This is a genomic window from Streptomyces sp. Sge12 (assembly GCF_002080455.1).
Taxonomy (GTDB): domain Bacteria; phylum Actinomycetota; class Actinomycetes; order Streptomycetales; family Streptomycetaceae; genus Streptomyces.
The window spans coordinates 6,402,095-6,458,226 of the sequence record NZ_CP020555.1 but is presented as its reverse complement, the minus strand read 5'-3'; the positions used below and the strand labels follow the sequence as shown (position 1 = coordinate 6,458,226).

55 protein-coding genes (2 of these 55 running past the window's edge) are annotated in these 56,132 nt (G+C 71.2%); 6 read left to right on the top strand and 49 right to left on the bottom strand.

Translation table 11 applies throughout. The annotated features are described in order from the left end of the window. The 28 genes from B6R96_RS29095 to B6R96_RS28960 all read right to left on the bottom strand — a co-directional run. Positions 1-1,096 carry the 5' portion of a GuaB1 family IMP dehydrogenase-related protein gene (locus tag B6R96_RS29095; RefSeq protein ID WP_203351673.1) on the bottom strand. Its footprint begins 347 nt before the window's first position, so only the first 1,096 of its 1,443 coding nucleotides appear in the window; it begins with the start codon at positions 1,094-1,096; its stop codon lies off the left edge, out of view. Positions 1,097-1,241: 145 nt separating this feature from the next. After that, complete coding sequence (locus tag B6R96_RS29090; RefSeq protein ID WP_081524068.1) at positions 1,242-2,393, bottom strand: XdhC family protein; 1,152 nt, start codon at positions 2,391-2,393, stop codon at positions 1,242-1,244. Beyond that, positions 2,393-3,694: an IS701 family transposase gene (locus tag B6R96_RS29085; protein WP_078626567.1), complete on the bottom strand. Its 1,302-nt coding sequence runs from the start codon at positions 3,692-3,694 to the stop codon at positions 2,393-2,395. The genes B6R96_RS29090 and B6R96_RS29085 overlap by 1 nt, the downstream gene beginning before the upstream one ends. A gap of 72 nt (positions 3,695-3,766) precedes the next feature. Next, a complete protein-coding gene (locus B6R96_RS29080) occupies positions 3,767-4,414 on the bottom strand; it encodes a TMEM175 family protein (RefSeq protein ID WP_081524067.1) in 648 nt (215 codons plus the stop codon). A gap of 112 nt (positions 4,415-4,526) precedes the next feature. Next, positions 4,527-4,868: a nuclear transport factor 2 family protein gene (locus B6R96_RS29075; RefSeq protein WP_030388488.1), complete on the bottom strand. Its 342-nt coding sequence runs from the start codon at positions 4,866-4,868 to the stop codon at positions 4,527-4,529. A gap of 12 nt (positions 4,869-4,880) precedes the next feature. Beyond that, positions 4,881-6,407, bottom strand: coding sequence for an ATP-binding protein (locus tag B6R96_RS29070; RefSeq protein ID WP_159396377.1), 1,527 nt, complete (start codon positions 6,405-6,407; stop codon positions 4,881-4,883). Continuing rightward, positions 6,404-7,660 carry an MFS transporter gene (locus B6R96_RS29065; protein WP_081524065.1) on the bottom strand — a complete coding sequence of 419 codons (1,257 nt, stop codon included), beginning with the start codon at positions 7,658-7,660 and terminating at the stop codon, positions 6,404-6,406. Before B6R96_RS29065 ends, B6R96_RS29070 begins: the two co-directional genes overlap by 4 nt. Before the next feature lie 50 nt (positions 7,661-7,710). Continuing rightward, positions 7,711-8,544: an FAD binding domain-containing protein gene (locus B6R96_RS29060; RefSeq protein WP_081524064.1), complete on the bottom strand. Its 834-nt coding sequence runs from the start codon at positions 8,542-8,544 to the stop codon at positions 7,711-7,713. Beyond that, positions 8,541-10,946: a xanthine dehydrogenase family protein molybdopterin-binding subunit gene (locus tag B6R96_RS29055; protein ID WP_081524063.1), complete on the bottom strand. Its 2,406-nt coding sequence runs from the start codon at positions 10,944-10,946 to the stop codon at positions 8,541-8,543. The genes B6R96_RS29060 and B6R96_RS29055 overlap by 4 nt, the downstream gene beginning before the upstream one ends. 5 nt (positions 10,947-10,951) lie before the next feature. Next, positions 10,952-11,485: a (2Fe-2S)-binding protein gene (locus B6R96_RS29050; protein WP_237291545.1), complete on the bottom strand. Its 534-nt coding sequence runs from the start codon at positions 11,483-11,485 to the stop codon at positions 10,952-10,954. A gap of 2 nt (positions 11,486-11,487) precedes the next feature. Then, positions 11,488-12,225 carry an NADPH-dependent F420 reductase gene (locus B6R96_RS29045; protein WP_081524061.1) on the bottom strand — a complete coding sequence of 246 codons (738 nt, stop codon included), beginning with the start codon at positions 12,223-12,225 and terminating at the stop codon, positions 11,488-11,490. Beyond that, complete coding sequence (locus B6R96_RS29040; RefSeq protein ID WP_030388481.1) at positions 12,162-13,646, bottom strand: aldehyde dehydrogenase family protein; 1,485 nt, start codon at positions 13,644-13,646, stop codon at positions 12,162-12,164. Before B6R96_RS29040 ends, B6R96_RS29045 begins: the two co-directional genes overlap by 64 nt. A gap of 30 nt (positions 13,647-13,676) precedes the next feature. Continuing rightward, positions 13,677-14,417 (bottom strand): type 1 glutamine amidotransferase domain-containing protein, encoded by a 741-nt coding sequence (locus B6R96_RS29035; protein WP_081524060.1) that lies wholly within the window; start codon positions 14,415-14,417, stop codon positions 13,677-13,679. A 70-nt stretch (positions 14,418-14,487) separates the two neighbouring features. Further along, positions 14,488-15,249, bottom strand: a complete 762-nt coding sequence (locus B6R96_RS29030; protein WP_081524059.1) for a MinD/ParA family ATP-binding protein — start codon at positions 15,247-15,249, stop codon at positions 14,488-14,490. Continuing rightward, complete coding sequence (locus B6R96_RS29025; RefSeq protein ID WP_081524058.1) at positions 15,250-16,509, bottom strand: PP2C family protein-serine/threonine phosphatase; 1,260 nt, start codon at positions 16,507-16,509, stop codon at positions 15,250-15,252. Beyond that, positions 16,491-16,964 (bottom strand): ATP-binding protein, encoded by a 474-nt coding sequence (locus tag B6R96_RS29020; protein ID WP_237291544.1) that lies wholly within the window; start codon positions 16,962-16,964, stop codon positions 16,491-16,493. Before B6R96_RS29020 ends, B6R96_RS29025 begins: the two co-directional genes overlap by 19 nt. Next, positions 16,961-17,272 (bottom strand): STAS domain-containing protein, encoded by a 312-nt coding sequence (locus B6R96_RS29015; protein WP_030388476.1) that lies wholly within the window; start codon positions 17,270-17,272, stop codon positions 16,961-16,963. The genes B6R96_RS29020 and B6R96_RS29015 overlap by 4 nt, the downstream gene beginning before the upstream one ends. Before the next feature lie 16 nt (positions 17,273-17,288). After that, complete coding sequence (gene glgX / locus B6R96_RS29010; RefSeq protein ID WP_237291543.1) at positions 17,289-19,445, bottom strand: glycogen debranching protein GlgX; 2,157 nt, start codon at positions 19,443-19,445, stop codon at positions 17,289-17,291. After that, positions 19,442-19,792, bottom strand: coding sequence for an STAS domain-containing protein (locus B6R96_RS29005; protein WP_030388474.1), 351 nt, complete (start codon positions 19,790-19,792; stop codon positions 19,442-19,444). Before B6R96_RS29005 ends, glgX begins: the two co-directional genes overlap by 4 nt. Before the next feature lie 37 nt (positions 19,793-19,829). Further along, positions 19,830-21,653 carry an AGE family epimerase/isomerase gene (locus B6R96_RS29000; RefSeq protein WP_081524057.1) on the bottom strand — a complete coding sequence of 608 codons (1,824 nt, stop codon included), beginning with the start codon at positions 21,651-21,653 and terminating at the stop codon, positions 19,830-19,832. Between the two features lie 3 nt (positions 21,654-21,656). Beyond that, positions 21,657-22,091 carry a VOC family protein gene (locus B6R96_RS28995; protein ID WP_053169550.1) on the bottom strand — a complete coding sequence of 145 codons (435 nt, stop codon included), beginning with the start codon at positions 22,089-22,091 and terminating at the stop codon, positions 21,657-21,659. Further along, entirely contained in the window at positions 22,091-22,702 is a 612-nt protein-coding gene (locus B6R96_RS28990) for a DJ-1/PfpI family protein (protein WP_030388471.1), read from the bottom strand. Before B6R96_RS28990 ends, B6R96_RS28995 begins: the two co-directional genes overlap by 1 nt. Beyond that, a complete protein-coding gene (locus B6R96_RS28985; protein WP_081524056.1) occupies positions 22,695-24,308 on the bottom strand; it encodes a GMC family oxidoreductase in 1,614 nt (537 codons plus the stop codon). Before B6R96_RS28985 ends, B6R96_RS28990 begins: the two co-directional genes overlap by 8 nt. A 12-nt stretch (positions 24,309-24,320) precedes the next feature. Beyond that, complete coding sequence (locus B6R96_RS28980) at positions 24,321-24,704, bottom strand: nuclear transport factor 2 family protein (protein WP_053169546.1); 384 nt, start codon at positions 24,702-24,704, stop codon at positions 24,321-24,323. 13 nt (positions 24,705-24,717) lie between these two features. Beyond that, positions 24,718-25,173: a nuclear transport factor 2 family protein gene (locus tag B6R96_RS28975; protein WP_030388468.1), complete on the bottom strand. Its 456-nt coding sequence runs from the start codon at positions 25,171-25,173 to the stop codon at positions 24,718-24,720. Between the two features lie 38 nt (positions 25,174-25,211). Continuing rightward, on the bottom strand, positions 25,212-25,646 hold the full coding sequence (locus B6R96_RS28970) for a nuclear transport factor 2 family protein (RefSeq protein ID WP_081524055.1): 435 nt from the start codon (positions 25,644-25,646) through the stop codon (positions 25,212-25,214). Between the two features lie 37 nt (positions 25,647-25,683). After that, a complete protein-coding gene (locus tag B6R96_RS28965; protein WP_081524054.1) occupies positions 25,684-27,327 on the bottom strand; it encodes a thiamine pyrophosphate-binding protein in 1,644 nt (547 codons plus the stop codon). Positions 27,328-27,369: 42 nt separating this feature from the next. Beyond that, a complete protein-coding gene (locus tag B6R96_RS28960) occupies positions 27,370-28,194 on the bottom strand; it encodes a type 1 glutamine amidotransferase domain-containing protein (protein WP_053169639.1) in 825 nt (274 codons plus the stop codon). Between the two features lie 302 nt (positions 28,195-28,496). On the opposite strand from B6R96_RS28960, the gene B6R96_RS28955 reads away from it, so the two are divergent. From B6R96_RS28955 to B6R96_RS38835, 5 genes are all read left to right on the top strand, one after another. Continuing rightward, positions 28,497-28,763 (top strand): UBP-type zinc finger domain-containing protein, encoded by a 267-nt coding sequence (locus B6R96_RS28955; protein ID WP_078971906.1) that lies wholly within the window; start codon positions 28,497-28,499, stop codon positions 28,761-28,763. Further along, entirely contained in the window at positions 28,760-30,523 is a 1,764-nt protein-coding gene (locus B6R96_RS28950; protein WP_081524053.1) for an FAD-dependent oxidoreductase, read from the top strand. Before B6R96_RS28955 ends, B6R96_RS28950 begins: the two co-directional genes overlap by 4 nt. Positions 30,524-30,578: 55 nt before the next feature. Further along, entirely contained in the window at positions 30,579-31,088 is a 510-nt protein-coding gene (locus B6R96_RS28945; protein ID WP_081524052.1) for a hypothetical protein, read from the top strand. 73 nt (positions 31,089-31,161) lie between these two features. Further along, positions 31,162-31,491, top strand: coding sequence for an antibiotic biosynthesis monooxygenase family protein (locus tag B6R96_RS38840; RefSeq protein ID WP_030388461.1), 330 nt, complete (start codon positions 31,162-31,164; stop codon positions 31,489-31,491). Next, positions 31,488-31,964, top strand: coding sequence for a group II truncated hemoglobin (locus tag B6R96_RS38835; protein ID WP_335755554.1), 477 nt, complete (start codon positions 31,488-31,490; stop codon positions 31,962-31,964). Before B6R96_RS38840 ends, B6R96_RS38835 begins: the two co-directional genes overlap by 4 nt. An 81-nt stretch (positions 31,965-32,045) precedes the next feature. On the opposite strand, the gene B6R96_RS28935 is transcribed toward B6R96_RS38835, so the two are convergent. From B6R96_RS28935 to fmt, 10 genes are all read right to left on the bottom strand, one after another. Continuing rightward, positions 32,046-32,546, bottom strand: coding sequence for a barstar family protein (locus B6R96_RS28935; RefSeq protein ID WP_081524051.1), 501 nt, complete (start codon positions 32,544-32,546; stop codon positions 32,046-32,048). Further along, positions 32,543-33,007 (bottom strand): ribonuclease domain-containing protein, encoded by a 465-nt coding sequence (locus B6R96_RS28930; protein WP_081524050.1) that lies wholly within the window; start codon positions 33,005-33,007, stop codon positions 32,543-32,545. The genes B6R96_RS28935 and B6R96_RS28930 overlap by 4 nt, the downstream gene beginning before the upstream one ends. Before the next feature lie 49 nt (positions 33,008-33,056). Next, a complete protein-coding gene (locus B6R96_RS28925; RefSeq protein WP_030012151.1) occupies positions 33,057-33,278 on the bottom strand; it encodes a CarD family transcriptional regulator in 222 nt (73 codons plus the stop codon). 125 nt (positions 33,279-33,403) lie between these two features. Continuing rightward, a complete protein-coding gene (locus B6R96_RS28920) occupies positions 33,404-34,417 on the bottom strand; it encodes a sugar-binding transcriptional regulator (protein WP_030388458.1) in 1,014 nt (337 codons plus the stop codon). A gap of 124 nt (positions 34,418-34,541) precedes the next feature. Next, positions 34,542-35,228, bottom strand: coding sequence for a ribulose-phosphate 3-epimerase (gene rpe, locus B6R96_RS28915; RefSeq protein WP_030388457.1), 687 nt, complete (start codon positions 35,226-35,228; stop codon positions 34,542-34,544). A 172-nt stretch (positions 35,229-35,400) separates the two neighbouring features. Continuing rightward, positions 35,401-36,372 carry a hypothetical protein gene (locus tag B6R96_RS28910; protein ID WP_203351672.1) on the bottom strand — a complete coding sequence of 324 codons (972 nt, stop codon included), beginning with the start codon at positions 36,370-36,372 and terminating at the stop codon, positions 35,401-35,403. After that, positions 36,369-38,204: an alpha/beta hydrolase gene (locus B6R96_RS28905; RefSeq protein WP_081524048.1), complete on the bottom strand. Its 1,836-nt coding sequence runs from the start codon at positions 38,202-38,204 to the stop codon at positions 36,369-36,371. The genes B6R96_RS28910 and B6R96_RS28905 overlap by 4 nt, the downstream gene beginning before the upstream one ends. 7 nt (positions 38,205-38,211) lie before the next feature. Beyond that, positions 38,212-38,610 carry a hypothetical protein gene (locus tag B6R96_RS28900; protein ID WP_237291542.1) on the bottom strand — a complete coding sequence of 133 codons (399 nt, stop codon included), beginning with the start codon at positions 38,608-38,610 and terminating at the stop codon, positions 38,212-38,214. A gap of 258 nt (positions 38,611-38,868) precedes the next feature. Continuing rightward, positions 38,869-40,344, bottom strand: a complete 1,476-nt coding sequence (locus tag B6R96_RS28895) for an RsmB/NOP family class I SAM-dependent RNA methyltransferase (RefSeq protein WP_052873974.1) — start codon at positions 40,342-40,344, stop codon at positions 38,869-38,871. A 151-nt stretch (positions 40,345-40,495) separates the two neighbouring features. Beyond that, positions 40,496-41,440, bottom strand: a complete 945-nt coding sequence (gene fmt / locus B6R96_RS28890; RefSeq protein WP_030387229.1) for a methionyl-tRNA formyltransferase — start codon at positions 41,438-41,440, stop codon at positions 40,496-40,498. A gap of 251 nt (positions 41,441-41,691) precedes the next feature. Between fmt and B6R96_RS28885 the strand changes: the two genes are divergently transcribed. Then, on the top strand, positions 41,692-42,243 hold the full coding sequence (locus B6R96_RS28885; RefSeq protein WP_081524046.1) for a hypothetical protein: 552 nt from the start codon (positions 41,692-41,694) through the stop codon (positions 42,241-42,243). 127 nt (positions 42,244-42,370) lie between these two features. Here B6R96_RS28885 and B6R96_RS28880 read toward each other — a convergent pair whose 3' ends face one another. The 11 genes from B6R96_RS28880 to B6R96_RS28830 form a co-directional block, all read right to left on the bottom strand. Beyond that, positions 42,371-44,470, bottom strand: coding sequence for a primosomal protein N' (locus B6R96_RS28880; RefSeq protein WP_081524045.1), 2,100 nt, complete (start codon positions 44,468-44,470; stop codon positions 42,371-42,373). 239 nt (positions 44,471-44,709) lie between these two features. After that, on the bottom strand, positions 44,710-45,918 hold the full coding sequence (metK, locus tag B6R96_RS28875; protein WP_081524044.1) for a methionine adenosyltransferase: 1,209 nt from the start codon (positions 45,916-45,918) through the stop codon (positions 44,710-44,712). Positions 45,919-46,130: 212 nt separating this feature from the next. Further along, positions 46,131-47,333 (bottom strand): bifunctional phosphopantothenoylcysteine decarboxylase/phosphopantothenate--cysteine ligase CoaBC, encoded by a 1,203-nt coding sequence (gene coaBC / locus B6R96_RS28870; RefSeq protein WP_081524043.1) that lies wholly within the window; start codon positions 47,331-47,333, stop codon positions 46,131-46,133. Between the two features lie 157 nt (positions 47,334-47,490). Next, entirely contained in the window at positions 47,491-47,763 is a 273-nt protein-coding gene (gene rpoZ / locus B6R96_RS28865) for a DNA-directed RNA polymerase subunit omega (RefSeq protein ID WP_004948662.1), read from the bottom strand. 73 nt (positions 47,764-47,836) lie between these two features. Then, positions 47,837-48,400: a guanylate kinase gene (gene gmk, locus B6R96_RS28860; RefSeq protein ID WP_030387225.1), complete on the bottom strand. Its 564-nt coding sequence runs from the start codon at positions 48,398-48,400 to the stop codon at positions 47,837-47,839. Between the two features lie 61 nt (positions 48,401-48,461). Beyond that, positions 48,462-48,785 carry an integration host factor gene (locus tag B6R96_RS28855; RefSeq protein WP_030008746.1) on the bottom strand — a complete coding sequence of 108 codons (324 nt, stop codon included), beginning with the start codon at positions 48,783-48,785 and terminating at the stop codon, positions 48,462-48,464. Between the two features lie 304 nt (positions 48,786-49,089). Continuing rightward, the gene (gene pyrF / locus B6R96_RS28850) at positions 49,090-49,929 is read right to left on the bottom strand and encodes an orotidine-5'-phosphate decarboxylase (RefSeq protein WP_261341250.1); all 840 of its coding nucleotides are present in this window, start codon (positions 49,927-49,929) and stop codon (positions 49,090-49,092) included. Continuing rightward, complete coding sequence (locus tag B6R96_RS28845) at positions 49,926-51,035, bottom strand: quinone-dependent dihydroorotate dehydrogenase (protein ID WP_081524041.1); 1,110 nt, start codon at positions 51,033-51,035, stop codon at positions 49,926-49,928. Before B6R96_RS28845 ends, pyrF begins: the two co-directional genes overlap by 4 nt. A 90-nt stretch (positions 51,036-51,125) precedes the next feature. Next, on the bottom strand, positions 51,126-54,434 hold the full coding sequence (gene carB / locus B6R96_RS28840; protein WP_030387222.1) for a carbamoyl-phosphate synthase large subunit: 3,309 nt from the start codon (positions 54,432-54,434) through the stop codon (positions 51,126-51,128). Next, complete coding sequence (carA, locus tag B6R96_RS28835; RefSeq protein ID WP_030387221.1) at positions 54,427-55,590, bottom strand: glutamine-hydrolyzing carbamoyl-phosphate synthase small subunit; 1,164 nt, start codon at positions 55,588-55,590, stop codon at positions 54,427-54,429. The genes carB and carA overlap by 8 nt, the downstream gene beginning before the upstream one ends. Continuing rightward, on the bottom strand, positions 55,587-56,132 hold the 3' portion of the coding sequence (locus B6R96_RS28830) for a PH-like domain-containing protein (protein ID WP_081524040.1). 45 nt of this gene lie beyond the right edge of the window; only the last 546 of its 591 coding nucleotides appear in the window; the start codon falls outside the window, past its right edge; it ends in the stop codon at positions 55,587-55,589. Before B6R96_RS28830 ends, carA begins: the two co-directional genes overlap by 4 nt.

Sequence of the window (56,132 nt, the reverse complement as noted above, 5' to 3'; positions counted from 1 at the left end):
AGGTACCGGCGAACCAGGAGCCGATCATCACGTTGGACGCGCCGGCGGCCAGCGCCATCGCCACGTCGCGGGGGTGGCGGACGCCGCCGTCGGCCCACACGTGCTTGCCGTACTTCTTGGCCTCGGCCGCGCACTCCAGCACCGCGGAGAACTGCGGGCGGCCCACGCCGGTCATCATGCGGGTGGTGCACATGGCGCCGGGACCCACACCGACCTTGATGATGTCCGCGCCGGCCTCGATGAGGTCCTTGACGCCCTCGGCGGCGACGATGTTGCCCGCCACGATCGGGACCTGCGGGTCCAGGGCGCGGATGGCCTTGATCGCGTTGATCATCGACTCCTGGTGGCCGTGCGCCGTGTCGATGACGAGCGTGTCCACGCCCGCGTCGAGCAGCTGCTTGGCCTTGGCCACGAAGTCGCCGTTGATGCCGACGGCGGCCGCGATGCGCAGCTTGCCGTTCGCGTCGGTGGCGGGGGTGTAGAGCGTCGCGCGCAGCGCGCCCTTGCGGGTGAGGATGCCGACGAGCCTGCCGTCCTTGTCGACGGCCGGGGCCATCTTGCGGTGGCCGGCGTCGAGCTGGTTGAAGGCCTCGCGGGCGTCCATGTCGGCGTCGATGAGCAGCAGCTCCTTCGACATGACCTCGGAGAGCTGGGTGAAGCGGTCGACGCCGGTCAGGTCGTGGTCGGTGACGACGCCGACCGGGCGGCCCTCGGCGTCGACGACGACGCCGGCGCCGTGGGCGCGCTTGGGCAGCAGGGACAGCGCGTCGGCGACCGTCTGGGTGGGCGCCAGCGTGATCGCGGTGTCGAGCACGAGGTGGCGGGTCTTCACCCAGGAGATGACGTCGGTGACGACGTCGATCGGGATGTCCTGCGGGATGACGACGATGCCGCCGCGGCGGGCGACCGTCTCGGCCATCCGGCGGCCCGCGATGGCGGTCATGTTGGCCACGACGAGGGGAATGGTGGTGCCGGTTCCGTCGGGCGAGGACAGGTCGACACCCTGACGGGAACCGACCGCGGAGCGGCTCGGCACCATGAACACATCGTCGTACGTCAGGTCGTACGGCGGCTTCAGGTCATTGAGGAAACGCACGTGCTGAACATCCCAGTCGATCGAAGGATCCGTCTACGCCCCGGCAGGACAGCCGAGGAAACGCACGTACTTCATTCTCCCACGACCTGGAGTTCACGCCGCCCGGGCTGATCGTCCAGGACGGGCCGGGCCCGATGGTCGTTTCCTACGGGACCTTGGTCCCGGCGGGCCGGTTCCTGCGGTGGACCGGGCCCCGGCGGCGGGCCAGCGGCAGCACCGAGCCGCCGTGCCGGACCGCCGTGAACTCGGCGGCGATGGCCAGGGCCGTCTCCTCCGGGGTGGCTCCGCCGAGGTCGAGGCCGATGGGTGAGCGCAGCCGGGCCAGCGCGGCGTCGGTGACGCCCCGGTCCCGCAGGCGTCGGACGCGTTCGGTGTGGGTGCGCCGTGATCCCATGGCCCCCACGTAGCCCAGGGGCAGCCGCAGCGCGAGTTCCAGCAGCGGTACGTCGAATTTGGCGTCGTGGGTGAGGACGCAGACGGCGGTACGGGAGTCCAGGCGGCCCGCGGCCCGCTCCGCGGCCAGGTGCCGGTGCGGCCAGTCGACGATCACCTCGTCGGCGTCGGGGAAGCGGGCCGGGGTGGCGAAGACGGGCCGGGCGTCGCACACGGTGACCCGGTGGCCGAGGAAGGCGCCGATCCGTGCCAGGGCCGCGGCGAAGTCGATGGCCCCGTAGACGAGGAGCCGGGGCGGCTCGGCGGCCGATTCGACCAGCAGGGTGAGGGGCTGCCCGCAGAGCCCGCCGGCCGGGCCGAGCTCGGCGGTGCCGGTGCGGCCGGCCAGCAGCAGGGCCCGTACCCGCCGGGCGGCGGCCCGGTCCAGGTCGGGGCCGCCCGCGAGCCCGCCCTCGTAGGAGCCGTCGGCGTGGACGGCGAGCGCGCGGCCGAGCTGGGGCGGCGGTCCGGAGACCACCCGGGCGAACGCGGCCCGGGCTCCCCCGGCCGCGGCGTCGAGCACGGAGCCGAGGACGGGCCGGACCGGGTCGGGCCCGCGGACCGGGGTGACCAGGACGTCGAGGACTCCGCCGCAGGTCAGGCCCACGGCGAAGGCGTCGTCGTCGCTGTAGCCGAAGCGGTGCAGGCCGCCTTCGCCGGAGGCGAGGGCCTCGAGGCACAGCTCGTGCACGGCCGATTCCACGCAGCCTCCGGAGACGGAGCCGAGCGCGGTGCCCCGGTCGTCGACGGCGAGGGAGGCGCCGGGGCCGCGGGGAGCGCTCCCACTGACGGCGACGACGGTGGCCAGGGCGAACTCGCGCCGCGCGGCGCACCACGCGCGTAGCTCGTCGGCTATGTCGAGCATCAGCGGATGAATTCGCGGCGGGGGGTCTGTCCGGGCACGTGCGGGCGCGGCGGCAGTACGGCCGGGGTGGCCGGCCGGGCCGCGGGCGGTCTGGCCGTGGCGGCGGCCGACCGGGTGGGGCCGGGGTAGCCGTCGGGCAGCCGGGGGCGCGCGCCGAGCAGTTTCGCGGCGTGGGCCACGCTGGCGAGGGTGGCGTGGTGGTGCCAGCCGCGGAAGGAGCGGCCCTCGAAGTCGCGGATGCCGACGGGTTCGCAGGTCTCGGCGAAGTCGAGGGAGACGCGGTCGGTGAGTTTGGCGAGCAGGAAGAGCTGGGCGAGCGGCCGGTCGCCGATGTTGGTGATCCAGAACTCGGAGGGCAGCAGGGCGGCTTCGGTCCAGGCTCCGACCAGCAGCAGCGGGGTGGGCGGCGCGGGTACGGGGCGGTCCTCGCAGGGGGTGGCGAAGATCGAGGCCGAGGTCAGCAGGGTGACGGCTCCCTCGGCGCGGCCGTGCCGGGTCCATTCGACGACGCGGCGCTGGGAGCGCAGGGAGTCGATGAGTTCGCGGGCGGGGGCAGTGTGCGGGCCGGGTTTGTGCCGGCCGGCGCCCCCGAAGGAGACGGGGAGGGAGCCGTCGACCTTGAAGACGAAGGGGATGTCCTGGAGGGTGAAGGACTCGATGCTCTGCGGCAGGTCGGTGCCCGCGACCTCCATCACCACGGGCCGGCGCTGGAGTTGCCAGGTGGCGGCCATCCGCTGGACGGCGTGTACGGCGTCCTGGGCGGGGGTGAGGGAGCGGGCGGTGTCGGGGATGCCGGCGCGGCGGCGGCGCAGGAGTTCGCTGGTCCAGGGCCCGGGGAGGGTGAGGGTCCATTCGACCGGGAAGCTGGCTTCGCTGGAGGCGAGCCAGATGCCGCTCGCCTGCTGGCAGTTGGCGGTGCGGCCGAGCTGGGGGACGAACTGGCGGCCGACGCCGACGGAGCGGTCTCCGGCCTTCTCGATGACCATGGGCTGGAGCACCCAGGCCAGGGGGCGCTGTGCGGTGCGTTCGAGGTGCTGGGCGAGGGAGCGGCGGACCGGGGTCCAGTCCCAGGGGGACTTGCTGATGAACTGCTGGAGGCTCTGCTCGACGGAACTGGCCCCTGTTCCGGCGATGTTACGAATTGTTTTCTTTCCGGCGGTCCGCACCAGACCGTTCAGATAAACGCGGGCCCAGTTTCGCTGGTCCCGCCGGGGTAAGGATTCGAAGAGCAGAGAGATCAGGACGTCGATCATTTCGGAGATTTCCGCCGTGGAATCCTCCGGCAGGACTACGCGAGCCATCTGGGCCTCCCCCGCGACCAGCTAGATCCAATACCCTACTTGACCGCACAGAACGGCCGTAGGCCCCGGCGGCTACTTCCTGAGGTCGCTGGCAGATTCGAGCCGCTCTTCCTCTACCACGAGAGGGATCGGGATCTGGTTCGCCGCATAGTAGATCGCGACCAGGAAGTGGGCGACGAGTGTGAGTGTTGCGGAGTAGAAGGCGAGCAGCACGGTCAAGGGGTAGGCGATGGCGCCGAGGCCGAAGCGCACCCGAGTGGCTCGCGCACCCTCCTTGTCCACCCGTTCGTGGAAGAGGTGGCCGACCCGGGTGACGTACCACCAGAAGACCAGGAAGGCCAAGGCGTAGGCCACGGTGACGGCGCTGTAGAGGACGGCCGCGGCATTCGCCGAGCCGCCTTCCTCCATGAGGTGCTCGGCGAGGACATTGGTGGTGTACGGAACGACCGATACCACCATCAGCACCAGGAGATTCAGGAACAACAGCGGGCGGTCGATCTTCTTGAGGTGGCTGAAGATGGTGTGGTGATTCACCCACATCACGCCGATGATGAGGAAACTCACGACGTAAGCGGCGTAATGGGGCCACTGTTCCCGGACTCCGTGCCAGAAATCCGATCCGGTTTCTTCCGGAACCTTTAATTCCAGAACGAGGATCGTGATGATGACGGCGAATACGCCGTCACTGAACGCCTCGACCCGCCCGGTTTCGTTTTCCATTGCCTCCCCTTTGCCACTTCTTGTATATGAGCGGCTTGCCCGCACGGCGTGCCACACATACGGGGAGGGCGTTGCGGCGCCCTCCCCGCACACGCTACCCAGATTTCGGCCGTCAGCCGCCGAATCCGGCTGTCTGGCGCCAGATTCGGCCATCGCGGACGACGAGCGTCCCGAACGCGTGCTCCGGTTCACCGTTCAGGTTCATGATCGCCCGGTAGAAGATGGTGTCCTCGGTCTCGATGTACTCCTGGAGCTCGACGAGCGTGGGCTTCACGGTGAGATAGCCGGTGAACGTCTCGCGAACGGCTTCGATCCCGACCGACACCCCCTCGAAGCGCAGCAGCACCGCGTCCTCGGTGTAGTTCTTCATGACGGCCTCGATGTCCAGGGCGGCGAGCGCCTCCATCTGGCGGACGAACACCGGGTGCAGCGTGGAGATGTCGTACTTGGCCATGTCGACTCCGTTTCAACTGGGAGAGGTGCCCACGATGGGTGCCGTTTCGGGTGTTTCCGCAGGTGAGACGCAGGGCTGGGCGCTGCCGGCGAAGGGCAGCCGGACCACCATCCGGGTCTCTCCGGGACGCGAGCGGGCGGTGATCGACCCGTGGTGGCGCTGGGTCACGATGCGGTAGCTGAGGTGCAGCCCCAGGCCCGTGCCCTTGCCCACGTCCTTGGTGGTGTAGAACGGTTCGAAGATCCGCGGCAGGGATGCCGCCGGGATGCCGCGGCCGGTGTCGACGACCTCCACGACCATGCAGACGCCCTCGGCGCGGGCCCGCAGGGTCAGTACGCCGGCGCCCTCCATGGCCTCGGCCGCGTTGTCGACCAGGTTGGTCCACACCTGATTCAACTCGCCTGGATAGCCCGTCAGTTCGGGCAGTCCGGGCTCGTACTCACGCACGATGCTGATGCCGGCGAGTTTCGCACGCAGGACGACCAGCGTGTTCTCCAGCCCCTCGGTCACCCGGAAGCTCTGCTCGGGCGCACGGTCGAGGTTGGCGTAATCCCGGGTGGCGGAGACGAGTTGGGAGATCCGGGGACCCGCGGCCCGCAGCTCCGCGGCGAGCGAGCGGATCTCCAGCAGCGCCGCCAGGTGGTCCAGGGCGCGGGCCAGGGCCGACGGCCCGACCCCCTGCAGCCGCTCCAGCAGCCACCCCAGCTCCAGTCCGAGGTCGGCGACCCCCGAGCCGAGCAGGCCGGGCCGTTCGGTGCCCGCCTCCTCGGCCCAGTCGGCGATCTCCTCCTCCGCGTCGGCCTGGGCGAACGGGTCGGTGGTCACCGGCGGCGGCAGCTTCTCCAGTTCCTCGGCGAGCCGGTCCAGGGCGGCTCGCTCGGCGTCCGAGGCGGCCGCGCCCCAGGCCTGCGCGGTACGCGTGAGCCGCTCCAGGGCGGGGGCCAGTTCCTGCGCGGCCCGGGCCACGGCCGCCGCCGGGTTGTTCAGCTCGTGGGCAAGCCCTGCGGCCAGGGTGCCGAGCGCCTCCACGGTGGCCCGCTTGCGGGCCTGTACCTCGGAGGACTTGATGCGCCAGGCCAGTACCGGGATCAGTACGGCGGCCACCCCGTGGCAGCGGGTCAGCATCTCGAAGAAGACCGGCTTGGGGTAGGCCACGACGGTGGTCGACGGGCCGCTGGCGGCCGCGGTGGCCACGTAGGAGCCGTCGGTCAGCAGGGGCAGTTCGCCGGTGAAGCGGTGGGCGGCGGAGGGCTTGCCGTCGTGGTCCTCGGCGGCCGCGCTCTCCTCCTCGGTGGAGTGCCGGGTGAGCACCTCCTCCCGGCCGTCGACCACCTTGGTGACGACCAGCCCGCCGGAGAGCAGGATGTGGAAGCCGGTGGCCTCCTCGCCGTCCCGGAACAGGACGTCGCCGTCGGCGAGGACCCGGGGCTGCGACACGGAGACCAGCCAGTCCAGCTGTTCCTCGGTGATCCGGGCGAAGATCTCCAGCCCGCGCAGGGCGGACCTCAGCGCGGGGCCGTTCGTTTCCGCCGTGTTCACGCCGTACTCCCTTCGGCCCGGATGCGGGCGGCCAGTCGCAGGGTGGCCAGCAGGGCCAGCGCGCACACGCCGGCCACCGCGGCCATGAAGCCGACGGAGGTGCGGTGCAGGCCGTGGATGTTGGTGAGCATCCCGGCCAGGACCGCCGGGACGCTCATCGCGAGGTACGCGAACACGTAGACGGCGGCCGTCAGTTCACCGCGGTGCGCCGGATCGGCGAGCGTGCTCAGCGCGCGGAAGGACCCGAGGAAGGCGGCGCCCCAGCCGGTGCCGAGGACGGCCGTGGCCACGAGGAACACGGCGGCCGAGCCGAGCCCCAGGGCGAGCAGCACCAGGCCGAGTCCGGCGAGGAGGCCGCACAGCCCCAGCACGGCGGTACGCAGCGCCTCGGTGCGGCCGAGCATCAGCTGGGCGGCGGTGGCGGCGCCCGCGAGCAGCGCGACCGTGGCCCCGCCGACGAGGTAGTTGGTGGATTCCAGCAGGGACAGGGCCAGGTGCGGGCCGAGCGAGAGGTAGAAGCCGCCCACCGACCAGACCGCGACGATCGTCAGGACGAGGACGGTGAAGCGGCCCCGGGCGCCGGCCGGTACGTGGATCCGGTGCGGGACCACCCGGAACCCGCCGCCGGCGCCGGGCGCGCTCTCCGGCATCCGGACCACCCCCACCAGGGTCACGGCGAAGGCCCCGATCAGCAGGAGGTAGCTCAGGGCGGTCGGCGCGGGCGCGAACTGGACGAGGAGGCCGGCGCCGATCCCGCCGAGCCCGATGCCCACGGTGGGGCCCGCGCTGTTGACCTGGGCGCCGAGCGCGGGTCTCGACGCGGGGGCCATCTCCAGCAGGGCCGCGCCCATCGCCCCGGTGGCGAGGCCCACGGCGAGCCCCTGGACGGCGCGGGCCGCCAGCAGCAGCCCCGGTCCCCCGGCCCCGGCGAACAGGGCCATCGAGACCATCGCGAGGACCAGTGCGCCGCCGAGGACCGGGCGCCGGCCCAGGGTGTCGGAGAGGGACCCGAACAGCAGGAGTCCGGCCAGCACGGTGACGGCGTACAGGGCGAAGACCACCGTGATCGTGCCCGAGGAGAGCCCCCACTTCTGCTGGTAGAGCACGTAGAGGGCGGAGGGCACGGAGGAGGAGAGCATCAGCAGGACCAGGACCGCGCCCACCACCCGGAAGCCGGAGCCTCTGGGCGCACGGGCCGCGTGGGCGGCTCGGCGCACGGTCACCCCCGTGGTCGTCTTGGATGTTTCGGCCACTGCGTCACTCAACTCCCCCGTGATGGGCCCGGGACGGACCCCGTGATGGGCTATCGGGCGAGGGCCTGCTCGGCCCTGTGCAGGGCGCGGGCCGTGAGGACCCCCACGAGATGGCCGAGGTACTCGGCCGAGGTGCCGCGCCCGGGCACGAAGAGCTCCCGGGGCTCGGCGCGGAACGCCGCGAGGACGGCCTCCGTGCCGTACGGGCCCCCGCGCAGCCGGTCCTCGACCCCGCGCAGCCGCAGCGCGCGGGAGGTGGCCCCGGTGACGGCGATGCGCGGCCCGCCGGGGGTGAGGCGTACGGCGGTGGCGCACACCGGGTACCGGGTGGCCCGGTCGGCGGTCTTCTCGAAGGCGGCGGCCGGGCCGGCGGCGGGCACCAGCAGCGCGGTGAGGACCGACCCGGCGGGTGCCGGGCCGGCGGCGAGCTCCTCGGCCGGTACGGTGGACCGCCCGTCGGGGCCGGCCAGTTCGGCCACGGCGTCGGCGGCCATGGCGGCGACCGGCAGGTCGGTGGCGCGCCCGGCGGCGACGAGGTTGCCTCCGACGGTACCGAGGTTGCGGACCTGGGGGTCGCCGTTGGCGCGGGCCGCCGCGGCCAGTTCCGGGGCCTCGGCGAGCACCAGCGGATCGGCGGCGAGCTCGGCGAGCGTGGTGAGCGCCCCGATCCGCAGCTGCGTGCCGTCGGCGGTGCGCCCGATGCCGCGCAGCTCCGCCAGCCGCCGGATGTCGACCAGCAGGCCGGCCCGGTCGGCCCCGGAGCGCAGGTCGGGCAGCAGGCTCTGGCCGCCGGCCAGGACCCTGGCGCCGCGCGTCCCGGACAGCAGGGCCAGCGCCTCGTCGAGGCCCGCGGGCCGGGCGTAGTCGAACTCGGTGAGGATCATTGGGCTTCCCCTCTCAGGCGGCGCCAGACCTTCTCGGGGGTGACGGGCATGTCGATGTGCTGGACGCCCAGGTCGGAGAGGGCGTCGACGACGGCGTTGACGACGGCCGCGGCGGGCGGGACGGTCGCGATCTCGCCGGCGCCCTTGGCGCCGAGCGGGTTGTGCGGGCTGGGCGTGACGGTCTTGTCGAGCGTGAAGAACGGCACGTCGGCGGCGCGCGGCAGGGCGTACCGGGTGAGGTCGGAGCTGACGAGCAGGCCCTGCTCGTCGTAGACGGCGGCCTCCATCAGGGCCTGGCCGAGGCCGTGGGTGATGCTGCCCTCGATCTGGCCGAGGACGATCTTGGGGTTGCCGATGTGGCCGGCGTCGTCGACGGCCGTGTAGGACACCACCTCGGTCTCACCGGTCAGTTCGTCGATCTCGACGACCGCGACGTGCGTCCCGAAGGGGTAGTTGAAGTCCGGCGGGTCGAAATGGGTGGTCTCGTCGAGAGCGGGCTCGATCTCGGCGGGCAGCCCCCAGCCGTACCACAGGGCCATGGCCAGCTCGGCGAAGGTCTTGCCGTTCTCCTCGTTCCCCTCTTCGTGGACCCGGCCGCCCTCGTAGACGACCTTGTCCTCGGGGACACCGAGGAAGACGGCCCCGGCCCGGATCAGCTTGTTCTTGATCTTCCGGGCGGTGAGGGCGACGGCGGGCGCCGCCATGCTGTAGGACCGGGAGCCGTAAGTGCCCTGCCCGTACGGCGCCTTCTGCGTATCGCCCTCCAGGACCTGGACGGTGTCCGGGTCGATGCCGAGCTCGTCGGCGGCGACCTGCGCGAAGACCGTGCCGTGGCTCTGGCCGGTGGAGGCGGAACCCACGATCACGGTGACCTCGCCGGTCGGGTGGACGCGGATGTTGGCGCTCTCCCAGGTGCCGCCGAGCATGCCCTCCTGGGACATCCGGGTGGAGGGGCCGACCCCGCAGATCGCGACGTAGGTGGCGAGGCCGACGCCGAGGCGCTTGCCGCGGGTGCGGGCCTCGGCCTTGCGGGCGGGCATGTCGGCGTAGCCCGACAGCTCGATGGCCCGGTCGAAGTTGAGCAGGTAGTTCCCGGAGTCGTAGGTCCAGCCGAGCCCGTTGTCGTACGGGAACTTCTCCTTCGGCACCAGGTTACTGCGGCGGACGGCCGCCGGGTCCATGCCGATCTCGCCGGCGTACCGGTCGACCAGGCGCTCCATGAGGAACGCGGCCTCGGCGCGCCCGCTGCCGCGCTGGGCGCCGAGCGGGACGGTGTTGGTGAAGGCGGCGTAGACCTCGCAGAAGGCGGCGTCGATGTCGTACATGCCGCTGATGGAGCGGCCCATCAGTGCGGTGGCGACACCGGGGCCGATGGTGGAGGGGTACGCGCCGAGGTTGGCGTAGCTGGTGCAGCGCACGGCGGTGATCCGGCCGTCGCGGGTGCCGGCGAGCGTCACGTGCTGGCGGTGGTCGCGGCCCTGGACGGTGGAGTTCATCAGTCCGGTGCGGGTGTCCACCCACTTCACGGGGCGGCCGAGCGCCTTGGAGAGCAGCAGGACGAGCGCCATGTCCGGGTACAGGTACCCCTTGGTGCCGAAGCTGCCGCCGACGGTCGGGGCGATCACCCGGAGCTTGTTGAAGGGGATGCCGAGGACCAGCGCGGAGAGCAGGAAGCGGTGGTTGTGCGGGCCCTGGGTGGAGGCGTAGAGGGTGTACTCGCCGGTGGCCGCGTCGTAGTCGCCGACGGCGCCGCGCGGCTCGATGGGGCTGTTGATGGTGCGCTGGTTGACCAGGTCGAGCTCGACGGTGACCTCGGCGGCGGCGATGGCCGCGTCGGTACGGTCCTTGTCGCCGCAGGTCCAGTAGGCGTTCAGGTTGCCGGGGACGGCCTCGTGCAGCTGCGGAGCCCCCTCGGCGAGCGCCTCGTCGGCGCGGGTGACCACGGGCAGCGGCTCGTACTCGACGGCGATGGCGGCCAGCGCGGCGGCGGCCTGGCGCGGGGTCTCGGCGACGACCACGACGATGGGGTCGCCGACGTGCCGGACGGTGTCGCCGGTGAGGACCGGGCGGGCGCCGGGAAGTCCGTAGGGGTGGGGCGGGAAGTGGCTCTCGACGCCGCCGGGGATCCAGATGCAGGGCAGCGGCATGACGTCCGTGAAGTCGGCGGCGGTGGCCACCTTGAGTACGCCGGGCAGTTGCTCGGCGGCCTTGGTCTCGATGGAGAGGATCCTCGCGTGCGCCACCGGGCTGCCCAGGATGGCCATGTGCGCGGTGCCCGGCAGGTCGATGTCCGCCACGTACGTGGCCTCGCCGCGCAGCAGCTGCGGATCCTCGCGGCTGTCGAGCGGCCGGCCGAGGACACCGCCTCCCGCCGCCGGGGCCTCCCCCGTCACTGCGGTCATGTCCCTCACACCTCCTGTGCGGCAGCGCCGGACGCGGCGACGGCGGCGGACTCGGCGGGGCCGGCGGCGCCGGCGGGCGCCTCGGCGCGGGCGGCCGCGCAGGCGCGCTGCACGCCCCGTACGACGCTGTGGTAGCCGGTGCAGCGGCACAGGTTGCCGGTGAGCCACTCGCGGATCTCGGGTTCGGTGGGGGCCTCGCCGCCGGCGGTGGATTCGACGAGTTCACCCAGGGCCATCACCATGCCCGGGGTGCAGAAGCCGCACTGGGTGCCGTGCTCCTGGCGCAGCGCCTCCTGGAGGCCGGTGAGATCGCCGCCGCGGGTGGTCTCGCCCTCGATGGTGGCCACCTCGCTGCCGGCGGCGGAGGCGGTGAGGACCAGGCAGCTCTTGACGGACCTGCCGTCGAGGCGGACGACGCAGGTGCCGCACTGGCCGGTGTCGCAGCCGACCTTGGTGCCGGTCAGCCCGAGGCCGTCGCGGAGCCGTTCCACGAGCAGCTCGTTCGGCTGCGCCGAGAACTGCTCGGGTCTTCCGTTCACTTTCAGTGTGATATCCATGCCAGCGCCTGCGCTTCCGTGAGCGGCCGGTTGAAAAGGGGCCCGCCGGGCTGCTGGAGAATTCCTCCGGAGTGCAACGGGCCGGTGTCCACGGGCGCGAATCCCAGATCCGTGATGATTCCCGCGACGATTTCTTTCGCTTTCACGTCGTCGCCCGCGGTGAAATGTGCCAGGCGTTCTCCGGGTGCGGTGCCGGCGACGGCGAGGGTTTCGTAATGCATGGTGTTCAGTGATTTCACGACCTGGGCGCCGGGATACCACTCGGCGACCAGGTCGCTGGAGCCGCGCCCGCCGAGGTCGGCGGGCGCTCCGGGGCCGCCGAACGCGTTCGTCGCGTCGACCAGCACCTTGTCCTGCACGGCGTGCGGCGGGAGCAGCCCGCGGACGCCCCCGAAGGGCACCATCAGCACCAGGAGTTCGGCCCGGGCCGCGGCCTCGGCGGGGTGCGCCGCCGAGGCCGCCGGCCCCAGCTCGGCCACGAGCGGGCCGAGGGTCTGCGGGCCCCGGGCATGGGCGAGGACGACCTGGTGTCCTGCCGCCACGAGGATCCTGGCGAGGGTCGAGCCGATCCGTCCGGTGCCGATGATGCCTGTCCGCATGGCCGCTCCTCGGAAGGGGGGGTATCGGTCGCAGTGGGGGGCGCGGTCCGGTCGCGCTCTCAGTCCATGCCGATCCAGACCGACTTGGTCTGGGTGTAGCTCTCCAGCGACTCGGGGCCGCACTCGCGGCCGTAGCCGGAGGCCTTGTAGCCGCCGTAGGGCACGGCGGGGTCGTACTGGTTGTAGCAATTGACCCAGACCGTGCCGGCCTTGATCTGCGAGGCGACCCGGTGGGCGCGCCGCAGGTCCTTGGTGTGGACGCCGGCGGCGAGGCCGTACGCGCTGTCGTTGGCGATGCGCACGGCGTCCTCCTCGGTGTCGAAGGGGATGATCGACAGGACCGGGCCGAAGATCTCCTCCTGGGCGATCCGCATGCCGTTGTCGACGCCGGTGAAGATCGTCGGCAGGAAGTACAGGCCCTGGCTGGAGGCCCCTTCGGGGGTCCAGCCACTGCCGCCGGTGCGCAGGACCGCGCCTTCCTTCTCGCCGACCTCGATGTAGGAGCTGACCTTGTCGAACTGTCCGCGGTGGGCCAGCGGGCCGAAGAGGGTGGCGGGGTCGCGCGGGTCGCCGGGCTTCAGGGCGGCGGCCCGGCGGACCAGCCGTTCGACCATCTCGTCGTGGACGGGGCGCTGGAGCAGCAGCCGGGAGCCGGCGGTGCAGATCTCGCCCTTGTTGTAGTAGATGCCGAAGAAGGCGAGTTCCTCGGCGGCGTCGAGGTCGGCGTCGGCGAAGACGATGTTGGCGGACTTGCCGCCGAGCTCCATCGTCACCTTCTTCAGGGTGCCGGCCGCCTTGCGGATGATCGTCTGGCCGACCGAGGTGGAGCCGGTGAAGGCGATCTTGTCGATGTCGGGGTGGCCGGTGAGGGTCTCCCCCAGTTCCACGCCCGGGCCGGTGATGACGTTCAGCACCCCGTCGGGGATCTCCGCCTCCTGGAAGAGTTCGGCGATCTTCAGGGCGGTGAGCGGGGTGGCCGGGGAGGGCTTGTGGACCACGGTGTTGCCCGCGGCCAGCGCCGGCGCGATCTTCGTCATCGACAGCAGCAGCGGGAAGTTGAACGGGGTGATGGCGCAGACCACGCCCAGCGGTTCGCGCAGGGTGTAGGCGAGCTGGCCGCCGGCCGGGGCGCGCGAGGAGCCGTCGACGCGGGTCACCGCCCCGGCGTAGTAGTGCATGAGCTGGGCGGCCATGGGGGCGTCGACCGTGCTGGAGAACGCGAACGGCTTGCCCATGTCCACCGTCTCCAGCAGGGCGATCTCCTCCAGGTCGCGCTCGATGAGCTCACCGACCCGGTTCAGCCGCAGCGCGCGCTCCTGGGCGGAGAGTCTGCTCCAGGGGCCTTCCTCGTACGCCGTGCGGGCGGCGGCGACGGCCGCGTCCGCGTCGGCGGCGGCGGCCTGGGCCACCGGCACGATCTCCTGCCCGTCCACGGGGCTGATGTCCGGTTCGGTGCGGCCGTCCCGGGCCGGAACCCATGCGCCGCCGATGAACAGTTTCCCGGGATTGGCGAGGGGCTGGCCGCTCAGCTCACGCTTGGTCATGGCTGCCTTCCGGTGTCGGGTGCGGGGGTACTAGACCTTCGCAAGCTGCGTCAGGAAGGTCTCGGCGAGGGCCTTGGAGGAGTAGGGGTTCTGGCCGGTCGTCAGCCTGCGGTCGACGACCACGTGCGAGTCCCAGATCGCTTCGGCCTTCTCGTAGCGGGCGCCGAGCCGGGTGAGTTCGGCCTCGAGGATCAGCGGGAGCCGGCCGGCCATGTTGGTGACCAGTTCCTCGTTGTGCGAGAAGGCCGTCATCCGGTAGCCCTCGAAGGGCCAGCGGCCTTCGCCGTCGCGCAGGGCGAGCAGCGAGGTGTGGCCGTGGCAGACGGTGGCGAGCGGTTTGTCCTGGGCGATGACCCAGCGCAGGATCTGGGCGAGTTCGTCGGACTTGGGCAGGTCGCCGATGGCGCCGTGGCCGCCGCTGACGTAGACGCCGTCGTAGTCGGCGATGTCCTTCTCGGTGAGGCCCTCCAGGGCGAGGGGGGCCCTCAGCTGGGGGGTGTTCTCGATGACGCGGACGTACTCGGCGGCGTTGGCCGCATCCTCGTCGGGGGAACCCTGGGGGCGGACCCACTGGAGGAACTGCGGGTCGATGCTCGTCCGGTCGACCGTCGGCGCCCTGCCCCCGATCGTCGCGACGTCCACGTCGTGTCCGGCCGCTTTGAAGAGCGTGAAGGGCACGACGAATTCCTCGGCCCAGAATCCCGAGGGGTGCTGTTCGCCGTCGAGCAGATGCAGTGTGGCTTTGGCCGTCATGACGACGAGAATCTTCATGATTCTCTCCTTGTTCTGGATTCGCTGCCGATTCAACACGCCACCCGCGGGGGGCGTAAGGGGGGTGGCGTCAGGCCCGTGATACTTCGTCACGTGCGTCCAACGCCGCGATGATGGTGCGGAATTCACCGACCAGTGGGTGGTCGGGGTGGGCTTCTGCAAATATGCGTTCCCCGTACAGGGCGGCCATTTCCGGGGAGTACGGAAGGATTCCGGCCAGCGGCGCCCCGTAGACCGCCTCGGTGCGCCGCCGGGCCTCCTGACGGTCGATGCCTTCGGGGGCCATGCTCAGCACCAGGGTCCGGCGGCAGGTCAGGCGCCCGGCGAGGGCGATGGTCTCCTCGACCCCGGAGAGGTCGATCCGGTCGGCCCGCGCCATGATCATCAGTACGTCGGCACTCGCCATGGCGATCACCGACTCGTTGTTCAGCCCGGCGTGGGTGTCGAGCAGCAGCACGTCGAGGGCGTGGTGGGCGGCCAGCCGTTCGAAGCCCTCCGGCAGCAGCCCCACGTCGTAGCCCACGGCCATGATCTCGCGCAGCGCCGCCGTGCCGGTCCGGGCCGGTACGACGTACAGCCCCTCGTGTCCCACCCCGAAACGGCCGCCCACCTGCTGGGCGGTGGCCTCGATCTCGCAGCGGCCGAGCAGGTAGTCGGTCAGGGAGGCGCCGGGGCCCAGGCGGAACAGCAGGTCCAGGGTGGGTGACTGGATATCGGTGTCGACCACCCCCACCCGGCGCCCCCCGGCCGCGATGAGCAGCGCGAGGTTCGCCAGTACCGAGGACTTGCCCGTCCCACCGCGGTGCGAGTGCACGACGATGGTGCGGGTCATCTACGCCACCACCCTGGTGCCGGCGCCGTCCACGTGCGGCCCCCGCGCCGCGCGTGGCCGGTGCAGGGCCAGCATGGTGACGTCGTCGTGCTGTTCGGCGGCGCCGGTGTGCTCGCGCACCGCCAGGTCCATCAGGTCGACCAGGTCCTTGCCGCTGGACGGTGGCCCGGCGAGCAGTTCCAGCATCCGGTCGTCGCCGAGGAAGCGCCCGTCCGGGCAGCGGGCCTCGGGGACCCCGTCGGTGAAGGCGAACAGGGTGTCGCCCGGGTCGAGCTGGGCGTAGCCGAGCGTGTAGACGCAGTCGGGCAGGACGCCGACGGCGGGTCCCGTGACATCGAGTGCGACGGGCGGGCTGCCGTCGGCGGGCAGCAGCAGGGGCGGGTTGTGGCCGCCGTTGATGTAGACGAGGCTGCCGGTGAGCGGGTCGAGCACCCCGAAGAACAGGGTGGCGAAGTAGCCCTGGCGCAGGTGGTTGCGGGTGAGGTAGCCGTTCGTGGCGGTGACCGCGTTGAGCAGCGGGGTGGCGCCGACGACCGGGATCCGCCGGCTGCCTCCGGCGCGGCCGGCGGCGACCAGGTGCTGCAGGCCGCTGTTCTGGGCGGTGTGCCGCAGCAGGGAGCGGATGAGCGCCATGAACAGCGCGGCTCCGACCCCCTTGTCACAGACGTCGGCGACGACGACGGCGAGACGGCGGCCGCGGGAGATCTCGAAGACGTCGTAGAAGTCCCCCGCGACCTGCCGGGCGGGACGGAACCGCACGTCGATCTCCCAGCCGTCGGGCACGGGCATCGATTCGGGCAGGAAGCCCGCCTGGATCTCCCGGCCGATCTCCAGCTCCTTCTCGTAGCCCATGAGTTCGGCGCGGGCATCGGCCTCCCGCAGGGTGCGGCCGAGTCCGGCGCGCTCCGAGCAGCTGTGCAGCCGGGCTCCGACGAGGGCGGGCAGGAAGGGGGGTACGAGGTAGTCGTGCCCGATCCGGACGTGTTCCTCCAGGGCGGCGAACTCCGCAACGGTCCAGACGACCACGATGGGGGCTCCCGCCCAGCGGCGCAGCCGGCGTACGGCCATCCGTATCGCCGCCCCGTCGGACTCCGCCGGGGCGAGCAGCACGTCCGCGACGGGCAGCAGTTCCAGCGGGCCTTCGCGCAGCTCCTTCAGCGTGCGGGTGACGAGCGACGCGTCCATCGTCCGCAGGGCGTCGAGCAGTTCCTGCGGTGGTGGCGGGGACGCGTCGAGGATGATCACGGTCGTGGAGGGCATCGGTCCGTCCCCTCAGCCTTCACAGTCAGCGTGCTGATGTTGCGGCCGTCCCTGTGCGCGTAGCCGAACTCGTCCACGCTGGTCAGCGCCAGGTGGATGCCGAGGCCGCCGATCCGCCGGTCCTGCGGGGGAACCCCGGGGGCGGGCGGCAGGCGGCCTTCGACGGGGTCGAAGGGGGGCGCGGAGTCCTCGATGACGATCTGCACCCCGTCCGGGCCGGAGCGGCCGCGGACGGTGATCCGTCCGTCGCCGCCCCGGTACCCGTGCATCACGACGTTCGTGGCCAGTTCGTCAACGGCCAGCCGGAGCCGGTAGGTGGCGCCCTTGTCCAGGCCCGCCGCTCCGGCCAGCCGCAGGACGAACGAGGCGATGGAACCCAGTGCCGCCACCGTGGCGGGCACGTCCAGCACGCGGGAGGTCCTCGCCCGTTCGACCATGTCAGTCACGGTGGTCACTCATCGGAGAGAACGATGCTGCGGTCGAGCCCTGCGGTCCGGATGGTCCGGGACACGGGCTCGATGGCACCGACCACCTTGATGGTGACGTCGTTCGCGACCTTCTGCTGGGCGAAGACCAGGGAGCGCAGTCCGGCGCTGGCCATGTAGCCGACGCCGGCCATCCTGATCTCCACGGTGTGCGTGCCGTGGCCGGCGGCCTTCTCGATGGTCCGGTGGAAGTCCGGGGCGGTCTTGGCGTCCAGCTCGCCCGTCAGCTCGATCACGGTGGTGTCGCCCTCGATGCTCAGGGACACGGAAAGCGGCATGTCTGGTCTCCTTCGGTCAGGGCGTGTCGAGGTCGTCGCGATCGCCGGGGTCGTTGGTGCGGCCCACCAGGATCACGACCGAGCGCGGGCCGATCAGGTACTTCCCGGCGTTGTCCAGTTCCTGCTCGGTGCCCGGGGTGCGGATGTCGTGCGGTGCCGCGGCCCCGGTGTCGGCGAACAGGTGCCAGCTCCGGCCTCCCGGCAGGGCGGGCAGTTCCAGGTCGTGCGACTCCCAGTGGGAGTTCATGGCCACGTACACCACGTCGTCGTCCCCGGTGCCGCAGCGGGCCACCGCCAGCAGGCGGCTCCCGTCGGACCAGTCGGGCTGCCAGGCCCGCTCCCCGTGCCAGCTGATGTCCGGCAGGCCGAGGTGCTCCCGGACCTGCCCGGTGGGGTGGGCGGTGGAGCGCAGCTCGCGGTGGCGCCCCCGGAAGGCGATCATCTCCCGGGTGAACCGGAGCAGTTCGGCGTTGTCGTCGACCTGGTCCCAGTCGAACCAGGAGAGCTCGTTGTCCTGGCAGTACGTGTTGTTGTTGCCCTGCTGGCTCCGCGCGACCTCGTCCCCGGCCAGCAGCATCGGGATGCCCTGGCTGGTGAAGAGGATGGCGAGGGCGTTCTTCATCTGCCGGGTGCGCAGCGCGTTGATCGCGGGGTCCTGGGTCGGCCCCTCGGCCCCGCAGTTCCAGCTGTTGTTGTCGTTGGCACCGTCGTTGTTGTTCTCGCCGTTGGCCCCGTTGTGCTTGTCGTTGTAGGAGACCAGGTCGGCGAGGGTGAAGCCGTCGTGCGCGGTCAGGAAGTTGACCGAGGCCGCGGTGCCGCGGCTGGAGTAGAGGTCGGGGGATCCGGCGATGCGGGTGGCGAGCTCGCCGGTGACCCCGGAGTCGCCCTTGAGCCAGCGGCGTACGGTGTCGCGGTACTTGCCGTTCCACTCGGCCCAGCGGCCGTAGGCCGGGAAGTTGCCGACCTCGTAGAGGCCGCCGGCGTCCCAGGCCTCGGCGATGAGCTTGGTGTGCCGCAGCACCGGGTCGTAGGCGAGCAGTTCCAGCAGCGGCGGGTTGGGCAGCGGTGTGCCGTCCAGGGCCCGGCCGAGGATCGCGGCGAGGTCGAAGCGGAAGCCGTCGATGTGGTAGTCGGCGACCCAGTGGCGCAGGCAGTCGAGCACGTAGTTGCGCACGACGGGGTGGTTGCAGTTGACGGTGTTGCCCGTGCCGCTGAAGTTGAAGTAGTACCCCTCGGGCGTGAGCATGTAGTACGTGGCGTTGTCGAGCCCCTTGAAGGAGATCGTCGGGCCCTGCTCGTTGCCCTCGGCGGTGTGGTTGAAGACGACGTCGAGGATGACCTCGATGCCGGCCGCGTGCAGGTCCTTGATCAGGGTGCGGAACTCGTCGCCCTGCATGCCGTAGCGTCCGGTGGCCGCGTAGCCGGCCTTGGGCGCGAAGAACGAGACGGTGTTGTAGCCCCAGTAGTCGAAGAGCTGCTCGCCCGTCTCCGGGTTGGTGCGCGGGTTGTCGCTCTCGTCGAACTCGAACACCGGGAGCAGCTCGATGCAGTTGATCCCGAGTTCCTTCAGGTACGGGATCTTCTCGCGCAGCCCCGCGAAGGTGCCGGGTGCGGTGACCTGCGAGGAGGGGTGCCGGGTGAAGCCGCGCACGTGGGTCTCGTACACGACGAGGTCCTCGGCGGGGATGCCCAGCGGGGTGTCGTCGCCCCAGTCGAAGTCCTGGAGGCAGACGCGCGAGCGGTACTGGTAGCCGCGGCTGCGGTCGGGCTCCACGCCCCACACGTCACGGCCGGCGATCAGCCGGGCGTACGGGTCGGAGAGCACCTGGCGGGCGTCGAAGCGGTGGCCGGTGACCGGGTCGTAGGGGCCGTCGGCCCGGTACCCGTACTCGATGTTCTCGTGGTCGAGGCCGAAGACGGTCATGGCGAAGACGCTGCCGGTGCGGAATTCCTCGGGGAACTCCAGTTCGGCCATGGGGTCGGCTTCTCCGCGCTGGTAGATGACCAGCGTCATGCTGGTCGCCTGGTCGGAGAAGACGGAGAAGCTGACCCCGCCGGGGACCACGTTGGCCCCGAAGGGGAACGGCTTGCCCGCCCGGACGCGGTACCCGCCCACCTCGTGGGTCGGGTACGCGTCGACGCGCAGCACCTGCTCGGACCGGGTCTCGGTCATCGCGCTGCCTTGGCCTTGGCCTTGGCGGCCGCCGCGACGGCCTCACCGGTCTCGAAGAAGTCGAGGAATCCGGTGGCCGACATGACGAACCGGACTTCCTCGCTGACCCCGTACAGGGTGACCGCGACGCCGGCATGCTGCGCCTCGCGGTAGACGACGAGCAGGGTGCGCAGGCCCGCGCTGGAGACGTAGGTGACGGCCGTGAGGTCGATCCGCAGCGGCTTGCCCTCGCGGACCAGCGGCAGCAGGGCCTGGAGCAGTGCTCCGGATGTCTCGCTGTTGATCTCACCGGTGGCGACGAGCACGGTGCCCGTCTTGTTCCGGCGTTCCTTGACGTTGAGAGTCATTGCGTTCCCCTCTGGTTGGGGCGCCCCCCGTTGAGCGCTACTTCTTGGCGACCGGACGCAGCCGGACCTTGACCTTCACGCGGCCCTGGACGTCGGGCAGCCGCACGGTGAGGGCATCGGCGTCGAAGTCGGTGTACGGCTTCTCGTCGATGTCGACGGACGCGATCCGCACCGAGCCGGCGGGAAGCAGGTCGGGCGAGACGCGCAGGACGCGGTCGGGCAGGTCGGTCGGGGCCGGCTGGAAGTGGAAGTCCATCTCCCGGCCGTTGATGAGCAGGTTGTTGTAGACGGCGGAGAGGTAGCAGAGCTCCGCCGAGTGGTACATGGACATCGAGTGGCTGCCCTTGAGCCGCTCGGTGCCGAGCAGGTACGGCGTACCGCTGGCGAGGACGTTGAAGTAGACGGCTCCCTCGTCGTGGTCGAGGAAGAAGGTGTTGTAGAAGGCCTGGGCCTGCCGGGCCTCGCGCAGGTTCGCCTCGCCGCCGACCGTGCCGTTGAGGATGAGGTAGGCGAGGATCGCCTGCTCCTGCTGCCACCAGGCCTTGCGGTCGTGCCAGGCGAAGCGGTGCGCCTCCTGGCCGCCCTCCTTGATCCGCTCGACGACGTCGTACCAGCCGCCGCGCTGCACGTCGCTGCCGACCGCCGGCATGATCTCGCCGATCTTCTTGGCGAGCTGCTCGTACTCCGGCTTGGCCTTCAGCGAGTTCATCCGCATCAGGTTCCAGGCGATCTTCAGGTTGTGGCCGACCACCGCACGGTTCTGCTGCCAGCTGTGCGCGGTGTCGTGCGACCAGTCGCGGAAGAAGCGCTCCTGGACGAAGGGGCTGTTCTTGTAGTCCGGGAACTTGTCCGCGATGGTGTCGAAGGTGTACTCGAGGAAGTCGGCGTACTTCTGGTCGCCGGTCGCCAGGTACAGGTTGATCAGGTACGCCGGCGCGTGGTCGCCGACCGAGTTCCAGTTCTTGCGCTCGGCGTTCTCCCCGAGGGACTCGTGGTCGGCGCTGAAGAGGATCGGGTCGATGTGCGAGTAGTAGCCGCCCTGTTCCGGGTCGAAGAAGAACTTGTCGAACAGGCGGATGGTGGCGTCCGCGTCGTTCTTGATCCGGATGTCGCCGGTGACCCGGTAGGTCTGGATGGGGCCGGCCAGCGCGTAGATCTGCTCGTACATCGGGATCGCGTCGTAGTCGTCGGAGAACTCCGAGGTGAACAGCTTGCGCTCGCTGTCCCCGTCGACGCTGATGCCGTGGTACCAGAAGACCACGTCCTCCTCGCTGTCCACGACCCGCATGTGCTTGCGCAGGTACTCGGTACCGCGCTCGGCGATCTCCAGGTACTCGTCCTTGCCGGTCAGCAGGTAGGCCGAGGCCATGCCGTAGACCAGCCGGGAGATCGTGTCGGTCTCCTGGACGTGGCTGGCGGTCTTGTCACCGCCGAGCCGGATCTCGGTGCGGTACTCGGTGAAGTCCACCGGCCCGTCGCCGAACTGGGCCCGCTTGTAGAAGTCGGCCAGGGACTCGATCTGCTTGATCCACCAGCTGGGCTCCTCGAAGCGGTAGTCCTCCGCCCCGCGGCCCAGGAAGACCAGGCGCTTGGCGTCGAAGCTGCCGCCGCGCTCCGGGTAGTGGACCCCGTGGACGAAGAGGAAGCGGCCCGGCGAGAGCATCTCGTCGATGTGCCCGGAGGCGTCGATGTAGGGCTCGTCCAGGTTGCGCACCAGCTCGGCGCTGGGGCCCGTGGCGAGCGAGATGTCGAACTCGCGCCCGTCGGAGGTCTTCAGCCCCAGCAGCCGGGTCCCGGAGTCGAAGCGGGTGACGTATCCCGCGATCGTGTCGGAGAAGGAGAAGGTCACGGCGTCAGCCATGGGTCACGCACCGTCCTTGTCGTGAGAGCCGTCGTCCTCGTACCCCTGGCTGACCTCGACGATGACCCCGTCGGGATCGCGGACCCACACGGTCCGCCAGCCGCAGATGAAGTCGTCGAAGTCCAGTGGCCCCAGGGTCACTTCCGCCGCGTCGCCGAGCGATGCCAGGAACGCGTCCACGCTGTCGGTCTGGAAGGCCAGGTGGCGCATCCGGCCGGGGGCCTGCGGACCGTCGTCGTGCGCCGCACGCGCCGGTTCGGTGCCGCCGGCCGCGAAGAGCTCCAGGTACGCGTCCCCCTTGCGCAGGAACACGATCTGCGCCTCCCCGAGATCGACCACCCGGGCGCGGGCGAAGCCGAAGTACCGGGTGTAGAACTCCTCGGTGGTCTTCTGGTCCGTGCAGTTCAGTCCTACGTGGGACCAGCGCAGCCCGGCCATCAGCCGGCTCCCCGGCCCCGGCCCGCCGCGATCAGTTCGATGATCCGGCGGGCGAAGAGGTGGTGGTGGGCCCCGGTGCGGCCGGTGACCAGGTCACCGTCGACCACCACGTCCTCGTCGACGTACTCGCCGCCCATGTTCCGCACGTCGCCGATGAGGTTGTTGTGGCAGACGACCTTGCGGCCGCGGATCCGGTCCGGGATCGAGGAGGCCAGCCACATGCCGTGGCAGATGATCCCCTTGAGCACCGTCGGTTCCGCGAAGGCCCGGCGCAGCAGCTCGGTCGCCGGGGCGAGGACGTCCACGTCCTCGGTGTAGCGCAGCCGGTCGGCCACCATGCCGGAGGGCACGATGATCGCCGCGTAGCGGCGCAGCTCCTCGTCGCTCAGCCCCTCCAGGGACTGCGTGGCGGTGAAGGGCGCCCGGTACTCGTGCCCGGTGAAGGTGATGGAGTCGTTGCCCCACAGCCGGGTCAGGAAGTCGACCTCGGCGCCCTCCTCCGCGAAGCGGCGCTGGTAGTAGAAGATCTCCGGCTCGTAGTAGTCGCTCTCGACCAGGACCGCGATCCGGGTCCCGGACAGTGCGCCGTCGCGCAGGACCGCGTCAGACACGGGAGGCCCCCTTCAGGAAGTCCGCCGCGCGCTCGGCGATCATCGCGATGGCGGTGTGGCAGTTGCCGGACGGGACCGCGGGCATCACGCTCGCGTCGACCACGCGCAGGTTCCGTACGCCGTGCACCCGCAGCTCGGGGTCGACGACGGAGAAGTCGTCGATGCCCATCCGGCAGGAGCCGGCCTGGTGGTGGTAGCTCTCCGACTTCTGCTTCACGAAGGTCCGCAGGTCGTCGTCGCTCACGTAGCCCGGGCCGGGCTGCAGCTCCTGCTTGTACCAGGGGGAGAAGGCGGAGGTCGCGAAGATCTCCCGGGCGACCTTGACGCCCTGCACCATCCGTTCCAGGTCCCACCGGTCGCCCAGGTAGTTCGGGTTGATCAGCGGGTGGGCCAGCGGGTCGGCGCTGGCCAGCTTGATCCAGCCGCGCGAGACGGGCCGTACGACTCCGGGCAGGATGGACACCGTGTGCGGGTGGTCCTGGCCGACGATCACGTCGAAGGGCACGTGGACGAAGGCGATCTGCAGGTCGGGGGCGGGCAGCCCGGGCTGCGAGGACAGGAATAGAGCGCTCTCCGACAGGTTCTGCGCCGGCGGCGGGAGCTCCTGGGTGACCTCGGCCATCAGTCCGGTCAGGACGTGGTTGTGGAAGTTCTCGCCGACCCCGGGCAGGGCCGCGGTGACCTCGATGCCGTGCTCGCGCAACTGCTCGGGACGGCCGATGCCGGAGAGCAGCAGCAGCTTCGGGGACTCGATCGCCCCGGCCGCCACGATCACCTCGCGGCGGGCCCGTACGGTGTGCAGCCCGGGTTGCGCGGGACTGCTGTGGCCGTCCCGGACGGTCCGGCCCGGGATCTCGGCCGGGGCCCGGAGCTGGACGTACTCGACGCCCGTGCAGGTGTCCCCGTCGAAGAGCAGCCGGGTGCTCTGCGCGTGGGTGCGCAGGGTCAGGTTGCGGCGCCGCAGCGCCGGCTCCAGGTAGGCGGCGAGGACGCCCTGGCGGCGGCCGTCGGCCACGTCGATGTGGTGCCAGCCGGTACCGAAGAGGCCGCGCCGGGGACCGTCGGTGTTGAAGTCGGCGATCTCCTGGTGGCCCAGCTCGACGGCCGCGTCGATGAAGGCGCGGGAGACCGGGTTGGGCCCGTGCAGCCCGGCGTTGGTGATCCGCTGCGGGCCGCGGGTGCCCGTGGTGGTGGCGGTGGCGTCCTCCTGGCCCTCCAGCAGGGCGAAGTAGGGGAGCACGTCCTCGTACGACCAGCCGGCGGCGCCCTGGTAGGCCCAGTTGTCGAAGTCCGAGGCGTGGCCCCGGATGTGCATCATGATGTAGAGGTTGCTGCTGCCGCCGGGGGCCTTGCCGCGCGGTTCGTAGGTACGGCGGCCGTCGAGTCCGGGCTGCGGGGTGCTGGTGTAGCCCCAGTCCACCGGACCGCCGAGGAGCTTGTACCAGGAGGACGGGTCGTCCACCTCGGGCGGGATGCGGGGGCCGCCCGCCTCGAGGACGAGGACGCGGACGTCCGGGTCCTCGGAGAGCCGGTCCGCGAGGACGCTGCCGGCGGTGCCCGATCCCACGATCACGTAGTCGTATTCCTCTGCCTGTTCTCCGGCCATGACCGCACCCCCTCAGTCCTGGCCCAGCACCTGGAAGGGGACCGTGTCGTGGTAGTTGGCCATGTAGGCGATCTTTCCGTCGACGATCCGGAAGAAGTTCATGACCTCGGCCTCGATGGGCTCGCCGGAGGCGCTGACCGCCGTCAGGTGGGAGACGGCGGCGGCCTTCTCGCCGTCGACGACGAAGTGGACGGGCTCGTTGCGGAAGACCCGGTACATGGTCCCCATGCCCTTCATCATCGAGCGCAGGACGTCCAGGCCCTCGATGTGGCCGGCGAGCTGCTCGTCCATCACCTGGTCGTCGGCGAACAGGTCGCACCAGCGGTCCCAGTCCCCGGCGTTGGCGTACTCGTAGTACTTGCGCAGGATCTCGGTGTGGCTCTCGTGTCGGTCCATCGTGCTCGTCCCCCTATCGGTCCCTGCGGGTTCCGTCCGGCGCGAACGGCGCCCAGAACTGGCTGAAGGCGGTCGCCGAGTCCCCGAAGAGCCCGTCGCGGCCCTCGACGATCCGGCCGCCCTGCCAGCGCATGAAGTGGAAGACCGGGTAGTCCATCCGCTCGTACGGGGACCCGCTCGCCTCGTCCGCGCCGTCCCGCAGGGCCACGTTGCGGCACACGTCGGCGCTGCAGTCCTCGCCGACGAGGACCGCCTGGATGTCCATCCGGAAGGTGCCGCCCGTGAGCTTGTGGGTCTGCCCCATCAGCTCCAGGAAGGCGTCCAGGCTCTCGTACCAGCCGGCCAGCGGATGGTTGCCCGGCACCAGCCAGCGCAGGTCCTCGGAGTAGTACTGGAGGATGCGCGCCCGGTCGCCGGAGCCGAGGGCCGCGTAGGCCGCGTGGACCCGCTCCCGTGTCACTTCGGTCATCGTCTCTTCTCCCGCTCTCTCCTTCGCCGGCGCTGCGCTCAGAGCGAGGCGGAACCGGGCATCGGGGCCAGGTCGTTGACGGTGTACTGCTTGATCAGCGGTCCGTCGGGACCGGCGACGACGGTCCAGGTCTGGTCGGCGTCGAAGCCGAGCCACACGCTGCGGGCGGCCGGCGGGTCCCAGATCCTGGCCTGCCAGTTGACGAGGACCCGGACGACCGCCCGGTCGCCCTCGATGACGGGCTCCACCTTCGTGACGGTGTGGACCTCGTCGAAGAAGCGGTGGGTGACGGCCGCGTACCAGCGGCCGAAGCCCTCGTGCCCGAGGAAGGTGTCCTCGGGGACCTTGAACTCCAGGTCCTCGGTGATCAGGGCGAGCACGTCGGCCAGGCCCAGGTGCTGGTCCAGCGCCACGTACCAGTTCTCGGCGAAACTGCGGATCGCGTCCTCGGTCAACTGCCGCTCGGCGGGCATGCGGTCTCCTCCTGTCCGTGCTGCGTGAGTGCTCTGGTCAGATCTGGATGTCCACGAGGAAGGGGCCGGGGTGGGACAGCATCCGGCCCACGGCGGCGACCGCCTCGTCCGGCTTCTCCACGCGCATCCCGCCGGCGCCGAGCGACCGGGCCAGTCCGGCGAAGTCGATCTCGGGGTGGGAGAGGTCGAAGGAGCCCGGGAAGCCGTGCTCCGGGATGTCCCGCTCCCGCCAGTACTGGGCGATGTTGTCGTCCAGCAGCCGGTACTTGCGGTTGTTGCACACCACGAACTTGGCGTCGATGCCGTGCCGGGCCGCCGTCCACAGCGCCTGGTAGGTGTACATGGACCCGCCGTCGCCCGCGAAGCCCACCACGAGCCGCTCCGGCCGGGCCAGCTTGGCCCCGACCGCGCCCGGGAAGCCGACGCCGAGCGAACCGCCCCGGGTGAGGTGGTAGTCGCCGGGGCGCTCGGCCGGCAGGTACCGGGTGACGAGCGGTGAGGTGGTCAGCGCCTCGTCGAAGACGATCAGGTCCCCGCCGGTGCGCTCGGCCAGGGTCCTGAGGAAGACGGCCATCGGCGTGCCGTCGTCCGCGGCCGAGGACCCGCGCACCTGGCGGACCCGCTCTCGGGTCCGTACGTCGAGCCGGGCGGCCGCCGCGGCCCGCTGCTGCGGGCCCAGTCGCTGCTCCAGTACGCCGGCCAGCGCGCGCAGCGCCTGCCGAGGGTCCGCGGCCAGGCCCAGGTCCACCGGATGGTTCTTGGCGATCTCGTAGGCGTTGAGGTCGATGTGGACGACCTTCGCACCCGCCCGGAAGGGGCTCTCCAGCTCCGGGAAGACCTCCGGGAAGACATAGGTTCCGACGATCAGGACCCCGTCGGCGTCCCCCACCAGCTCCTTGCTGTGCGGGCCGAACATGTGCCCGGTCTGGCCGCGCCGCAGCGGGTGCGAGGCCGCGATGTTCACCTCGGAGGAGTCGACCTCGTACACGTCGGCGCCCAGCAGTTCGGCGACGGCGGCGAGCTCGTTCTGGGCGCCGGAGAGCGCGACCCCGTCGCCGACGAGGACGATCGGCCGCTCGGCCGCGGCGAGCAGCTCGGCCGCCCGCCCCACCGAGGCCGGCGAGGGCGCCACGTCGGTGAGCACCCGCGTGGCGGGCAGCACGGGCTCGGAGTTGAGCTCGTCCAGCACGTCCATGGGCAGGGCGACGAACACGGGCCCGCGGGGCGGGGTGAGCGCGATCTTCACGGCCCGCCGGACGGTGCGCAGCAGGGACCGCGGGTCGGTGACCCGGGTCGCGTACTTGGTGACCGGCTTCGCCATCGCGACCAGATCGGACGCCATCTGCGCGTCCATGGCGTCGTAGCGCACCCCTGCGTCACCGGCGACCACGACGAGCGGGGTGTGGCCGCGCAGCGACTGGTAGAGCATGCCGATGCCGTTGCCCAGGCCGACCCCGGAGTGCAGTTGGAGCAGGGCCGCGCCGCCGGTCGCCCGGGCGTACCCGTCGGCGATGCCGGCGGCCACGGTCTCCTGGAGGGCGAGGACGTAGGTGAAGTCCTCCGCCGCGTCCACCGCGTCGAGGAATCCCTGTTCCACCGTCCCCGGATTTCCGAACATCACATGCAGACCGTCGGCCTTGAACTGCTCGATCAGCCTTTCCCGTCCGGGAGTGGCTTCCATGAATTCCCCCTCGACTCTCCGATTTCCCGGCGGTTTCCGGGACTACCAGCCGTATCGGGTGAGGCCGTCCTCCAGGACTTCCACGATCTTCTGCCCCGTGAGATAGGAGTCGGGGGTGGAACGTCCGGTGACGAAGGGGAAGTCGACGATGACCGAGACCGGCTTGCCGAAATTCCCGTGGTAGGCGCCGCGCGGGCCCGTCGCGTCGCGCAGGATGTACTCCAGCGGATACGGCGGCGGCCCCATGTTGAAATCGGTGCCGAGGAATCCGGTGCCGTCCTTGTAGTCGTATTCCTTGCAGTGGCCGGTCACGTGCTTGCCCCAGATGATGCTCCTGCGGTCGCCCCAGTCGCGGGCGAAGGCCAGGCAGGCGACGCCGTAGCACTCGGCGGCGACGACCTTGCCGGCCTTCCGGAAGGCCAGGATCAGGGCGTGCACGCGCTCGTTGTTGGCGAGGTCGGCGATCGGGCCGCTGCCGCCGACGATGAGGATCGCGTCGTACCCGGCGATGTCCGCGTCGAGTTTGTCGAGATCACGGTGGTACTGCTCCAGCTTGGGCAGGTAGCCCTCGTCGCTCGTGTACGGCCGCTCGGGGACCCAGGCCTCGATGTCGAGCGGCGAGTCCAGCCGGCTCGACTGCTCGAACTCCCGCCCCAGCCGGGCGTTCTCCTCGGTGGTGACGGAGCGTCCCAGCGGCGGGTCGATGTAGTTCGCGTCGAGGCTCGGCGGAAGAGCGTGTGCACGCTTTCCGGTCGGCGTGGCGAATATGACCTCGTAGCCCCGCTCGTCGAACTTCGATACCGGGCCTATCAGTTCCTCGGCCCAGTAACCATGTTCGGAGACAATGACCAGAATCTTTCTGCTCACGTATTCCTCCAGGCGCCGCCTGTTGTCGTTGGCGTCCCCCACACTGGCCGCGCCCAGGGGCTTCGTCAAAGCGCTGGTGTGCGACTTCGTGAGGTAGCGGGCCAGGTCGTGGCGGCACCTCAGGAAGTCGTCCGCGGAGGTCAGGAAGTAGCTTCAGGACTACCTGACTTCGGCCGATTCGATGAACCATTGCGGGGGCCCCGCCCTATGGTCTGGACGCGCCGTGAATCGCGGGCGTGCGGGCCGTGTTGATGCGTTGCCGAACGTGCAGGAGCACGAGGAGAGGGACGGGGACGATGGCGATGGACCTGTTGTGCACACACATCGATCAGATACGTCCGGTGAAACCCACGGCGGTGGGCTGCGAGGAGTGCCTCGTCGCCGGCGACACCTGGGTGCACCTGCGGATGTGCCTCAGCTGCGGGCACGTCGGATGCTGCGACTCGTCGAGGAACCGTCACGCCACCCGGCACTACCGGAGCACCGAGCACGCCATCGCGGCCTCCCACGAGCCCGGTGAGGACTGGGCCTGGTGCTACGCCGACCAGCTGATGCTGGACCCGGCATGAGCGCGGCCCCGGAGAGTTCCGCCGCCACCGCCTCGGCGACCACCGCCACCACCACGGCCACCGCGGCCGCCTCGGCCGCCTCGGCCGCCGAACGCGCCGAGCACAGGAAGCCCGTCATCCTCGCCGTGGACGACGACCCCCAGGTGCTGCGCGCCGTCCGCCGCGACCTGCGCAGCGCCTACGGCGACCGCTACCGGGTGCTCGGCGCCTCCTCGGCCGCCGACGCCCTGAAGATCCTGGACTCCCTGGACGAACGCGGCCACGACCCGGCGCTGTTCCTCGTGGACCAGCGCATGCCGGACGTGACCGGCGTCGAGTTCCTGCTGGAGGCGGTCAGCCGCTTCCCGGACGCCCGCCGGGTCCTGCTGACGGCCTACGCGGAGACCGACGCGGCGATCACCGCCATCAACCGGGTCCGGCTGGACTACTACCTGCTCAAGCCGTGGGACCCGCCGCACGAGCGGCTCTTCCCGGTCCTCGACGACCTGCTGTCGGACTGGCTGGCCACCTACCGGCCGGCGTACGACGGGATCATCGTCGCCGGGCACCTGGTCTCCCCCGGCACCCACGCCGTCCGGGACTTCTTCACCCGCAACGGCCAGCCGTTCCGCTTCCTCAACGTCGAGCGGGACCCGGAGGCGCTGACCCTGATCGCCGCCCAGCCCGAAGGCGCACTCCCCCTCGTCCGCTTCCCCGACGGGTCGGTGCTCTCCGCCCCGACCGACACCCAGCTCGCCCAGCGCCTGGGCCTGGCCACCACCGCCTCCCGCCCGCACTACGAGTGCGTCATCGTCGGCGCGGGCCCGGCGGGCCTGGCGGCGGGCGTCTACTCGGCCTCGGAGGGCCTGTCGACCCTGATGCTGGACTCCCGCGCCCCGGGCGGCCAGGCCGGCACCTCCAGCCTGATCGAGAACTACCTCGGCTTCCCCTCGGGCCTCTCGGGCGGCGACCTGACCCGCCGGGCCACCATCCAGGCCTCCCGGTTCGGCGCCGAGATCCTGCACCCGGTGGAAGTGGTCTCGCTGACCCGGGACGACCCGGCGAAGATCCTCACCCTGGCGGACGGCACGGAGATCTCCGCCGAGACGGTGCTCCTGGCCACCGGGGTCTCGTACAACCGCCTCGACGCCCCCGGCGCGGACCGCTTCGAGGGGGCGGGCCTCTACTACGGCGCGGCCACCACGGAGAGCTCGGCCTGCATCTCGCAGCACGTGTTCATCGTCGGCGGGGCCAACTCCGCGGGTCAGGCCGCGGTGCACTTCGCCAAGTACGCCGCCCGCGTGACGATCCTGGTCCGCGCGGCCTCCCTGGACGCGAGCATGTCCCGCTATCTGATCGACGAGATCGACCGCACCCCGAACATCGAGGTCAAGGTGCGCACGACCGTGGTCCGGCTGGACGGCGAGGAGCACCTGGAGCGCCTCACCCTCCACGACGCGGACACCGGCACGGACAGCGAGGTCCCGGCCCGCTTCATGTTCACCTTCATCGGCGCCCGCCCGCACACCGACTGGCTCGCGGGCGTGGTGGAGCGCGACGAGTACGGCTTCGTCCTCACGGGCTCGGACCTGATCTCGAACGGCGGCGAGCTCCCGGCCGAATGGAGCCTGGAGCGCGCCCCGTACCCCCTGGAGACGAGCGTCCCCGGCGTCTTCGCGGCGGGCGACGTCCGCGCCCACTCGGTGAAGCGGGTCGCCTCGGGCGTGGGCGAGGGGGCGATGGCCGTCTCCCTCATCCACCGCTACCGCTCGATGGGCTGAGAGCGAACGCCGCGGGCCTTGCGATCAAGGCCGCAACGGATGCAACGTTGATTACATGATTACAGCCGAACAGAGCGAACAGCTCCGCACCTGGTTCGCCGAACGCCTGCCGGTCGACGTCTACGCGTCCCTCGACTCCGTCGTCGTCGACCGCGAGGAGATCACGGTCGTCGGTGTCATACCGGCGACCGAGTCGGTCAAGGAGTTCCGCGAACGCACCCGCGAACAGCGCATGGAGGTGGCCCGCGAGGCCGAGTCCCTCTACCGCAGGAAGGTCGCCTGGGGCGTGCGGGCGGGCGAGGAGACGACGCTCTTCACCCACCTCGCCGTCCCGGTGATGACCCGCCTGCGCCAGTCCGAACGCCAGGTCCTCGACACCCTGGTCGCCGGCGGCGTGGCCCGCAGCCGGGCCGACGCCCTCGCCTGGTGCGTCCGGCTCGTCGGGCGCAACACGGACGAATGGCTGACGGAGCTGCGCGACTCCCTGGACAAGGTCCGGCAGGTCCGCTCCCAGGGCCCCGACGTCGCGGGGAGCACCGACTCCATGAAGTCCGGGTCCGAATGACGAATCCGGCCCACGGCGGCACGTGATCGCGTAAGGCTGGCGACGACCTACACCCAGGGAGAGGCACGCACCCATGACCACGACCGTCGAATACATCCGCTACCGGATCGCATTGGACGACCAACCGGCCTTCGAGGACGCCTACGCCCGGGCCGCCGAGTCCCTGGCCGCCTCGCCGGAATGCATCGACTACGAGCTGGCCCGCTGCGAGGAGGAGAAGGAGCGCTACATCCTCCGGATCCGCTGGACCTCGATCGAGGACCACCTGGGCGGGTTCCGCAAGGGAGCGCAGTTCCCCGCCTTCTTCAACGCGATCCGCCCCTACGTGACCGCCATCGAGGAGATGCAGCACTACCTCGTGACGGGCGTCGTCGGCACGGGAAAGGCCGCCGCAGAACGATGAGCACCACACCCACCATCTACGAGTGGATGGGCGGAGCGGAGGCGATGAACCGCCTCACGGACGCCTTCTACACGCACGCCCTCCAGGACGAGATCCTGGCCCCGGTCTTCGCGGGCATGGACTCGGAGCACCCGCAGCACGTCGCGGTCTGGCTGTCGGAGGTCTTCGGCGGCCCCTCGGACTACACCGCCCACCACGGCGGCCACCAGCACATGGCCACCAAGCACCTGGGCCGAGCGATCACCGAGAAGCAGCGCCGCCGCTGGGTCGACCTGCTGATGGACACGGCCGACGAGGTCGGCCTCCCGACGGACCCCGAATTCCGCGGGGTGTTCGCCTACTACATCGAGTGGGGCACCCGCATGGCCCTGATCTACTCGGGCCCCAACCCGCCCCCGGTCGACGCGGCCAAGATCCCGATCTGGTCCTGGGGCCAAACCCCACCCTGGACCCCACCCACCCCCCAAACCTGACCCCGGGAGCGGAGCCCCGTCCGTCAGCCTCGCCGGCGCTTGAGGCGCACTTTCAGCCTCGCCGGCGCTTGAGGCGCACTTTCAGCCTCGCCGGCGTTTGAGGCGCGGGGTCCGGGGCGGAGCCCCGGCAACCGGCCCGGACCCTGCATCGGCATCGGCATCGGCATCGGCATCGGCCAGCACCACCACCAGCTCCGGCCCGCCAGGACCCCGCCCCCGCCAGAAGTCCACGGCTTCCTCCAGCACCTCGACCAGCGTCTCCCACTCGCCCGGCCGGGCCGCCGCGTACCCCCGCCACGACGTCACCGCCACCAGCCACCCCCCATCCCCATCCCCGCCCCCGCCCGCACCGGCACCGGCACCGGCACCACGCGGCACCGGCAGCCACGACAGGTCCCGCAGCGCATCGGCCAGCGCGTCCCAGTTCCCGCCGACCCACTCCGGCAGCCGCAGGGCACCCCCGCACCGCCGCATCAGCTCGGCCTTGCCGCGTACCCCGTCCAGGTCCAGCCGTACGGTCGTCCATCCCGCGGCTTCGGCGGCTTCGAGCGCCGGGGCGAGCGGCTGCGGGTCCAGGCTCATCGCAGAACCGCCTTGAAGGTCTCGTAGTGGTCGTCCGTGTAGAAGAACTCCCCACCCTCGCCCGTCACGATCCGCCGGGCCCCGCGGTCCCGCTCCCCCGGCGTACGCACGGTGTACTCGTGGTAGTAGCCACGTTTGTGCGCGGGCAGGGCCTTCTCGAAGTTCCCGAAGACCGTGCCGTCCTGCCGGTAGGGGTACGGCCCGCCCTTGTCGATGAGCGCGAGCACGTCCCGGGCCTGCTGCGGCAGCCCGTCGGCCCGTACGGTGGCCATCCCCGTCGCCCACCCGGGGACGGCAGTGGCACGGGCATCAGTACGAGCACTGCCACTGGCGCTGGCGGCATCAGCAGGCGCGGGCGCGGCCTTCTGCCCGCCACAGCCCACCGCACCGACCAGCGCGGCACAGAGGAACAACGCCCCCAGCAAACGCAGCAACGATCGGGGCACGTTCCGAAAGATCATGCACCGATCGTGCCAAATATCCGATTCGCTCGCGAATCGCCCGGTCGCCTCAGAGGGCGGCCATCTTGGTGTAGGGACTCAGGATTCGCTTCTGGACCGAACCGAAGTCGACGAGAACAGCGATCCCCTCCTCGATTCCGACGACACGGCCGAGGCCGTGCTCATCGTGAGTAACCCGGTCGCCGACGTTGAACTGCCGGATGGGCTGTTCCACGGGGGCCTTGAACGGGCTGGACGGCAAATGGCGGCGAGGTACTGCTGACTTTGTCATTGGAACCAGTATGCGCCCCGCAGGCCGCCGCGCGGTCCGCCGTTCCGATCTCAATTCCAGCACCATCCGCACCGGCGGCGGCACCGGAAGGGCCGCCGGGGCCCGTCATGGCCGGTCAGGCCGTATCAGTCGTCCGGGTCGGCGCGGTCCAGGGCCGGCCGCAGCCCTGGGGCCGACTCGGTGAGCAGGTAGTCGGCGACCGCCGTGTCCGTGACGAGGCTGGTCACCAGACCCGACCTCAGCACGGCCCCGATCGCGGAGGCCTTACGCAGCCCGCCCGCGATCGCCACGACCTCGGGGATCCGCCGCAGCCGGTCCGCCTCGACCGTGATGCACCGTTCGCCGAGGTCCCGGCCGACCCGCCGCCCCTCGGCGTCGAAGAGGTGGGCCGACATCTCGGCCGCGACGCCCAGCGAGGCGTAGTGGGCCCGCTCCTCGTCCGTGAGCATGTCGTGGACGGTCGAGATGCCCGGCTCCCAGGAGCCGATGGAGACGGCCGCGACCGTCACCTTGTCGAAGTACTCGAAGGCGCGTGCGATACCGGTCTGGCTGCGCAGCGCGGCCGCGGTGGCCGGATCGGGCAGCAGCATCGGCGCGTAGATCGGGTGCGCGTCGCCACCGGAGACCTGCGCGGCCCGGCGGACGGCCTCGACCGAGCCGCGCTCGGCGGTGCCCGCGTCGTACACACCGGTCAGCTGCACCACGGTGCACTGGGGCAGCCTGTGCAGGGAGGCGGCCATGTGGATGGTCGACCGTCCCCACGCCAGGCCCAGTACGTCGCCCTCGTTGACGAGCTCGCCCAGCAGGTCGGCGGCGACCGCGCCCAGGTTCTCCGGGTCGGGCGCGTCCTCGGTGGCGTCGGCGGGCGACTCCACGACGACGGCGTGCCGGAGCCCGTACCGGGCTCTGAGCGCGTCGGACCGCTCCGCGTCGAGTTCGGCCGGTACCCGGATCTCGATGCGTACGAGGTCACGCTCCAGGGCGGTCTCCAGGACCCGGGCCACCTTGAAGCGGCTCACGCCGAACTCCTCGGCGATCTGGATCTTGGACTTGCCCTCCAGGTAGAAGCGGCGCGCCATGGCCGCCGCCTGCACCAGCTCCGCGGGTCCCATCCGCAGGGCTGACCGTCCCGCCGACATTGCAGACACCGCGCTCTCCTCACTGCTGTTCACACTCTCGACTCGCCGTTCATCCTGTCAGATCCGACGGCCGTTGATCAGCCTGGACAGCTCCCGTTCACCGAGCTGTTCATCAACGCTTGGTTCAGTGGTCGCAAGCCCAGGGCGCCGCTGCGATCGCCGCACCCGCCTGCTCACGCAGCGTGCGCACGGCGGCGGCCGGATCGACCGCTCCGTAGACGGCGCTGCCGGCCACGAAGACATCGGCGCCGGCCTCGGCGCAGCGCTCGATCGTCGAGGCCGAGACCCCGCCGTCCACCTGGAGCCACAGCTCCAGACCGTGCTTGGCGATCAGCTCCCGGGTGCGGCGGATCTTCGGCAGCATGATGTCGAGAAAGGGCTGGCCGCCGAAACCGGGCTCGACCGTCATGATCAGCAGCATGTCGAGCTCGGGGAGGATGTCCTCGTACTGCTCGATCGGCGTCGCGGGCTTGAGCGCCATGGAGGCGCGCGCCCCCTTGGCCCGGATCTCCCGCGCGAGCCGCACGGGCGCGGCGGCGGCCTCGGCGTGGAAGGTGACCGACCCCGCACCGGCCTCCACGTACTGCGGGGCCCAGCGGTCCGGGTTCTCGATCATGAGGTGGAGGTCCAGCGGGATGTCGGTGGCCCTGCTCAGGGATTCCACGATCGGCATACCGAGGGTGAGATTCGGGACGAAATGGTTGTCCATGACGTCGACATGCAGCCAGTCGGCTCCCTCGACGGCCTTCGCCTCCTCGGCGAGTCGGGCGAAGTCGGCGGACAGGATGCTGGGATAAATCTGCGCGGCCATGCCCCAAGCGTGCCATGCCCCCACCGAGTTCCGGCCACGACCCCGCAAGTCGCCCCGCGCCGGGCGGGGGTCGTCCCGGGGGACGGGAGCCGCCGGCCCGGAATCGATGGGGTCCACCGCCGGCCCGACGCCCCCGCGCGATGTGCGGGGAACCAGCGGCCGACCCCTCCTGTCACGCGTCCGCGGCCGTCGGAACGGTGGCGGGCGCCGTCACCGCGACGCGCACCGCCCCGGTGGCCGAGGCCGCGACCTGGGCGACCGTGTGATCCCCGGGGTGGCCGGCGACGACGGCCGGGACTCCCTCCCGCGTCGGCATCGGACGTACGTTCCATCCCGCGCTCCGGAAGTACACCTGCGCCCGCACCACGGCAGCCGCCCTCTCCTCCTCCGGCAGCGGGCCGGTGGACCAGGTGTGGTGGACCGAGGCACCCGACTCGTCCCGGACCGTGCTGAGGCCCTCTCCGGGCTGCGTGGGCGCCGATCCTGCCTGCAGCGCGTCGTAGATCCGGCTGGAGTGGGCGAGGGCCCGGCGCGTGGCGGGATCGCCGGCCGACGGAGCCTCGAACGCGGCAGGACCGGCCGGGGTCGCCCCCGAGGCCTTGCTCTTGCCCGGCGGGAGGAAGCAGGGCGACGTCACCTTGAGAGAGGCGAGACCCTCCCCCTTGGCGCGGTCCAGGACACCGGTCACGGCGTCCATCCAGAAGTCGTCGGGACCCGTGCGCATGTAGACCGACGGATAGGAGCTGGACCAGTCGACCTCGCCCGACGAGTTGTACTTGTGGCCCTGCTTCAGCCAGGCGTCGCGTGCCTGCCGCACGAGGTTCTGGGCCTCGGCCCCCGGAACACCCGTCAGTTTGTAGATGACCGTGACCTGCACACGATCGTCGGGGCCGTGGTCGTCCCTGGCGATGCAGGCGCCGACGGGCGCGTGGCCCATGCGCTCCAGCGTCGGCTGGGGGGACATGCCGTCCACCGCCTGGTGGATGATCTCCTCTGCCCGGTCGATCGCCTGCTGCTCGTTCATCGCGCCCTGCTTCGGTGCCGTTCCGCCGGTTTTCTGTCCGTCCCCCTGCGCCCCGCACGCGGTCGCCATGAGCATCATGGCCAGCAGTGCGGCAGCCGGGACTGCTTTGCGTGGATTCACGGTCGACCTCCCGTAACGATCTTCCCCAGGCTACCGAGGGGGGTCGCTTCCCAGTACTGGGAGTGCGCGGGCATCAGTTCCCAGTCGGTGAGCGGCAGCTTCCCGTCGGGGACCTCGAAGACCTGGCCCCCGAAGTCGTCGCTGGTCGGGTCGGTTCCGTGGACGATCGAATGGTCGTCGAAGAGCTCCATGTAAGCCTTCGGGTTGAGGGGTGCCAAGGGCCCGGCCGGCGGCGGGGCGATGTTGATGAGGTCCCAGTCCGCCGTGGCCGCGAAGACCCGGTCCGGCGGTATGTTCAGGTCCTTCGCGTGGTCCACTCCCACGCCCGGACTGCCCACCATGATCGCGTTGTCGACCGGCAGGTCCACGTGCATGCTCATCGCCTCGCCCACCACCAGGGACCCGTAGCTGTGCCCCAGGAGCGTCTGGTTCACGCCGCTCTCGCGGTGGTTGGCTTCCTCGATCCCCTGGATGAAATTACCGAGCGGCTCCCTGGCGTTGTCCGCCCACTTGGTCTCCGTCGCATCGGTCGTGATGCCCTGCGGGGCGTCGTAACCGAGCCATACGATCGAGGCCGTCGAGTGCGCGGCATCCTGGCGCTCCGCCTCGGCCTGGAGCAGTACGGCCCTGTTGATGTCGCCGTCGATGGACTTCAACTCGGCGAACGTCCCGGGCACGTACGTCACCACGTTGTCGGCGGTGTCCGGGTTGCCGATCGAGACGATGGCGCGCCCCATGTCCTTGCCGTCGAAGCCGAGGAGATAGGGGCGGTTGCTCTCGCCCGTGTAGCTGTCGAATCGTTTCTGTATGTCGTCCATGCCCTTGGAGCCGTTCTCGATCTCCTTCCTCTTCTCCTCCCACTCCTTCCACTCCTCCGTAGGGACCATCGCGCCCTTCACCTCGCGGCCCGTGATGGGGCTGATGTAGGGCTTGTAGTGCTCCGGCTCCTTCTTGAGCCAGGCGTCGTACTCCACCTGCTTGGCGGCGCGCTGCTCCGCGAGGACGAGGCGGTTCGCGTCGTCGCGCACGGCGGAGGGGAGGCCGTCGAGGCCCCCGATGCTCGCGGGGTGCATGGATATGTAGGCCTCGCGCTGTTCCTCGGTGAGGCCGTTCCACCAGTTGGCGTTGTCCTGGGGCCAGTCGTTCTTCGGCGGCGGCTTGATCGTGCCGAGGTACGCCTCGGCCGCCCCGCGCACGCCTCCCGCGTCGGAGGTGGCGTCGGTCCAGTCACTCGCGGACACGGTCAGGTCGTCGTCGGCCTTGAGCGCCCGGATCTTCGGCTCCCACTTGGCGTCTGCGTCCGTCGCTTCCTTGAGCGCGTCGGCGATGCGGTTCGCGTACCCCATCGCCTTGCCGTAGTTGGGGTTGGGGTGGATGTTCGCCGCCTGGCGTTCCAAGGCGTCGGAGGTCTCGTTCCCTCCCGCACCACCGGTCACGGTCCCGCCCTCCGAGGCCTTCTCGGCGCCCGGCTTCTGTCCGGCGGGGAACGCGACCGAGCCGTCGTCGTTCACCTTGCAGCCGTCCGCCTGGGCGTCCGCGATCGCCGCTTCCAGCTTTCGCTTGGCGGCCGCCATGTCGTAGGCGAAACCGTTGAGCGCAGTACTGATCACACCGCATTCGGTCTGCGTGTAGTGGAAGTTCTTCGCCAGGGCCTGGAGCTGTTGCTGCGCGGCGTCCGCCGCCTTGCCGCTCAACCGCTTGCGCATGCCCGTGGCGACCGCGTTCTCGACGTGCTCCTTGGCCGCCTGGGCCGAGTTGCCCAAGGTGCGGTAGCCGTCGGCGGCTTCCTCGAACTCGGACGGCTTGAAGGCCTTGAGAGTGGCGTAGTCCATCGCACCGTCACCGACCCTTGGCCTGGCCGCCGACGGCGTCCGTGTCCGCGTACGTGGCGCTCAGCCGGTTCATCTCCGCCTGGACGCCCTCGTCGGTCGTCAACATGTCGCGGCCCACCTGGGTCAGGATTCCCTGCATCGCGCCGCACCGTTCGCTGACGCTCGCGGCGTACTTCTTCCAGGAGTCGTACACGTCCTTCTGCGCGGCCGCGCTCAGACACCCGGCGGTCGAGCCGATTCCGTTCTGGCCGTCCTCGAGCTTGGTCAGTGCGGTGCCGAGGGTCTGGCGGAGGGACCCCACGCCCTCACCGGCCGCGGTCCACGCCTTCTTGCTGGACTGAAGGCCTCCCGTCACGGCGCTCGGGGCGCCGACGCCGGGATCGGTGGGCACGTGGTTGAGCCTCATGGCCACGTCCTGCCCGCCGCCCGTGCTCGCTTTGATCTGTTCCCACTCGTCCCACGCCACGCGCGCAGCCCCCGTTTACCCCTGTTGATCACACTCGCGGGAAACCTACACGGCACTGGGGCGCGGATCATGAGTACGCGTACCTAGGTCGGGTCGGCGAAGTCCCGTCCGGCCTGAGGGCGTTACCGGCGCTGCTTCCAGGGACCCGGGGGTGTCCTGCCGATGGGGGCGGCCCGATCGGCAGGACAGGACACGCCCTTAGGCCGTGCGCCTCAGCAAGGCCAGGTACATCGCGTCCGTGCCGTGCAGGTGGGGCCACAGCTGGACGTCCGGGCCGTCGCCCAGCGCCGGGACGCCCGACATGAAGGGCCGCGCGTCGATCAGTTCCGCGGACACCGGGGACTGGCCCGCGCCGCGGCCCTTCAGGACGTCGTCCACGACGACCCGGGTCTCCGCCAGGTGCGGCGAGCACGTCGCGTAGCCCACGATGCCGCCCACCCGCACCGCCGACAGCGCTTCCCGCAGCAGCCCGCGCTGGAGCGGCGCGAAGCCCTCCAGGTCCTCCGGGCGGCGGCGCCAGCGCGACTCCGGGCGGCGGCGCAGCGCGCCCAGGCCCGAGCACGGGACGTCCATCAGGACGCGGTCGAAGGAGCCCGGCAGCCAGGCCGGGCGGGTGCCGTCGGCCGCGATCACCTGGTACGGCCCCGGGTTGCCCGCGAGGGAGCGCTCCACGAGCCGGGCCCGGTGCGGCTGCTTCTCCGACGCCAGCAGGAACGCCCCGCGCTGCGCGGCGAGCGCCGCGAGCAGCGCCGCCTTGCCGCCCGGGCCCGCGCAGCCGTCGAGCCACCGCTCGTCGCGGCCCTCGACCGGCGCGGCGGCCAGTGCCATGGCCACCAGCTGGCTTCCCTCGTCCTGCACGCCCGCACGGCCGTCGCGGACCGCCTCCAGCGCGCCCGGTTCACCGCCCTCGGCCATCCGGACGGCATACGGCGACCAGCGGCCCGGCAGCGCCGAGTCCTCGCCGACCGCCTCCAGCAGCTCCTCCGGCGTGGACCGCCCCGGGCGGGCGACCAGGGTCACCTCGGGCCGCTCGTTGTCGGCCTCCAGCAGGTCCTCGATGCCCGCGCGCCCGCCGCCCAGCGAGTCCCACAGGGCGCTGACGACCCACCTGGGGTGCGAGTGGTAGACCGCGAGGTGTTCCTCGGCGTCGTCCTCGTAGGGCGGGGCGACGCGCTCCAGCCAGCCGTCGAGGTCGTGCGCGGCGATCTTCCGCAGGACGGCGTTGACGAACTTGGCGCGGCCGTCCCCGAGCACCACGCGGGCCAGTTCCACGCTCGCCGAGACGGCGGCGTGGGTGGGGATGCGGGTGCCGAGCAGCTGGTGGGCGCCGAGCGAGAGCACGTCGAGGACCGGCGGGTCCACCTCGCGCAGCGGCCGGTCGATGCACGCCTTGATGACGGCGTCGTAGGTGCCCTGGCGGCGCAGCGTCCCGTAGACCAGCTCGGTCGCCAGAGCCGCGTCGCGTGCCTGGAAGTTCTCGTCCTGGCGGGCCTTCTTGAGCAGCGGCGGCAGTACGAGGTTGGCGTAGGCGTCGCGCTCGTCCACCGCCCGGAGCACCTCGAAGGCCAGCATCCGGACGGGGTCCTTCTGGGGCCGGCGGTACGGCTTGGCCTGCTTGCCACCCGCGCCTGCGGGGGCAGGCCTGCGACGGGGCTGACGGGGCTGTTCGCTCACGTGAAAGGTGCTCCGGGGTTACGAGTGCTACGAGTGGTGCGGGTCATGCGGTGCTGCACGTGGTGCGCGTGCTGCGCGTGGTGCACGGGGGGCGCGTGTTGGGTGTGGTGCGCGTCGTGCGGGGGGACGTCCGCTCGGGCGTCCCCACCGATCAGCCTACGTCGGCTCCGCCGAGCCGCTCGCCGGGAGCGATCCGCACCCCGCGCGCCCAGTCGGCGGCCCGCATCGGCTTCTTGCCCTGCGGCTGCACCCACAGCAGCTCCACGGCGTGCGAGCCGGTACCGACGTACACGTTGTTCTTGGTGGGGGCCAGCGCGCCCGGCTCCAGGTCCGTACGGTCGGGCACCGGGCCCAGCGAGATCAGCTTGAGCCGCTCCCCGCGGAAGACGGTCCACGCGCCCGGCGCCGGCGTGCAGCCGCGCACCACGCGGTCCGCGCGCATCGCGGGGGCGGTCCAGTCGATCCGGGCGTCCTCCACGGTGATCTTGGGCGCGTGGGAGACCCCGTCGTGGGGCTGTTCGACGGCGCGCAGGGTGCCGTCCTCGATGCCGTCCATGGTGGCGGCGAGCAGTCCGGAACCGGCGAAGGCCAGCCGGGTGAGCAGGTCGCCGCTGGTGTCGGTCGGCCGGATCTCCTCGGTCAGGATGCCGTAGACCGGGCCGGTGTCCAGGCCCTCCTCGATCCGGAAGGTGGAGGCGCCGGTGACCTGGTCCCCGGCGATGATCGACTGCTGGACGGGGGCGGCTCCGCGCCAGGCCGGCAGCAGCGAGAAGTGCAGGTTGACCCAGCCGTGCTTCGGGATGTCGAGGGCGCTCTTGGGGATCAGGGCCCCGTATGCGACGACCGGGCAGCAGTCGGGGGCGATCTCGCGCAGCCGGGCCTGGAAGTCGGGGTCGCGGGGCCGGACGGGCTTGAGCACCTCGATGCCCGCCTCCTCGGCGCGCTCGGCGACCGGGCTGGCGACGAGCCGCCGGCCGCGGCCGGCCGGTGCGTCGGGCCGGGTGATGACGGCGGCGACCTCGTGCCGCCCGGAGGCGATCAGGGCGTCCAGGGCGGGTACGGCGACCTCGGGGGTGCCTGCGAAGACGAGCTTCACTGGGGGACTACCTCGCTAATCTCGGCTGTCAGCAGCGCACCAGTCTATGGGGCGTCGGTCGGGCCGCCCACCTGTGGTGTTGAGGGGGCGTACGCATACGCGCGCGCCCCTCGCATATGCCGACACGCCCCCACAGCGTGACCTGGGCGACGGGTGGCGCGTTGGTCAAGAGAGATTGACCAAAACGGGCCGCGTGTGAACGGTGTCTGCGGCCCGATCCGCCCTTCAGCACCGGTTCGAGAGGCTTCTTCATGGCCGACCACGCCACCCACGACGCCCAAGCCCGGGCCAGCCTGCACCTCCTGGTACGGGACATCGAGCGGGTTCGCCGGCAGGTGGATGCCCTGCGTACGCTCACCGCCCAGCTCGGCAACGTGTACCGCCCGCGCCGATCGGGTCCCTCCACGGGCTTCGTCGTCTACGGACGGGCGCCGGCGCCGACCGTCCGCCTCGCGCAGGAGCTGCGGGACAGCGTCGAGACGCTGGTGACCGCCGCGGTGGACTTCGACCGCTCGCTCGGTTTCTCGTGGGACGCGGTCGGCTCGGCGCTCGGTGTCACCAAGCAGGCCGTGCACCGCCGCTACGGGGCCCGGCGGGCGCAGGCCGCCGAATCCTCCGCGGAGCCGCTGGCCGAGGGCACGAGCGCCCGGACCCTGGGACCGCTGCCCACCGTCCCGGCCGCCCGGTCGATGCCGCCGCAGCCGGTGCGCGAGGAGGCCCAGGCCGCCGCCGGGGGCGCTCCGGGGCGCACGCTGGGCGATGCCCCCCGCTCCCCCGCCTTCCCCGGTCCGCGCAGCGGCTGAGAGGTGTCCTGCCGCCGGGACGCCGACACCCGACGGCTTGTGACGCGCCGCCGCACCCGGCTCGCAGCAGGTGGACCGACCCCCGGTGGGGCGACCGCACACGTCGCCCCACCGGGGGTTTTCGACGTCAGCCGATGTCCAGTGGGTCGATGCGCACCCGGACGGCTTCCGCCGCCGGGACCCCGCGTGCCAGCCGGGCGGCCTGCGCCGCCTTCAGGGCCGCCGCGAGGGCGGCCCCGCTGCCCGGCGGGACCCGGACCAGGGCCCGTTCCCCGGGGGACGGCTCCCCGCGCCGCCCCGGCAGCGGCACCGGTCCCAGGATCTCCGCGTCGGGCGGGAGCCCGGCGCCGGCCAGGAAGGCGTCCACCGCTTCGCCCCGTCCGGCCACCGCCGCCATCCGGGACACCGGCGGGAAGCCGAGCTGGGCCCGCTCCGCGAGTTCCCGCACGGCATGGCCCACCGGGTCCCAGCGCACCAGCGCCTGGACGGGCCGCAGCGTCGGCTCGGCGACCACCACGACCTGGCCGTCCCCCCGGACCAGCGAGGCGGCCGCGATCCAGCGGCGCAGCGCGTCCTCACCGGCCCGCAGGTCGGGGCGGGTCAGCATGGCCCAGCCGTCGAGCAGCAGGGCGGCCGCGTACCCGGCGCCCGCGGCCACCGGTTCGGCTCCGGGGGTGCTCACCACCAGCGCCGGCCGGTCCGGCACCTCGTCGAGGACGTGGTCGCGCCCGGAGGTCCGTACGGGCACGGCCGGGAAGGCCCGCCCCAGTTCCTCGGCGGTGCGCCGCGCGCCGACCACCTGGGCCCGCAGCCGGAACGAGCCGCACTCCTCGCAGTGCCAGGACGGCTCGTCCCTCCCGCACCACCCGCACCGCAGGTCCCGCTCGTCGGGGGCCTCCAGGGGCCCCGCGCAGACCGTGCAGCGGGCGGGGGTGCGGCACCGCTCGCACGCCAGCCGGGGCGCGTAGCCCCGCCGCGGCACCTGCACGAGTACGGGCCCGCTCTTCAGCCCCTCCCGTACGGTCTCCCACGCCAGGCTCGGCAGCCGGGCGGCCCGGGCCGCCTCGTCGCGGGCCAGCAGTTCGTCCCCGACGGTACGGATCCGGGGCGCGCAGGCCCGTACCGTCTCGCGGTCGGCGGCCAGGGGCCGCGCCCAGCCGGACTCGACCAGCTGGGCGGCTTCGACGGTGCAGCTCGTACTGCCCGCGAGGAAGCCGCAGCCGTCGCTGACCGCGCGCAGCTCCAGCACCTCCCGCACGTGCGGGAAGGGGGCGCGCTCGTCGCTGTGGCTGGAGTCGCCGTCGTCCCAGACGGCCACCAGCCCGAGGTCCCGTACGGGGGCGAACATCGCGGCGCGGGTGCCGATGACGGCCCGCACCGAGCCCCGGTGCACGGCGAGCCACTCGCGGTAGCGCTTCTCGGGTCCCGAGTCGGCGGTGAGCACGGCGTGCCGGCCCTCGCCGAGCAGGGCCGTCAGGGCCGCGTCGACGCGGGCGGCGGTCCGGCCGTCGGGGAGCACGGCGAGGGCCCCGCGGCCGGAGGCCAGGGTGGCGGCCATGGCCCGGGCGAGTTCGTCGGCCCAGCCGGGGCCGGGCAGTGCGGTCCACACGGCGCGCGGGGCGCCACCGGTGGCGAGGGCGCGCAGGAAGCCGGGGCCGGCGCCGTACCGCTCCCAGCCGCCGGGCTCGGGCGCGGCGGGCGGCGGCAGCGGCTCCGGCGAGGGCTTGGCCTCGGCGCGGGCGCTGCGGGCGGGAATGGCGAGCTGGAGCACGTCGGCGAGACTGCCCGCGTACCGGTCGGCGACGGCCCGGGCGAGGGCCAGCATGCCGGGGCCGAGGACCACCTCGGGCGAGACCACCTGGGCCAGGGCGGCCAGTGCACCGTTGTAGTCGGACTCGGCGCGGCGCTCGACGATGAACCCGTCGATGAGGCCGCCGCCCTCGCGGCGGCCGCCGTGCACCTGGTGGGAGCCGGCGCCGAAGCGGACACGGACCCGGACGCCGGGCTGGGCGGCCTCGGCGAGCTCGGCGGGCACGGCGTAGTCGAAGGTCCGGTCGAGGTGGAGCACGCCCTTGTTCACGAGGACCCGGGCGACGGGCAGTTCCTCGGCCAGGGCGGCCCCCCGCCAGGTGCGCGGCTTCGCCTTGGGGGCCTTGGCCTTCGCCTCGGCGACCATCTCCCGGATCAGTGCGAGCTGCTCCGGCTGGGACTCGTTCGCGCTGCTCACATCAGCATTCTTACCAAATGCCACCGACAGCGGCGGGTGCGGTGCGTGGGCCCTCCCGAGATCGGGCCGGGCGGCGGCGGGTCCTGCGTACCTTCGACACGGGGTTCGCACCCCGCTCCGGATGAAGCCGTCACCCCTCGCACCGGGAGGGCTGCGCCAGGCTATCCGCACGGGGACGGGCCGCACCAACGCAATACGGCCCCGGACCTGGCGGTCCGGGGCCGTCTCGCTACGGGTGACTACAGGCCGGCGGCCGCGCGCAGCGCGTCCACGCGGTCGGTGCGCTCCCAGGTGAAGTCCGGCAGCTCACGGCCGAAGTGGCCGTAGGCGGCGGTCTGGGCGTAGATCGGGCGCAGCAGGTCGAGGTCGCGGATGATCGCGGCCGGGCGCAGGTCGAAGACCTCGCCGATCGCGTCCTCGATCTTCTGGACCTCCACCTTGGCGGTGCCGAAGGTCTCGACGAAGAGACCGACGGGCTCGGCCTTGCCGATGGCGTACGCGACCTGGACCTCGCAGCGCGAGGCGAGGCCGGCGGCGACCACGTTCTTGGCGACCCAGCGCATGGCGTAGGCGGCGGAACGGTCGACCTTCGACGGGTCCTTGCCGGAGAAGGCGCCGCCACCGTGGCGGGCCATGCCGCCGTAGGTGTCGATGATGATCTTGCGGCCGGTGAGGCCGGCGTCGCCCATCGGGCCGCCGATCTCGAAGCGGCCGGTCGGGTTCACCAGGAGGCGGTAGCCGTCGGTGTCCAGCTTGATGCCGTCCTCGACGAGCTGGGCCAGGACGTGCTCGACGACGAACTCGCGGATGTCGGGAGCGAGCAGCGAGTCCAGGTCGATGTCCGAGGCGTGCTGCGAGGAGACCACGACGGTGTCGAGGCGGACGGCCTTGTCGCCGTCGTACTCGATGGTGACCTGGGTCTTGCCGTCGGGGCGCAGGTACGGGATGGTCCCGTTCTTGCGGACCTCGGACAGGCGGCGCGAGAGGCGGTGCGCGATGTGGATCGGCAGCGGCATGAGCTCGGGGGTCTCGTCGCAGGCGTAGCCGAACATCAGGCCTTGGTCGCCGGCGCCCTGCTTGTCGAGCTCGTCCTCGTCGCCCTCGACGCGCTTCTCGTAGGCGGTGTCGACGCCCTGCGCGATGTCGGGGGACTGCGCGCCGATGGACACCGAAACGCCGCAGGAGGCGCCGTCGAAGCCCTTCTTCGAGGAGTCGTAGCCGATTTCGAGGATCTTCTCGCGCACGAGCTGGGCGATCGGCGCGTAGGCCTTCGTCGTCACCTCGCCCGCGATGTGCACGAGACCCGTGGTGATGAGGGTCTCCACGGCGACGCGCGAGGTCGGGTCCTCGGAGAGGAGCGCATCGAGAATCGTGTCGCTGATCTGGTCAGCGATCTTGTCGGGGTGGCCCTCGGTGACGGACTCCGAGGTGAAGAGACGACGGGACACAACGCTCCCTGGGGGTTGCAGCGGCTGCTGGCTGATCATTTGGCGGAACCACATCGGGGGCTGCGCCCGATCACGTTCCGGATGCAGTTTATCGGTCGCCACCGTTCCCGGGACCACCCGTCTCGCCTTATGGGAGCCGTGTGACCTGCGGCACTCCCATTCTTACGTACGGATGTGACCAGGAGAAGGGGAATCGGTACAGGCGCGTCGCGCTACAGCCGGACGGCGACCTGGTCCCAGATCACATCGGCCAGCGCTTCCTTCGGACCGTAGGGCACGGGCGTTTCCGACCCGTCGGAGGCGAGGATGATCGCCTCGTTCTCCTCGGAACCAAAGGTGCGCGACTCCCCGACCTCGTTCACGACGAGAAGGTCACACCCCTTGCGCGCGAGCTTGGCCCGGCCGTTCTCGAGGACGTCGTCGGTCTCCGCGGCGAAGCCGACCACGACCTGCCCCACCCGGGCCCGGTCGGCCGAGATCTCCGCGAGAACGTCCGGATTGCGCACGAGCGCGACCGGCGCCGGGTCCTGGCCGTCCTTCTTCTTGATCTTCCCGCCCGCGTACTCGGCGGGCCGGAAGTCGGCCACGGCCGCGGCCATCACCACGGCGTCGGCGTCCGCGGCCGCCTTGAGCACGGCCTCCCGCAGCTGCACGGCGGTCCCCACGCGTACGACGTCCACCCCGGCCGGGTCCGCCAGCGCGGTGTTGGCCGCGACCAGGGTGACCCGGGCGCCGCGGGCGACCGCGGTGCGGGCGAGGGCGTAGCCCTGCTTGCCGGAGGAGCGGTTGCCGAGGAACCGGACCGGGTCCAGGGGCTCGCGCGTGCCGCCCGCGCTGATCACCACGTGCCGCCCGGCAAGGTCCGGCTCGGCCGCACCCTGCCTCCTCAGGACGTGGCGGCAGACCTCGAAGATCTCCTCCGGGTCGGGCAGCCGCCCCTTGCCGGTGTCCTTGCCGGTGAGCCTGCCGACGGCGGGCTCGATGACGAGGGCGCCCCGGCGGCGCAGCGTGGCCACGTTCTCCCGGGTGGCGGGGTGCTCCCACATCTCGGTGTGCATCGCGGGCGCGAACACCACCGGACAGCGGGCGGTGAGCAGGGTGTTCGTGAGCAGGTCGTCGGCCAGCCCGTGGGCTGCCTTGGCCAGCAGGTCGGCGGTGGCCGGGGCGACGACGACGAGGTCGGCGGACTGCCCGATGCGCACGTGCGGCACCTCGTGGACGGATTCCCACACCTCGGTGGAGGCCGGGTTCCCGGAGAGGGCGGACCAGGTGGCCTCCCCCACGAAGTTCAGGGAGGCCGCGGTGGGCACCACCCGAACGTCGTGGCCGGACTCGGTCAGCCGGCGGAGCAGCTCGCACGCCTTGTAGGCGGCGATCCCGCCACTGACTCCCAGTACGACCTTCGGCTTATCCATCCGCGTGCACCCCTTTGACTGCGCGACGTGTGCGACATGTGCGACGTGTGCGACGTGCCCGATGCCTTCGGCTCCGATCGGCGCCGTACCCACCCATGACACACCACAGGCCCGACAGATGTTCTGCCGGGCCTGTGGTGAAAGGAATCCTGGTGCCTTACTGGGCCGGGGCCTCGATGGCCTCGGAGGTCAGCAGACCCGCGTTGATCTCGCGCAGCGCGATCGAAAGCGGCTTCTCGTGGACGTGGGTGTCCACCAGCGGGCCGACGTACTCGAGCAGGCCCTCACCGAGCTGCGAGTAGTACGCGTTGATCTGACGCGCACGCTTGGCCGCGTAGATCACGAGGCTGTACTTCGAGTCCGTGGCCTCGAGCAGCTCGTCGATCGGCGGGTTGATGATGCCCTCGGGCGCAGTGATGGAAGAGGACACGCTCTACCTTCCGAAGATGGGTGAAAGATGGGGCCGCCCTGGAATCGATCGACGGAAAAGCATCGATCAACGATCAGACAACTGCCATCAAGGCTAGCAGCTCACGCGCCACGTCCTCGACGGAGGTGTTGACCAGGGTGGTGTCGAACTCGGACTCGGCAGCGAGCTCGATCCGTGCGGCGGCGAGCCGGCGCTCGATGACCTCCGCCGATTCGGTGCCCCGGCCGGTCAGCCGGCGGACCAGCTCGTCCCAGCTGGGCGGTGCCAGGAAGACCAGCTGGGCGTCGGGCTTGGACTCGCGGACGAGCCGTGCGCCCTGGAGATCGATCTCCAGCAGCACCGGCTCGCCGTTGTCCAGGCGTTCCAGCACCGCGCCGCGGGGAGTGCCGTAGCGGTTGCCCGCGAACTCGGCCCACTCCAGCAGCTCGCCGTTGGCGATCAGCTTGTCGAACTCGTCGTCATTGACGAAGAAGTAGTGGACTCCGTGTCGCTCACCGGGCCGCGGCTTGCGGGTGGTGGCCGACACCGAGAGCCATACCTCGGGGTGAACCTTGCGCATATGCGCGACGACCGTGCTCTTGCCGACCCCTGAGGGGCCGGAGAGCACGGTCAGCCGCGGACGAACCTCTGCTGCCATAGAGCGATTATCCAGGTTCTCGGGACTGCCTGAGAACGCCGGGAGAACTTCAGTCGACGCCTCAGGCGCCGGTGCTGCCGAACTCGCGCTCCAGAGAGGCGATCTGGTTGGAACCGAGACCTCGGACACGCCGGGACTCGGAGATGCCGAGACGCTCCATGATCTGCTTGGCGCGCACCTTGCCCACGCCAGGCAGGGACTCCAGCAGGGCGGAGACCTTCATCTTGCCGATGACGTCGTTCTCCTGGCCCGTCTTGATGACCTCTTGGAGCGAGGCGCCGGAGTGCTTGAGTCGATTCTTCACCTCGGCCCGCTCCCGGCGAGCCGCGGCGGCCTTTTCGAGCGCGGCTGCGCGCTGTTCAGGGGTAAGGGGCGGAAGAGCCACGCCTACGTCACCTCGGATGTCGAACTGTCGGATACGGACCGGTGGGTAACCCTGAAGGCAACACACCTCGCGAGCTCCCGAACAGCGATGGAACTCGTTCGCTGCACGTTCACTCTGGTCGGAGACTAGCGGCCAACAACGCTCCAGTCAGCGAGAACGGACGAAAAGTCCTGGTCAGCCTCCACTGAACCGTACATCACGGACAAAATACCCCGGTTTTGTCCGATGAAGAGCGTTCGAGTTTCGCCAAGAAATGCGGGAGGCCCTGCCGCGAAGGTGCGGCAGGGCCTCCCGGGCGACCGAATTACGCGGAGACGGCCTCGTGGATCTCGTCGGCGAAGCGACGCGCCGAGTCGCGCAGGGCGCTCACGTCCGGACCGTGCTTCAGGACGCCCCGGGACACGTTCGGGACGACGTTGCGCACGGCCTTGCCGAAGACGCCCGGCAGATCCGCCGCCGTCGCGCCCTGCGCGCCGATGCCGGGGGCCAGCAGCGGACCGTTGATGTCCAGGTCGAAGGTGGACAGGTCGCCCAGCGTGGCACCGACCACCGCGCCGAAGGAGCCCATGGGGGCGGCGTCCGCGTTCTCGGCCGCCAGGTGCGCCAGCATCGTCGCGCCGATCGTGCGGCCGTCCTCCCGGACCGCCCGCTGGACCTCCGCGCCCTCCGGGTTCGAGGTCAGCGCCAGGACGAACAGGCCCGCGCCCGACGCGCGGGCCAGGTCCACGGCCGGCTTCAGCGAGCCGTAGCCCAGGTAGGGCGAGACCGTCAGCGCGTCCGAGAACAGCGGCGAGGCCGGGTCCAGGAAGGCCGAGGCGTACGCCGCCATGGTGGAGCCGATGTCGCCGCGCTTCGCGTCCATGACCACCAGCGTCCCGGCCGCCCGGGCGTCCGCGACGGTCTTCTCCAGGACGGCCACGCCCTTCGAGCCGAACCGCTCGAAGAAGGCCGCCTGCGGCTTGAAGACCGCCACCGACTCGGCCAGCGCCTCGACGACCGTACGGGAGAACCGCTCCAGGCCCGCGATGTCGTCCTGGAGGCCCCACTGCGCCAGCAGGGCGGCGTGCGGGTCGATGCCCACGCACAGCGGGCCCCGGGAGTCCATCGCCGCGCGCAGGCGGGTGCCGAACGGGGTCACAGTCACTTGGTGGCCTTTCGGGTCTCGGCGCCCACCGCTTCGGCGAGCGTCGCGTACGGGCTGGTGGCCAGGCGCGCGGCGAGGCCCTTGTGGATGGCGCGGGCGTAGAAGGGGCCCTCGTAGATGAAGGCGCTGTAGCCCTGGATCAGCGTGGCGCCGGCCAGGATCCGCTGCCAGGCGTCCTCGGCGTTCTCGATGCCGCCGACCCCGACCAGGACCAGCCGGTCCCCCACCCGGGCGTACAGGCGGCGCAGGACCTCCAGGGAGCGCTCCTTGACCGGGGCGCCGGAGAGTCCGCCGGTCTCCTTCACCAGCGAGGGGTCGGACTTCAGGCCCAGCCCCTCGCGGGCGATGGTGGTGTTCGTCGCGATGATGCCGTCGAGGCCGAGCTCCAGGGCCAGGTCGGCGACCGCGTCGACGTCCTCGTCCGCCAGGTCGGGGGCGATCTTGACCAGCAGCGGTACCCGGCGGTCGGTCACCGTGCGGTCCGCGGCCTCGCGCACGGCCGTCAGCAGCGGGCGCAGCGACTCGGTGGCCTGGAGGTTGCGCAGGCCCGGGGTGTTGGGCGAGGAGACGTTCACGACGAGGTAGTCGGCGTGCCGGGCGAGGCGCTCGGTGGAGGCCACGTAGTCCCCCACGGCCTCCTCCTCGGGCACGACCTTCGTCTTGCCGATGTTGACGCCGACCACGGTCCGGAAGACCGCCTCACGGGCTGCCAGGCGGGCCGCCACGGCCGCCGAGCCCTCGTTGTTGAAGCCCATGCGGTTGATCAGCGCGCGGTCCGGCACGAGGCGGAAGAGCCGCTTCTTCGGGTTGCCGGGCTGCGGCTCGGCGGTGACCGTGCCGATCTCGATGTGGTCGAAGCCGAGCATCGACATGCCGTCGATGGCGACGGCGTTCTTGTCGAAGCCGGCGGCGAGGCCGAAGGGGCCGTGCATGCGCAGGCCGAGGGCCTCGGTGCGGAGCTCCTCGTGGCGCGGGGCCAGGGCGGCCGCGACGAAGGTGCGCAGCACGGGGGTGCGGGCGGCGCCGCGGATCCAGCGGAAGGCCAGGTAGTGGGCCTGCTCGGGGTCCATCCGCTTGAAGACCAGGTTGAAGAATGTTTTGTACATCGTCGGAAAATCCCTCTGCGCTCGTGAAGAGGGGGACACCCGTCGTGAAACCGGTGTCCCCCTCCCCGTGTCCGGGCTGTACGGCCTGCGTCAGTCGCGGGCTGCGGTCAGGTGCTCCGCGTGCTCCTGGAGGGAGCGGACGCCCACGTCGCCGCGGTTGAGCGCGTCGATGCCCTGGACGGCGGCGGCGAGCGCCTGGACCGTGGTCAGGCAGGGGACGCTGCGGGCCACGGCAGCCGTACGGATCTCGTAGCCGTCGAGGCGGCCGCCGGTGCCGTACGGGGTGTTGACGATCAGGTCGACCTGGCCGTCGTGGATCAGCTGGACGATGGTCTTCTCGCCGTTCGGGCCCTCACCCTCGCTGAGCTTGCGCACCACGGTGGCGTTGATGCCGTTGCGGCGCAGCACCTCGGCGGTGCCGGAGGTGGCCATCAGCTCGAAGCCGTGGGCGACGAGCTCGCGCGCCGGGAAGATCATCGAGCGCTTGTCGCGGTTGGCGACGGAGATGAAGGCGCGGCCCTTGGTGGGCAGCGGGCCGTAGGCGCCGGCCTGCGACTTGGCGTAGGCGGTGCCGAAGACGGCGTCGATGCCCATGACCTCGCCGGTGGAGCGCATCTCGGGGCCGAGGACGGTGTCCACGCCGCGGCCGTGGATGTCGCGGAAGCGCGACCACGGCATGACGGCCTCCTTGACGGAGATCGGCGCGTCGATCGGCAGGGTGCCGCCGTCGCCGGTCTTCGGCAGCAGGCCCTCGGCGCGCAGCTCGGCGATGGTGGTGCCGAGCGAGATGCGGGCGGCGGCCTTCGCGAGGGGGACGGCGGTGGCCTTCGAGGTGAAGGGGACGGTCCGGGAGGCGCGCGGGTTGGCCTCCAGGACGTAGAGGATGTCCCCGGCCATCGCGAACTGGATGTTGATCAGGCCGCGGACGCCGACGCCCTTGGCGATCGCCTCGGTGGAGGCGCGCAGGCGCTTGATGTCGTAGCCGCCGAGGGTGATCGGGGGCAGGGCGCAGGCGGAGTCGCCGGAGTGGATGCCGGCTTCCTCGATGTGCTCCATGACGCCGCCGAGGTAGAGCTCGTGGCCGTCGTAGAGCGCGTCGACGTCGATCTCGATCGCGTCGTCGAGGAAGCGGTCGACCAGCACGGGGCGGGTCGGCGAGATCTCGGTGGACTCGGCGATGTACGACTCGAGGCGGGCCTCGTCGTAGACGATCTCCATGCCGCGGCCGCCGAGCACGTAGGACGGGCGCACCAGGACCGGGTAGCCGATCTCGTCGGCGATCGCCTTCGCACCGGCGAAGGTGGTGGCGGTGCCGTGCTTGGGGGCCGGCAGGCCGGCCTCGGCGAGGACCTGGCCGAAGGCGCCGCGGTCCTCGGCGGCGTGGATGGCCTCCGGGGAGGTGCCGACGACGGGGACGCCGTTGTCCTTGAGGGCCTGGGCGAGGCCCAGCGGGGTCTGGCCGCCGAGCTGGACGACGACACCGGCGATGGGGCCGGCCAGCGACTCGGCGTGGACGATCTCCAGCACGTCCTCGAGCGTGAGCGGCTCGAAGTACAGGCGGTCGGAGGTGTCGTAGTCCGTGGAGACGGTCTCCGGGTTGCAGTTGACCATCACGGTCTCGTAGCCGGCGTCGCTCAGGGCGAAGGAGGCGTGGACGCAGGAGTAGTCGAACTCGATGCCCTGGCCGATGCGGTTCGGGCCGGAGCCCAGGATGATCACCGCGGGCTTGGTGCGGGGCGCGACCTCGGACTCCTCGTCGTACGAGGAGTAGAAGTACGGGGTCTTCGCGGCGAACTCGGCGGCGCAGGTGTCGACCGTCTTGTAGACCGGGCGGACGCCCAGCGCGTGCCGGACCTCGCGGACGACGTCCTCGCGCAGGCCGCGGATCTCGGCGATCTGGGTGTCGGAGAAGCCGTGGCGCTTGGCCTCGGCGAGCAGCTCGGGCTGGAGCTTCTCGGCGGCGGCGAGCTCGTCCGCGATCTCCTTGATGAGGAAGAGCTGGTCGACGAACCAGGGGTCGATCTTCGTGAACTCGAAGACCTCCTCCTGGGTGGCGCCGGCGCGGATGGCCTGCATGACGGTGTTGATGCGGCCGTCGGTCGGGCGGACCGCGGTGGCGAGCAGCTCGTCCTTGTCGCCGGTGGGGCCGACGAAGGTGAACTGCGAGCCCTTCTTCTCCAGCGAGCGCAGGGCCTTCTGGAGGGCCTCGGTGAAGTTGCGGCCGATGGCCATGGCCTCGCCGACCGACTTCATGGTGGTGGTGAGGGTGGCGTCGGCCAGCGGGAACTTCTCGAAGGCGAAGCGCGGGGCCTTGACGACGACGTAGTCGAGGGACGGCTCGAAGGAGGCCGGGGTCTTCTCGGTGATGTCGTTGGGGACCTCGTCGAGCGTGTAGCCGATGGCCAGCTTGGCGGCGATCTTGGCGATCGGGAAGCCGGTGGCCTTCGACGCGAGCGCCGAGGAGCGGGAGACGCGCGGGTTCATCTCGATGACGATGACGCGGCCGTCGACCGGGTCGATCGCGAACTGGATGTTGCAGCCGCCGGTGTCGACGCCGACCTCGCGGATGATCGCGATGCCGATGTCGCGCAGCCGCTGGTACTCGCGGTCGGTCAGCGTCATCGCCGGGGCGACGGTGATGGAGTCGCCGGTGTGGACGCCCATCGGGTCGAAGTTCTCGATGGAGCAGACGACGACCACGTTGTCCTTGGTGTCGCGCATCAGCTCCAGCTCGTACTCCTTCCAGCCGAGGATGGACTCCTCAAGGAGCACCTCGGTGGTCGGGGAGAGCGTGAGGCCCTGGCCGGCGATGCGGCGCAGCTCGTCCTCGTCGTGGGCGAAGCCGGAGCCGGCGCCGCCCATGGTGAAGGAGGGGCGCACGACGACGGGGTAGCCGCCGAGGGTCTCGACGCCCTTGATGACGTCGTCCATGGAGTGGCAGATGACCGAGCGGGCGGACTCGCCGTATCCGATCTTGGCCTTGACGGCCTCGACGACGCCCTTGAAGAGGTCGCGGTCCTCGCCCTTGTTGATGGCCTCGACGTTGGCGCCGATGAGCTCGACGCCGTACTTCTCCAGCACACCCTGCTCGTGCATGGAGATGGCGGTGTTGAGCGCGGTCTGGCCGCCGAGGGTCGGGAGCAGCGCGTCGGGGCGCTCCTTCGCGATGATCTTCTCGACGAACTCGGGGGTGATCGGCTCGACGTACGTGGCGTCGGCGATCTCCGGGTCGGTCATGATCGTCGCGGGGTTGGAGTTGACCAGGATGACCCGCAGGCCCTCGGCCTTGAGGATGCGGCAGGCCTGGGTGCCGGAGTAGTCGAACTCGGCGGCCTGTCCGATGACGATCGGGCCGGAGCCGATGACCAGGACGGACTGGATATCGGTGCGCTTAGGCACGCTCGGCCTCCATCAGGGCGGTTTCCATCAAAGACGTGAAGCGGTCGAAGAGGTACGCGGCGTCGTGCGGGCCCGCGGCCGCCTCGGGGTGGTACTGGACGCTGAAGGCCGGCTGGTCGAGCAGCTGGAGGCCTTCGACGACGTTGTCGTTCAGGCAGACGTGGGAGACCTCGGCGCGGCCGTAGGCGGTCTCGGAGACCTTGTCGAGGGGCGCGTCGACGGCGAAGCCGTGGTTGTGCGCGGTGATCTCGACCTTGCCGGTGGTGCGGTCCTGGACCGGCTGGTTGATGCCGCGGTGGCCGTACTTCAGCTTGTAGGTGCCGAAGCCGAGCGCGCGGCCCAGGATCTGGTTGCCGAAGCAGATGCCGAAGAGCGGGGTCTTGCGGGCGAGCACGCCCTGCATGACGGAGACCGCGTGGTCGGCGGTGGCCGGGTCGCCCGGGCCGTTGGAGAAGAACACGCCGTCGGGCTCGACCGCGTACACGTCCTCGACGGTGGCGGTGGCGGGCAGCACGTGGACCTCGATGCCGCGCTCGGCCATCCGGTGCGGGGTCATGCCCTTGATGCCGAGGTCGACGGCGGCGACGGTGAAGCGCTTCTCGCCGATCGCGGGGACGACGTACGCCTCCTTGGTGGCGACCTCGGCGGAGAGGTTCGCGCCCTTCATCTGCGGCTGCGACTGGACCTTGGCGAGCAGGGCCTCGTCGCGGATGCCGACCCAGGCCTCGCCGGAGAAGATGCCGACGCGCATGGCGCCGCGCTCGCGCAGGTGGCGGGTCAGGGCGCGGGTGTCGATGCCGGAGATCCCGACGACGCCCTGCTTGACGAGCTCCTCGTCCAGCGAGCGCCGCGAGCGCCAGTTGGAGGGGACGCGGGCGGGGTCGCGGACGACGTAGCCGGCCACCCAGATACGGGAGGATTCGGGGTCCTCGTCGTTGACGCCGGTGTTGCCCACGTGCGGGGCGGTCATCACGACGACCTGCCGGTGGTACGACGGGTCGGTGAGGGTCTCCTGGTAGCCGGTCATGCCGGTGGAGAACACGGCCTCGCCGAAGGTCTCCCCCACAGCGCCGTAGGCGCGGCCGCGGAAGATCCGACCGTCCTCCAGGACGAGTACGGCGGGAGCTTTGGCTGCTCCCCTGGTGGAGGTCGTCATCGTTCGGCGCCTTCCGTCGTGATGGATGAGTTCTGTGTTGTCAGCGTGCTGATGCTCTCGACCCAGGCGGCGTGTTCGGCCGCGCGGTCGGAGCGGAATCCGGAGTCGATCAGCTTGTCGCCGTGCGCCCAGGTGACGACGAGCAGTCCGCCCTCGGTGAGTACCTTGCCCGCGATTCCCTTGTCGAGGCGGGCGCCGCGCAGTCGGTCGGCCGGTACGAAGAAGTCGGTGGCCCCCGGTCGGACCACGTCCAGGCCCGCGTCGGTGAGCGTGAGCTCGACCCGGCTGCGGACGCCCAGACCGTGGGCGACGATCCGGTCGAGCCACTGCCCGGCGGTGGTGGAGCCGTGGTACCGGCCGGTCAGGGCCAGCCGGTGCTCGGGGAGACCGTCGGGGGCGGCGGGCAGCTCCGGCAGATCGCTCTGCAGAGCGCCGCGCCATTTCCAGCCCTGCCGCATCAGCCAGTACACGAACACGATGAAGACGACCAGGCCGATCACCCACGCGATGCGGGCGCCCAGGCTGGTCACCTCCGCCGACTG

What these genes read in the sequence shown, in the direction of transcription:
- B6R96_RS29005 (WP_030388474.1), bottom strand. Translation starts at nt 19,792, where the DNA reads ATGACTCTCAACGTCAAGGAACGCCGGAACAAGACGGGCACCGTGCTC.
- B6R96_RS29075 (WP_030388488.1), bottom strand. Translation starts at nt 4,868, where the DNA reads ATGGCCAAGTACGACATCTCCACGCTGCACCCGGTGTTCGTCCGCCAG.
- gmk (WP_030387225.1), bottom strand. Translation starts at nt 48,400, where the DNA reads ATGGCAGCAGAGGTTCGTCCGCGGCTGACCGTGCTCTCCGGCCCCTCA.
- rpe (WP_030388457.1), bottom strand. Translation starts at nt 35,228, where the DNA reads ATGGCCGCGCAGATTTATCCCAGCATCCTGTCCGCCGACTTCGCCCGA.
- B6R96_RS28950 (WP_081524053.1), top strand. Translation starts at nt 28,760, where the DNA reads ATGAGCGCGGCCCCGGAGAGTTCCGCCGCCACCGCCTCGGCGACCACC.
- B6R96_RS28925 (WP_030012151.1), bottom strand. Translation starts at nt 33,278, where the DNA reads ATGACAAAGTCAGCAGTACCTCGCCGCCATTTGCCGTCCAGCCCGTTC.
- B6R96_RS28975 (WP_030388468.1), bottom strand. Translation starts at nt 25,173, where the DNA reads ATGACCGAAGTGACACGGGAGCGGGTCCACGCGGCCTACGCGGCCCTC.
- B6R96_RS28920 (WP_030388458.1), bottom strand. Translation starts at nt 34,417, where the DNA reads ATGTCGGCGGGACGGTCAGCCCTGCGGATGGGACCCGCGGAGCTGGTG.
- B6R96_RS29085 (WP_078626567.1), bottom strand. Translation starts at nt 3,694, where the DNA reads ATGGCTCGCGTAGTCCTGCCGGAGGATTCCACGGCGGAAATCTCCGAA.
- B6R96_RS29090 (WP_081524068.1), bottom strand. Translation starts at nt 2,393, where the DNA reads ATGCTCGACATAGCCGACGAGCTACGCGCGTGGTGCGCCGCGCGGCGC.
- B6R96_RS28985 (WP_081524056.1), bottom strand. Translation starts at nt 24,308, where the DNA reads ATGGCCGGAGAACAGGCAGAGGAATACGACTACGTGATCGTGGGATCG.
- B6R96_RS28930 (WP_081524050.1), bottom strand. Translation starts at nt 33,007, where the DNA reads ATGATCTTTCGGAACGTGCCCCGATCGTTGCTGCGTTTGCTGGGGGCG.
- B6R96_RS29060 (WP_081524064.1), bottom strand. Translation starts at nt 8,544, where the DNA reads ATGATCCTCACCGAGTTCGACTACGCCCGGCCCGCGGGCCTCGACGAG.
- B6R96_RS29055 (WP_081524063.1), bottom strand. Translation starts at nt 10,946, where the DNA reads ATGACCGCAGTGACGGGGGAGGCCCCGGCGGCGGGAGGCGGTGTCCTC.
- B6R96_RS28845 (WP_081524041.1), bottom strand. Translation starts at nt 51,035, where the DNA reads ATGTACAAAACATTCTTCAACCTGGTCTTCAAGCGGATGGACCCCGAG.
- carA (WP_030387221.1), bottom strand. Translation starts at nt 55,590, where the DNA reads ATGACGACCTCCACCAGGGGAGCAGCCAAAGCTCCCGCCGTACTCGTC.
- B6R96_RS29025 (WP_081524058.1), bottom strand. Translation starts at nt 16,509, where the DNA reads ATGCCCTCCACGACCGTGATCATCCTCGACGCGTCCCCGCCACCACCG.
- B6R96_RS28905 (WP_081524048.1), bottom strand. Translation starts at nt 38,204, where the DNA reads ATGGACTACGCCACTCTCAAGGCCTTCAAGCCGTCCGAGTTCGAGGAA.
- B6R96_RS28965 (WP_081524054.1), bottom strand. Translation starts at nt 27,327, where the DNA reads ATGGAAGCCACTCCCGGACGGGAAAGGCTGATCGAGCAGTTCAAGGCC.
- B6R96_RS28935 (WP_081524051.1), bottom strand. Translation starts at nt 32,546, where the DNA reads ATGAGCCTGGACCCGCAGCCGCTCGCCCCGGCGCTCGAAGCCGCCGAA.
- B6R96_RS29000 (WP_081524057.1), bottom strand. Translation starts at nt 21,653, where the DNA reads ATGGCTGACGCCGTGACCTTCTCCTTCTCCGACACGATCGCGGGATAC.
- B6R96_RS28955 (WP_078971906.1), top strand. Translation starts at nt 28,497, where the DNA reads ATGGACCTGTTGTGCACACACATCGATCAGATACGTCCGGTGAAACCC.
- B6R96_RS28980 (WP_053169546.1), bottom strand. Translation starts at nt 24,704, where the DNA reads ATGGACCGACACGAGAGCCACACCGAGATCCTGCGCAAGTACTACGAG.
- B6R96_RS29040 (WP_030388481.1), bottom strand. Translation starts at nt 13,646, where the DNA reads ATGACCAAGCGTGAGCTGAGCGGCCAGCCCCTCGCCAATCCCGGGAAA.
- B6R96_RS29035 (WP_081524060.1), bottom strand. Translation starts at nt 14,417, where the DNA reads ATGAAGATTCTCGTCGTCATGACGGCCAAAGCCACACTGCATCTGCTC.
- B6R96_RS28995 (WP_053169550.1), bottom strand. Translation starts at nt 22,091, where the DNA reads ATGGCCGGGCTGCGCTGGTCCCACGTAGGACTGAACTGCACGGACCAG.
- coaBC (WP_081524043.1), bottom strand. Translation starts at nt 47,333, where the DNA reads ATGGATAAGCCGAAGGTCGTACTGGGAGTCAGTGGCGGGATCGCCGCC.
- B6R96_RS28970 (WP_081524055.1), bottom strand. Translation starts at nt 25,646, where the DNA reads ATGCCCGCCGAGCGGCAGTTGACCGAGGACGCGATCCGCAGTTTCGCC.
- B6R96_RS29030 (WP_081524059.1), bottom strand. Translation starts at nt 15,249, where the DNA reads ATGACCCGCACCATCGTCGTGCACTCGCACCGCGGTGGGACGGGCAAG.
- B6R96_RS28885 (WP_081524046.1), top strand. Translation starts at nt 41,692, where the DNA reads ATGGCCGACCACGCCACCCACGACGCCCAAGCCCGGGCCAGCCTGCAC.
- B6R96_RS29080 (WP_081524067.1), bottom strand. Translation starts at nt 4,414, where the DNA reads ATGGAAAACGAAACCGGGCGGGTCGAGGCGTTCAGTGACGGCGTATTC.
- glgX (WP_237291543.1), bottom strand. Translation starts at nt 19,445, where the DNA reads ATGACCGAGACCCGGTCCGAGCAGGTGCTGCGCGTCGACGCGTACCCG.
- B6R96_RS29015 (WP_030388476.1), bottom strand. Translation starts at nt 17,272, where the DNA reads ATGCCGCTTTCCGTGTCCCTGAGCATCGAGGGCGACACCACCGTGATC.
- B6R96_RS28900 (WP_237291542.1), bottom strand. Translation starts at nt 38,610, where the DNA reads ATGAGGCTCAACCACGTGCCCACCGATCCCGGCGTCGGCGCCCCGAGC.
- B6R96_RS38835 (WP_335755554.1), top strand. Translation starts at nt 31,488, where the DNA reads ATGAGCACCACACCCACCATCTACGAGTGGATGGGCGGAGCGGAGGCG.
- B6R96_RS38840 (WP_030388461.1), top strand. Translation starts at nt 31,162, where the DNA reads ATGACCACGACCGTCGAATACATCCGCTACCGGATCGCATTGGACGAC.
- B6R96_RS28945 (WP_081524052.1), top strand. Translation starts at nt 30,579, where the DNA reads ATGATTACAGCCGAACAGAGCGAACAGCTCCGCACCTGGTTCGCCGAA.